This window comes from Duganella sp. CF517 (assembly GCF_900110275.1).
In the GTDB taxonomy this organism is placed as follows: domain Bacteria; phylum Pseudomonadota; class Gammaproteobacteria; order Burkholderiales; family Burkholderiaceae_D; genus Rugamonas.
On record NZ_FODC01000006.1, the window covers coordinates 225,820 to 281,811 of the forward strand.

At 65.8% G+C, this 55,992-nt stretch carries 51 protein-coding genes, 1 tRNA gene and 1 pseudogene (1 of these 53 only partly in view); 21 read left to right on the forward strand and 32 right to left on the reverse strand.

Annotated elements, in window-relative coordinates; translation table 11 throughout:
- Positions 1-1,980: the 5' portion of a TonB-dependent receptor gene (locus BMX85_RS23145; RefSeq protein WP_090324342.1), read on the reverse strand. Its footprint begins 60 nt before the window's first position; the window shows 1,980 of its 2,040 coding nt (coding positions 1-1,980); its start codon is at positions 1,978-1,980; its stop codon lies off the left edge, out of view.
- 174 nt (positions 1,981-2,154) lie between these two features.
- Between BMX85_RS23145 and BMX85_RS23150 the strand changes: the two genes are divergently transcribed.
- The 5 genes from BMX85_RS23150 (at position 2,155) to BMX85_RS23170 (ending at position 5,357) form a co-directional block, all read left to right on the forward strand.
- Entirely contained in the window at positions 2,155-2,742 is a 588-nt protein-coding gene (locus BMX85_RS23150; protein WP_090324344.1) for a sigma-70 family RNA polymerase sigma factor, read from the forward strand.
- Positions 2,739-3,443: an anti-sigma factor gene (locus tag BMX85_RS23155; protein WP_090324347.1), complete on the forward strand. Its 705-nt coding sequence runs from the start codon at positions 2,739-2,741 to the stop codon at positions 3,441-3,443. Before BMX85_RS23150 ends, BMX85_RS23155 begins: the two co-directional genes overlap by 4 nt.
- Before the next feature lie 51 nt (positions 3,444-3,494).
- Positions 3,495-3,917, forward strand: a complete 423-nt coding sequence (locus tag BMX85_RS23160; protein ID WP_090324348.1) for a PaaI family thioesterase — start codon at positions 3,495-3,497, stop codon at positions 3,915-3,917.
- Positions 3,918-3,961: 44 nt separating this feature from the next.
- The gene (locus tag BMX85_RS23165) at positions 3,962-4,441 is read left to right on the forward strand and encodes a group I truncated hemoglobin (RefSeq protein ID WP_090324351.1); all 480 of its coding nucleotides are present in this window, start codon (positions 3,962-3,964) and stop codon (positions 4,439-4,441) included.
- Positions 4,442-4,538: 97 nt separating this feature from the next.
- Positions 4,539-5,357 carry a DUF3034 family protein gene (locus BMX85_RS23170; protein ID WP_090324747.1) on the forward strand — a complete coding sequence of 273 codons (819 nt, stop codon included), beginning with the start codon at positions 4,539-4,541 and terminating at the stop codon, positions 5,355-5,357.
- On the opposite strand, the gene cynS is transcribed toward BMX85_RS23170, so the two are convergent.
- From cynS to BMX85_RS23200, 6 genes are all read right to left on the reverse strand, one after another.
- Positions 5,358-5,801 (reverse strand): cyanase, encoded by a 444-nt coding sequence (gene cynS, locus BMX85_RS23175; protein ID WP_090324354.1) that lies wholly within the window; start codon positions 5,799-5,801, stop codon positions 5,358-5,360.
- A 71-nt stretch (positions 5,802-5,872) separates the two neighbouring features.
- Positions 5,873-6,418: a peroxiredoxin family protein gene (locus tag BMX85_RS23180; RefSeq protein ID WP_229210639.1), complete on the reverse strand. Its 546-nt coding sequence runs from the start codon at positions 6,416-6,418 to the stop codon at positions 5,873-5,875.
- Between the two features lie 83 nt (positions 6,419-6,501).
- Positions 6,502-7,203 carry a BON domain-containing protein gene (locus BMX85_RS23185; RefSeq protein WP_090324359.1) on the reverse strand — a complete coding sequence of 234 codons (702 nt, stop codon included), beginning with the start codon at positions 7,201-7,203 and terminating at the stop codon, positions 6,502-6,504.
- A complete protein-coding gene (locus BMX85_RS23190) occupies positions 7,196-7,792 on the reverse strand; it encodes a phosphoheptose isomerase (protein ID WP_090324362.1) in 597 nt (198 codons plus the stop codon). Before BMX85_RS23190 ends, BMX85_RS23185 begins: the two co-directional genes overlap by 8 nt.
- Before the next feature lie 57 nt (positions 7,793-7,849).
- Complete coding sequence (locus BMX85_RS23195; protein ID WP_090324366.1) at positions 7,850-8,212, reverse strand: YraN family protein; 363 nt, start codon at positions 8,210-8,212, stop codon at positions 7,850-7,852.
- Between the two features lie 7 nt (positions 8,213-8,219).
- Positions 8,220-9,512, reverse strand: a complete 1,293-nt coding sequence (locus BMX85_RS23200; protein WP_090324369.1) for a penicillin-binding protein activator — start codon at positions 9,510-9,512, stop codon at positions 8,220-8,222.
- Between the two features lie 112 nt (positions 9,513-9,624).
- Between BMX85_RS23200 and rsmI the strand changes: the two genes are divergently transcribed.
- Positions 9,625-10,533: a 16S rRNA (cytidine(1402)-2'-O)-methyltransferase gene (rsmI, locus tag BMX85_RS23205; RefSeq protein ID WP_090324371.1), complete on the forward strand. Its 909-nt coding sequence runs from the start codon at positions 9,625-9,627 to the stop codon at positions 10,531-10,533.
- Here the strand turns inward: rsmI and BMX85_RS23210 are convergent, their stop codons facing one another.
- Entirely contained in the window at positions 10,534-11,184 is a 651-nt protein-coding gene (locus BMX85_RS23210; RefSeq protein WP_090324374.1) for a hypothetical protein, read from the reverse strand. It lies immediately after the preceding gene.
- Between the two features lie 123 nt (positions 11,185-11,307).
- Between BMX85_RS23210 and BMX85_RS23215 the strand changes: the two genes are divergently transcribed.
- The 3 genes from BMX85_RS23215 (at position 11,308) to BMX85_RS23225 (ending at position 13,567) form a co-directional block, all read left to right on the forward strand.
- Positions 11,308-11,384: transfer RNA gene (locus BMX85_RS23215), tRNA-Pro, on the forward strand.
- Positions 11,385-11,537: 153 nt separating this feature from the next.
- A complete protein-coding gene (locus BMX85_RS23220; protein WP_177196866.1) occupies positions 11,538-12,836 on the forward strand; it encodes a sensor histidine kinase in 1,299 nt (432 codons plus the stop codon).
- Positions 12,833-13,567: a LytR/AlgR family response regulator transcription factor gene (locus BMX85_RS23225; protein WP_090324379.1), complete on the forward strand. Its 735-nt coding sequence runs from the start codon at positions 12,833-12,835 to the stop codon at positions 13,565-13,567. Before BMX85_RS23220 ends, BMX85_RS23225 begins: the two co-directional genes overlap by 4 nt.
- Positions 13,568-13,585: 18 nt before the next feature.
- On the opposite strand, the gene BMX85_RS23230 is transcribed toward BMX85_RS23225, so the two are convergent.
- From BMX85_RS23230 to BMX85_RS23280, 11 genes are read right to left on the reverse strand one after another with little or no spacing between them, the layout of a single operon-like run.
- A complete protein-coding gene (locus tag BMX85_RS23230; RefSeq protein WP_090324382.1) occupies positions 13,586-14,497 on the reverse strand; it encodes a hydroxymethylglutaryl-CoA lyase in 912 nt (303 codons plus the stop codon).
- A 2-nt stretch (positions 14,498-14,499) separates the two neighbouring features.
- Positions 14,500-15,432, reverse strand: a complete 933-nt coding sequence (locus tag BMX85_RS23235) for a 2-hydroxyacid dehydrogenase (protein ID WP_090324384.1) — start codon at positions 15,430-15,432, stop codon at positions 14,500-14,502.
- Positions 15,433-15,452: 20 nt separating this feature from the next.
- Complete coding sequence (locus BMX85_RS23240) at positions 15,453-17,492, reverse strand: acetyl-CoA carboxylase biotin carboxylase subunit (protein ID WP_090324387.1); 2,040 nt, start codon at positions 17,490-17,492, stop codon at positions 15,453-15,455.
- Between the two features lie 52 nt (positions 17,493-17,544).
- Entirely contained in the window at positions 17,545-18,594 is a 1,050-nt protein-coding gene (gene bioB, locus BMX85_RS23245) for a biotin synthase BioB (protein WP_090324750.1), read from the reverse strand.
- Positions 18,595-18,611: 17 nt separating this feature from the next.
- Positions 18,612-19,430: a dethiobiotin synthase gene (gene bioD / locus BMX85_RS23250; RefSeq protein ID WP_090324389.1), complete on the reverse strand. Its 819-nt coding sequence runs from the start codon at positions 19,428-19,430 to the stop codon at positions 18,612-18,614.
- Positions 19,427-20,635 carry an 8-amino-7-oxononanoate synthase gene (gene bioF / locus BMX85_RS23255; protein ID WP_090324392.1) on the reverse strand — a complete coding sequence of 403 codons (1,209 nt, stop codon included), beginning with the start codon at positions 20,633-20,635 and terminating at the stop codon, positions 19,427-19,429. Before bioF ends, bioD begins: the two co-directional genes overlap by 4 nt.
- A 2-nt stretch (positions 20,636-20,637) precedes the next feature.
- Positions 20,638-21,972: an adenosylmethionine--8-amino-7-oxononanoate transaminase gene (gene bioA / locus BMX85_RS23260; RefSeq protein WP_090324397.1), complete on the reverse strand. Its 1,335-nt coding sequence runs from the start codon at positions 21,970-21,972 to the stop codon at positions 20,638-20,640.
- Between the two features lie 16 nt (positions 21,973-21,988).
- On the reverse strand, positions 21,989-22,777 hold the full coding sequence (locus BMX85_RS23265) for an enoyl-CoA hydratase/isomerase family protein (RefSeq protein WP_090324400.1): 789 nt from the start codon (positions 22,775-22,777) through the stop codon (positions 21,989-21,991).
- Between the two features lie 2 nt (positions 22,778-22,779).
- On the reverse strand, positions 22,780-23,730 hold the full coding sequence (locus BMX85_RS23270) for a dienelactone hydrolase family protein (RefSeq protein ID WP_229210640.1): 951 nt from the start codon (positions 23,728-23,730) through the stop codon (positions 22,780-22,782).
- Between the two features lie 8 nt (positions 23,731-23,738).
- A complete protein-coding gene (locus tag BMX85_RS23275; RefSeq protein ID WP_090324402.1) occupies positions 23,739-25,361 on the reverse strand; it encodes a carboxyl transferase domain-containing protein in 1,623 nt (540 codons plus the stop codon).
- 45 nt (positions 25,362-25,406) lie between these two features.
- Complete coding sequence (locus BMX85_RS23280; RefSeq protein ID WP_090324405.1) at positions 25,407-25,862, reverse strand: YchJ family protein; 456 nt, start codon at positions 25,860-25,862, stop codon at positions 25,407-25,409.
- Between the two features lie 163 nt (positions 25,863-26,025).
- Here BMX85_RS23280 and BMX85_RS23285 point away from each other — a divergent pair, with 163 nt between their 5' ends.
- Positions 26,026-26,766 (forward strand): GntR family transcriptional regulator, encoded by a 741-nt coding sequence (locus BMX85_RS23285; RefSeq protein WP_090324407.1) that lies wholly within the window; start codon positions 26,026-26,028, stop codon positions 26,764-26,766.
- Between the two features lie 75 nt (positions 26,767-26,841).
- Here BMX85_RS23285 and BMX85_RS23290 read toward each other — a convergent pair whose 3' ends face one another.
- Complete coding sequence (locus BMX85_RS23290) at positions 26,842-27,081, reverse strand: hypothetical protein (RefSeq protein WP_090324409.1); 240 nt, start codon at positions 27,079-27,081, stop codon at positions 26,842-26,844.
- Positions 27,082-27,170: 89 nt separating this feature from the next.
- On the opposite strand from BMX85_RS23290, the gene BMX85_RS23295 reads away from it, so the two are divergent.
- The 5 genes and pseudogenes from BMX85_RS23295 (at position 27,171) to BMX85_RS23315 (ending at position 32,815) form a co-directional block, all read left to right on the forward strand.
- Positions 27,171-28,439, forward strand: a complete 1,269-nt coding sequence (locus tag BMX85_RS23295) for an MFS transporter (RefSeq protein ID WP_090324412.1) — start codon at positions 27,171-27,173, stop codon at positions 28,437-28,439.
- Positions 28,440-28,481: 42 nt separating this feature from the next.
- Positions 28,482-30,161, forward strand: coding sequence for a glycoside hydrolase family 10-like protein (locus BMX85_RS23300; RefSeq protein ID WP_090324415.1), 1,680 nt, complete (start codon positions 28,482-28,484; stop codon positions 30,159-30,161).
- Positions 30,162-30,163: 2 nt separating this feature from the next.
- The gene (locus BMX85_RS23305) at positions 30,164-31,063 is read left to right on the forward strand and encodes an N-acetylglucosamine kinase (protein ID WP_090324418.1); all 900 of its coding nucleotides are present in this window, start codon (positions 30,164-30,166) and stop codon (positions 31,061-31,063) included.
- Positions 31,064-31,082: 19 nt separating this feature from the next.
- Positions 31,083-31,859 (forward strand): annotated as a pseudogene (locus BMX85_RS23310) (N-acetylmuramoyl-L-alanine amidase); the annotation flags it as partial.
- Between the two features lie 344 nt (positions 31,860-32,203).
- On the forward strand, positions 32,204-32,815 hold the full coding sequence (locus BMX85_RS23315; protein WP_090324424.1) for a M15 family metallopeptidase: 612 nt from the start codon (positions 32,204-32,206) through the stop codon (positions 32,813-32,815).
- A 310-nt stretch (positions 32,816-33,125) separates the two neighbouring features.
- On the opposite strand, the gene BMX85_RS23320 is transcribed toward BMX85_RS23315, so the two are convergent.
- A complete protein-coding gene (locus tag BMX85_RS23320; RefSeq protein ID WP_090324427.1) occupies positions 33,126-34,103 on the reverse strand; it encodes an aldo/keto reductase in 978 nt (325 codons plus the stop codon).
- Positions 34,104-34,212: 109 nt separating this feature from the next.
- Here BMX85_RS23320 and BMX85_RS23325 point away from each other — a divergent pair, with 109 nt between their 5' ends.
- A complete protein-coding gene (locus BMX85_RS23325) occupies positions 34,213-35,124 on the forward strand; it encodes a LysR family transcriptional regulator (RefSeq protein ID WP_229210641.1) in 912 nt (303 codons plus the stop codon).
- On the opposite strand, the gene BMX85_RS23330 is transcribed toward BMX85_RS23325, so the two are convergent.
- Positions 35,121-36,764, reverse strand: a complete 1,644-nt coding sequence (locus tag BMX85_RS23330) for a D-alanyl-D-alanine carboxypeptidase/D-alanyl-D-alanine-endopeptidase (RefSeq protein WP_090324429.1) — start codon at positions 36,762-36,764, stop codon at positions 35,121-35,123. The two genes, BMX85_RS23325 and BMX85_RS23330, sit on opposite strands and share 4 nt — an antisense overlap.
- Before the next feature lie 10 nt (positions 36,765-36,774).
- The gene (locus BMX85_RS23335) at positions 36,775-38,013 is read right to left on the reverse strand and encodes a nucleoside recognition domain-containing protein (RefSeq protein ID WP_090324431.1); all 1,239 of its coding nucleotides are present in this window, start codon (positions 38,011-38,013) and stop codon (positions 36,775-36,777) included.
- Positions 38,014-38,120: 107 nt separating this feature from the next.
- Between BMX85_RS23335 and BMX85_RS23340 the strand changes: the two genes are divergently transcribed.
- Together BMX85_RS23340 and BMX85_RS23345 are read left to right on the forward strand one after the other, a co-directional pair.
- Positions 38,121-39,881 carry an ABC transporter substrate-binding protein gene (locus BMX85_RS23340; RefSeq protein ID WP_090324758.1) on the forward strand — a complete coding sequence of 587 codons (1,761 nt, stop codon included), beginning with the start codon at positions 38,121-38,123 and terminating at the stop codon, positions 39,879-39,881.
- A 21-nt stretch (positions 39,882-39,902) separates the two neighbouring features.
- Complete coding sequence (locus BMX85_RS23345) at positions 39,903-40,820, forward strand: YihY/virulence factor BrkB family protein (RefSeq protein WP_090324433.1); 918 nt, start codon at positions 39,903-39,905, stop codon at positions 40,818-40,820.
- Between the two features lie 457 nt (positions 40,821-41,277).
- Here BMX85_RS23345 and BMX85_RS23350 read toward each other — a convergent pair whose 3' ends face one another.
- The 6 genes from BMX85_RS23350 to BMX85_RS23375 all read right to left on the reverse strand — a co-directional run bounded on the left by BMX85_RS23350 (position 41,278) and on the right by BMX85_RS23375 (position 47,934).
- Positions 41,278-42,405, reverse strand: coding sequence for an acyl-CoA dehydrogenase family protein (locus BMX85_RS23350; RefSeq protein WP_090324436.1), 1,128 nt, complete (start codon positions 42,403-42,405; stop codon positions 41,278-41,280).
- Positions 42,406-42,469: 64 nt separating this feature from the next.
- A complete protein-coding gene (locus BMX85_RS23355; RefSeq protein ID WP_090324439.1) occupies positions 42,470-43,138 on the reverse strand; it encodes an SDR family oxidoreductase in 669 nt (222 codons plus the stop codon).
- 3 nt (positions 43,139-43,141) lie between these two features.
- Positions 43,142-44,350, reverse strand: coding sequence for an acetyl-CoA C-acyltransferase (locus BMX85_RS23360; RefSeq protein ID WP_090324442.1), 1,209 nt, complete (start codon positions 44,348-44,350; stop codon positions 43,142-43,144).
- On the reverse strand, positions 44,343-46,178 hold the full coding sequence (gene aceK / locus BMX85_RS23365) for a bifunctional isocitrate dehydrogenase kinase/phosphatase (RefSeq protein WP_090324445.1): 1,836 nt from the start codon (positions 46,176-46,178) through the stop codon (positions 44,343-44,345). Before aceK ends, BMX85_RS23360 begins: the two co-directional genes overlap by 8 nt.
- Positions 46,179-46,242: 64 nt before the next feature.
- On the reverse strand, positions 46,243-47,427 hold the full coding sequence (locus BMX85_RS23370) for an isovaleryl-CoA dehydrogenase (protein WP_090324448.1): 1,185 nt from the start codon (positions 47,425-47,427) through the stop codon (positions 46,243-46,245).
- A 108-nt stretch (positions 47,428-47,535) separates the two neighbouring features.
- Complete coding sequence (locus tag BMX85_RS23375; RefSeq protein WP_090324451.1) at positions 47,536-47,934, reverse strand: MerR family transcriptional regulator; 399 nt, start codon at positions 47,932-47,934, stop codon at positions 47,536-47,538.
- A 387-nt stretch (positions 47,935-48,321) separates the two neighbouring features.
- On the opposite strand from BMX85_RS23375, the gene BMX85_RS23380 reads away from it, so the two are divergent.
- Together BMX85_RS23380 and BMX85_RS30590 are read left to right on the forward strand one after the other, a co-directional pair.
- Positions 48,322-48,729 (forward strand): hypothetical protein, encoded by a 408-nt coding sequence (locus tag BMX85_RS23380; protein ID WP_090324454.1) that lies wholly within the window; start codon positions 48,322-48,324, stop codon positions 48,727-48,729.
- A gap of 245 nt (positions 48,730-48,974) precedes the next feature.
- Positions 48,975-49,145: a hypothetical protein gene (locus tag BMX85_RS30590; RefSeq protein ID WP_218147399.1), complete on the forward strand. Its 171-nt coding sequence runs from the start codon at positions 48,975-48,977 to the stop codon at positions 49,143-49,145.
- Here BMX85_RS30590 and BMX85_RS23385 read toward each other — a convergent pair.
- From BMX85_RS23385 to BMX85_RS23395, 3 genes are all read right to left on the reverse strand, one after another.
- On the reverse strand, positions 49,142-49,759 hold the full coding sequence (locus BMX85_RS23385; RefSeq protein WP_090324457.1) for a UbiX family flavin prenyltransferase: 618 nt from the start codon (positions 49,757-49,759) through the stop codon (positions 49,142-49,144). The two genes, BMX85_RS30590 and BMX85_RS23385, sit on opposite strands and share 4 nt — an antisense overlap.
- The gene (grxD, locus tag BMX85_RS23390; RefSeq protein WP_020703833.1) at positions 49,752-50,063 is read right to left on the reverse strand and encodes a Grx4 family monothiol glutaredoxin; all 312 of its coding nucleotides are present in this window, start codon (positions 50,061-50,063) and stop codon (positions 49,752-49,754) included. The genes BMX85_RS23385 and grxD overlap by 8 nt, the downstream gene beginning before the upstream one ends.
- A 174-nt stretch (positions 50,064-50,237) precedes the next feature.
- Positions 50,238-52,586, reverse strand: a complete 2,349-nt coding sequence (locus BMX85_RS23395; RefSeq protein WP_090324761.1) for a Tex family protein — start codon at positions 52,584-52,586, stop codon at positions 50,238-50,240.
- Positions 52,587-52,834: 248 nt separating this feature from the next.
- Here BMX85_RS23395 and BMX85_RS23400 point away from each other — a divergent pair, with 248 nt between their 5' ends.
- Entirely contained in the window at positions 52,835-55,990 is a 3,156-nt protein-coding gene (locus tag BMX85_RS23400) for a DEAD/DEAH box helicase (protein WP_090324460.1), read from the forward strand.
- Positions 55,991-55,992: the final 2 nt, after the last annotated feature.

Below are 55,992 nucleotides of genomic sequence, written 5' to 3' on the forward strand. Positions count from 1 at the left end.
GTCGTCGACGCCGTCGGCCGGCTCGCCGGGCAGGCGCGAGGCGTAGTAGTAATCGATGTCGCTGGCGCGGCGGTTGAACAGGTTGAAGCCGTCGAGCGTGAGCTTGGTGCGCGTGTTCAGCTGATAGCCGATGCGGCCGTAGGCCAGCGCCGTCGACGCCGAGCGCACGCTGTTGTCTTCGATCAGCGGGCGCGGTCCGAAGTAGCGCAGCTCCATGCCGCCGAACCAGCGTCCCAGGTCCTTGACCGTCACGCCGAACGAGGCCACCTTGTTGAGCGAACCGGGCACGCGGTTGCCGGCCGGGTCGTCGCGGCGGTATCGGGCGCGCGAGGCCGACAGGTCCAGGTCGAACAACAGCCACGGCGCGGCGATGTAGTGGTTGCTCCATTCGATGCCGCTGCGGCGGCTGGGACGGCTCGCCTCGGTGTCGCCGCTGTCGCCGACGAACACCAGTTCGGAGTCGATGTCCAAGGTCCACAGCGACAGCGAGCTTTGCAGGCCGCGTAGCCATTCGCTGCGCACGCCGAGCTCGGCGCCGCGTGTGCCCACCAGCGGCGTCGCGGCGGCCGTTCCGGGGGCGAGCACGCCACGGGCGTCGTTGCTGTGGAAGCCGGCGCCGTAATTGATGAAGTATTCGGTGCCGGCCCACGGTCCGAAGATCAGCGACAGCTTGGGCGAGGCCTTGTCGGCGCTTGCGTCGCGACCGTTCACGTCGAAACGGTAGGCGTCGTAACGCAGGCCGGCGATGGTGCGAAATTCCGGCAGCCAATAACTGGTGTTCTCCAGATACAGTCCCGCGCTCGCTTCCTTGATCCGGTCTTCGCGCACGGTGGCGAGCTTTTCGCGCGCGCGCGTGGCGTACAGGCCGATCGGCGAGACGTGGTCGTAGCGGGTCTGCACGCCGACCTTGTTGCGCATATCGATGCCGGCGATCTTGTCGAGCCAGGTCTGGCTGGCGTTGAAGCCGCCCATGGTGCGGCGCTCGCTTTGCTGGAACTGGTCGCCGTTGACCGGGTCGGCCAGCAGGTAGGTGAAGTTGCTGAACAGGTCCAGGCTGGAGCGCACCAGATAGGCCGAGGCCTCGGTGATGCGGCCGTCGGCGCGCCGGTGCATGTCCCACGACAGGCTGGCGCGCGCGGTCTCGCCGCCGTCGGTGGCGTCGATGGTGCCGAAGCGGCCGATCAGGCCGTCGCGCACCGCGCGCCGCGGCACCTGGTCGGTGGCGTTCCAGTGGTTGCGGTAGGCCATGGCGGTGACGCTGTAGCCGTCTTGCGCGTCGCCGCGGCTGTAGCGCAGCATGGCGTTGTATTTTCGCACCTGTTCCGGCGTCTGCCAGGGACCGTCGTTGCGGCCCAGATCGATGCCGTACAGTAAGGTGCCGCCGGCCGCGTCCAGCGAGTCGGCCAGCAACGCGCGGCGGTAGCCGTAGCGTCCCAGCGTCAGGCTGGCGATGCCATCGGACAAGCGGTCCGCCAGGCGGATGTGGGCCGCGCCGGCCGACGAAAAGTCGCCCTCGTCGGCGAAGTAGCTGCCCTTTTTGTAGTCGATGCGCTCGACCAGCTCCGGGATCAGGAAGTTGAGGTCGGAGTAGCCCTGGCCGTGCGCGTTGCTGCGCATGTTGACCGGCATGGCGTCGACATGGGTGGCGAAGTCGGTGCCGTGGTCCAGGTTGAAGCCGCGCAGGAAGTACTGGTTGGCTTTGCCGTCGCCGCTGTGCTGCGTGACGATCATGCCGGGCACGAATTCGAGCAGCTCGCCGGTGCGCAGCGCGGCGCGGCTGGCGATCAGGTTGGAGGTCACCGTGCCCTGGCTGGCGGCGTCCGAAGTACCGACCGCGTTGTCGTAATGCGCCAACACCGTGACCCGGCTCATCGCCACCGCGCCGGCCATTGCGGCGTCCTCGGCGGCTTGCGCCATGCCGCCCGGCACGTGTGCGGCGGCCACGGCCAGCACCGTCGCCATGTTGCGTCTAATCCCCATCGCGTCTCCCACCCGAGTTGTTTTTTCTTTAAAGTTGGGAGTTGTACGGAGGGGCGGGCGGTTCGGATTCAATTGTTGACCCGATAATTTATTCGCGCGCGCGCGCGGGAGTATGGTATTTTTCACACGCCCAATTTGTTTTCCATCAATGCATTATCACTTTCAAGGCGCGCAGTGTCCGACGTTCATTCACTCGATCCCCAGCAGCTGCGCACGTGGCTGCAAGGCGCCGCCAACCGCGATGACGCCGCCTTCCGTTCCCTGTACGACGCCACGTCATCGAAACTGTTTGGCTTCGCGCTGCGTATATTGAACAAGCGCGAACTTGCGGAAGAGGTGTTGCAAGAGAGTTTCGTGGCGATCTGGAACAACGCCGGCAATTATCAAAGCCATCTGGCCGCACCGATGACGTGGATGACCACGATCGTGCGCAACAAGGCTTTCGATCTCTTGCGCCGCAGCGATGTGACCACCGAAATCGATGGGGAACAGTTTGACAGCGAGGTTATCAATGCATTACGCGACCCGGGCGCCACGCCGATCGAGGCACTTCAGATGAGCAGCGACGCCAAGGCACTGGCCTATTGCATGTCCGCGCTGGAGGGGCTGCACCGCCAGGTGGTCGGCCTGGCGTTCTTCCACGACCTGTCGCATAGCGAGGTGGCGGCGCAGATGGCGCTGCCGATCGGCACCGTCAAGACCTGGATACGGCGCAGCCTGGAGCGCCTGAAGACCTGCCTGTCGAAGCGGGAGCAACCATGAACATCCGCGACAACGGGCCGCTGCGCGAGAAACTGGCCGCCGAATACGTGCTTGGCACCTTGAAGGGCGGCGCGCGCCGGCGCTTCGAAGGCTATATGCACAACGACGCGGCGCTGCGCCGCACCACGCAGGAGTGGGCCGACCGCCTGACGCCGCTGGCCGAGTTCGCGACCCCGCAGGCGCCGCGCCGCCAGGTGTGGACCAATATCGAACGGCGCCTGAACCTCAAGCGCGCGCATTCGGCCTGGCAGTTCTGGCGCAACGAGTCGGTCACGTTCTGGCGGTCGCTGGGCGTGGTGTCGACCGCGCTGGCGGCCTTGCTGGTGGTGGTCATCACCACGCGCACCCTGGACGCGCCGCAGCTCGATTACGTCGCCACCCTGACCGACGAGAAGTCGCAGACCGCGCTGGTGCTGACCGGCGACACCGGCCGCAAGGCGCTGACGGTGCGCATGGTGGGCAATGCGCCGGTGCCGGCGGATAAATCGCTGGAACTGTGGGCGGTGCCGAAGCAGGGCAATCCGCGTTCGCTGGGCCTGCTGGCCGATCGCGGCGAGGTCAAGCTGGCGCTGACCAGCAAAGCGATCGGCGACGACGTCGCGCTGCTGGCGGTGACGTTGGAGCCGAAGGGCGGCTCGCCGAATCCGGACGGCCCGACCGGTCCTATCCTGTACAAAGGCGCTTGGGTACGCGTGATGTAAGTTGGTATCATCGTGCGTGTCGGGCATCGCCCTCACTCGCGAAAGATATTCATGGACGCTCAAAAATTCACGCCCGAGTACTTCAACCAGTTCGGCCAGGAGACCTTGCCCTCCCATCTCGGCATCGTCATCACGGCGGTGCGCGAAGGCGAACTGGTGGCGCAGTTCGAGGTCGGGGCCAAGCATCTGGCGCCGAACGGCTTTCTGCATGCCGGCAGCGTGGTCACGCTGGCCGATACCGCCTGCGGCTACGCCTGTTTCGCGCATCTGCCGGAAGGCGCGCAAAACTTCACCACCATCGAACTGAAATCGAACCACCTCGGCACCGCGCGCGACGGCGTGGTCGTGGCGACCGCCAAGGCGGTCCATCTGGGCCGCACCACACAGGTGTGGGACGCGGTGGTGACCAGCCAGGCCACTGGTAAAACGATAGCGTTGTTCCGCTGCACACAGATGGTTTTGTTCCCCAAATAACTGATAAATTGTGTGGGGACGAAGCCCTCGCACAAGGATAAGAAATGAGTCGATTCACCAAGCTGGCCGGCATCGGCCTGGGACTGCTGCTGGCGTCCTCGCTGGCCGTCGCGCAGACGCCATACACCGACGACCAGGTGTATCAGGGCCTGGGCGGCAAGGAAGGCATCAAGAAGATCGTCGATACCTTCATTCCGCTGCTGCTGGCCGATCCGCGCATCAAGGACAGCTTCACGGACTTCGACATGGAGCAGCTCAATGTGCGCCTGCAGGAGCAGTTCTGCGAGTTCGCCGGCGGCCCGTGCAAGTACACCGGCAAATACCGCGACAAGACGATGGACGGCGTCGGCACCGAGCGTGACATGGCGACCGTGCACCAGGATTTGAAAGTCACCAACGCGATGTTCAACGCGCTGACCGAGGACTTGCAGATCGCCATGGAGCGCAACAACGTGCCCAATAGTGTGGCGAACAAGCTGATAGCCAAGCTGGCGCCGATGCAGCGCGCCATCGTGACCAAATGATCCGGCCGGGAGCCTCGCAGTGAACAACCATCCTTTGAAAAATATCGTCGCGGCGTTGACCGCGGCCTTGGCCTGCGGCGGCGCGGCCGCGCAGGCGATGCCGGACATGGGCAAGTTCCTCGCCACCGGCGGCGTCAGCCAGGTCGAAGGCGCGGGCGGCGGCGGCATCGTGCCGTGGGCGCTGATCTCCGGCTACGGCACGCGCGACAGCTGGGGCGCGAACGCACACTACACCTACCTCAAAACCCAGGACTACAAGTTGACCAGCTACGGCGTGGCGGTGGGGATCGCCGACCGGGTCGAGATCTCGCTGGCCAACCAGGAATTCAAGGGCAGCCTGGCGCCGCTCGACCAGCTGGCGATCAAGCAGGATATCGTCGGCCTGAAAGTGAAAGTGGCGGGGGACGCCGTCTACGAACAGGATAGCTGGCTGCCGCAGATCGCCGTCGGCGCGATGTACAAGAAGAACAAGGGCATCGGTGGCCTCGGCGCGCTGGGCGTGACCAACGTGACGCAGCTTGGCGCGCAGGACGATCACGGCTACGACTACTACGTCGCCGCCACCAAGATCCTGTTCGAGCAAAGCTTGTTATTGAACGCGACCTTGAGGTCGACCAACGCCAATCAAATGGGCTTGCTGGGCTTCGGCGGCGACCTGCGCGACAGCCGGCGCTTGATGCCGGAGTTTTCGGCCGCGTATCTGGTCACGCGCAAGCTGGCGGTGGGCGCCGAGTACCGGCGCAAGCCGCGCAACCTGACCGTCGACGACGAGAAGGCGTATTACGACGCCTTCGTGGCCTGGTTCCCGACCAAGCATTTTTCGGTGACGGCGGCCTACGCGGAGCTGGGCGACATCACCATCTTCAATCCGAAGAAGCAGCATGGCGTGTACGTGTCGGTGCAGGCCGGGTTCTGATCAATACGATTTGTAGGGCAGGAATTTGCCGCTCAAGACCACCTGCACGCGGTCGCCCTTCGGGTCTTCCTCGCGCTGGATGTCCATCGAAAAATCGATCGCGCTCATGATGCCGTCGCCGAACTCCTCGTGGATCAATTCCTTGATGGTGGTGCCGTAGACGCTGACGATCTCGTACCAGCGGTAGATCAGCGGATCGGTCGGCACCGCCGACGGCAGCGAGCCTTTGTACGGCACGATCTGCAGCCACGCCGCCTCCTCGTCGGTCAGGTCGAACAGCCGCTGCGCGGTGTCGGCCTGCTGGCGGTTGAACGTCATCTGCCCGAGCAGCGCGGCGGTGGTCCACTCCTTGCTCTGGCCGATCTCCTTGGCGATGTCGCCCCACAGCAGTTTGCGGGCGACTTTGACGGACAGGATTTTATGCGTGACTTGTTGGCGGTCCATGACGGCTCCTTGGGTTGGGATGGCCATTGGAGCATGCAAGCGCTGTGCCAGCGCCGGCGGAGGGCGGGCTCTCAGCCCTTGAGCGACGTCGCCAGCAGCTTGTGCAGCTCGTCGAAATCCGGCTTGCCCAGATAGCGCTTGAGGATTTTGCCGTCCTTGCCGACGACGAAGGTGGTCGGCGTCATGGCGACGTCGCCGTAGGCCTTGGCGGTCGAGCCGTCCGTGTCCAGCGCCACCTTGAACGGCAGCTGGCGCGTTTCGGCGTAGTTGATGACGTAGTTGGCGGGATCGTAGCTCATCGCCACGGCGACGAATTCCATGCCCTGCGGTTTGAACTTGTTGTAGGTCTCGACCATTTGGGGCATTTCGGCCACGCACGTGGTGCACGACGTCGCCCAGAAATTGACCATGTAGACCTTGCCGCGCAAGGCGTCGGGGGAGATCTTCTCGCCCTTGATGGTGACGAAACCGACATCCGGCGCGACCGGGCGCTTGTTGAGCGAGACATAGCCGCCAAAACCGATGGCGGCGATCACCACGGCCGCCAGCACCGGCTTGATCCAGCCGCGCGACGACGAAGTAGGGGAAGGAGCAGCGGAAGTGAGCGTATCTTGCATGATGGAGTCGGGCGCCGTAGAGGGTGCGATCATTATAGACCGGTATCCCCGACGACGCCCGCGCGCCGTTTTTTACAGACGCGTTACTGCACCGAGTGGGTGGTGGCGCCACCGCTGTCGGCGTTGGCAGGCGCCGCCGCAGGGGCCGCCGCCGGCGTGGCCTGGTACTGCTTGTACTCTTCCTCGGAAATGTACTCGAACACCTTGACCACCTTGTTCACGCCGCTCACGCCACGGGCGATGTCGGCGCCGATCTGGCCTTCGCGCTGGGTCACGCGGCCCTGCAGGTAGACCGTGCCGCGTTCGGTGGTGACCTGGTAGGAGTTGGCCGAAATGTCCTTGGCGTCGACCAGGCTGGCCTTGACCTTGGTGGTGATCAGCGTGTCGTTGGAGCGCGAGGTGTAGCTGGCCGGGCCGGCGATTTCCAGCTCGTTGGTGACCGAGATCACGCCTTCGACGCTGCGCACTTCGCGCTCGGCGGCCGCCTTCATGGTCTCGTCGCGCACTTCGCCGGTCAGCAGCACGCGGCGGTTGAAGCTGTTGACGTTGGTGTGGCCGGCGTCGCCGACGACGTTGCGCAGCTTGTTGGCGGCCTTGATCTGGATCGTGGTGTCCTCGGTCTGGGCGCCGAAGGTGCGGCGGTCCGACGCGGCCAGGGTGCCGCTGATGGCGCCGCCGGCGACCAGCGCGATGCAGCCGGTCAGCGAGGTCATCATCGTGGCGCACAGCACGCTCAGCACCAGCGGGCGCTGGATCTTGTTCCAGATAGCACCTGGGTTAGTCATTCACATCTCCTCCGAATAGCGCGACGTCGATGCCGTCGCAAATGCAATGTATGGATACCAGATGGACTTCCTGGATACGGGCGGTGCGGTCGGCCGGCACGCAGATGTGGACGTCGGCGTCGGTCAGCATCTTGCCGATGGCGCCGCCGCCCTTGCCGGTCATCGCCACCACGCGCATTTCGCGTTCGAGCGCCGCTTCGATGGCCGCCATCACGTTGGCCGAGTTGCCCGACGTCGAGAACGCCAGCAGGATGTCGCCGGCCTGGCCGAACGCCTGCACCTGCTTGGAGAAGATCTCGCGGTAGCTGTAGTCGTTGGCCACCGCCGTCAGGATCGAGGTGTCGGTGGTCAAGGCCATCGCCGGCAGCGGGAAGCGTTCGCGCTCGAAGCGTCCCACCAGCTCGGCCGCGAAGTGCTGGGCGTCGGCGGCCGAACCGCCGTTGCCGCACACCAGGATCTTGTTGCCGTTGGACAGCGCCGAGAACATCAGGTCGATCGCCTGCGCCAGATGCGGCGCGAGGACGGTGGCGGATTGGATTTTGATTTCGGCACTTTCGTGGAAGTGCGCCAGGATGCGTTGATTATTCATAGTGTGCTGATTATAGTGCAGTCCCCCAGGGAGCCGGACAAGCTCTGTTAAAAATGCTTACAACTCGAGAATGTTTTGTATCCACGACAACGTTTCATCGTCGATGGCGACCAGATCGAAGCGGCACGGGGGCGGATCGGGGTGGCGCAGCAGGTAATACTGGGCGGCGTTGATCAGCCGCCGGCGCTTGGCCGGGGTGACGCTGGCGGCCGCGCCGCCGAAGCCGGCCGCCGCGCGGCGCCGCACCTCGACGAACACCAGGCCGCCGCCCTGCTGCATGATCAGGTCGATTTCGCCGACCTTGCACAGGAAATTGCGCTCGACCAGGGTCAGGCCCTGGCCGGTCAGGTGGGCGAGCGCCCGGTCCTCGCCCAGACGGCCCAGGCGTTGCTGCTCGGTGGGTGGCCGAGGCGGCGGCATGGCGATCTCATCGCGCGACGGCCTGCGGCGCGCCGTTTTTGTAGATGGCCGGCTGTTCGATCCGCTCGAAGCTGGACGTGCCCTGGCCGAAGTCGACCGTCAGGCGGCCGGTGACGCCGTCGATGTGGAAGCGGCCGGCCGGACGGCGGCTGATCTCGCGCGCCACGCGGTAGGCGTCGATGCCCAGCGCGTACAGGCGTTCCATGTCGGCCGTGCCCGCCTGGACCGGATGCGGGTAGACCATCACGGCCGGGTGGTCGCGCTGCACCTGCCAAGGCAGGTCCAGCAGGCGCACGCCGTCGAGCTCGGGGCCGGCGAAGGCCATGGTCGCGCCCGGATTCAAGGCCGAGGTGCCGTAGACCGGCAGCGCGCTGAACGAGCTCAGCTGCACCGGCGGCTGGGCCGGCATGGCGTCGGCGGTGCTGATGGTGGGATTGGTCGGCTCGGTCGTCACCGGGGCGCCCAGCGCGCCGCGCAGCTGGCGGGTCTGGTCGGCGCCCATCGCCGAGAACAGCAGGCCGGGCGGATCCTGCGCCAGGCGCGCGCGCAATTGCACCAGGTCCGGATCGCTGAGGTAGCCGTTGGGCGCGTTGAGCTCGACCATGCGCACCGGCTGGCCGATGCGCTGCCACTGGCCGGCGAAGGCGGCGGCGATGCGGCGCTGCCACGACGAGCTGGTGGTCAATATCATCGCGCTGGCGCCCGGATGCTCGGCGGCGGCCCACTGCGCGGCCTGGCGCGCCTCTTCCTCGATCGACAGCCCCATGGCCAGCATTTTGGGCGGCAGCGGCGCGGCGCCGGCGCTGCCGTAGCCTTCCGGATAGTTCAGCGCAATGGTCGGCTTGCTCACCAGCGGACTGGCGGCGATCGCCGCCACGGCCGAACGCGCCAGCGGGCCGACGATGATGTCTTCGCGCTCGGTGGCGCTGGCGTAGGTCGACAGGATGTCCTGCGGCACGTCGGAGGTCTCGATGACGGTGACGGTGATGTTGTCGCGGTCGCGTTCCCACGCGGCCATGAAGCCGGCGCGCAACGATTCGGCGGCCGCGCCCAGGGTTTCGGAGCGCAGCGGCAGCAGCAGCGCCATGTTGATCGGGGCGTTGGACGGCGGCGCGCGCTCGTCGGCCGGGCGGCCCTGCGGCTGGTCGCCGGCGCTGTTGCCGGCCGCGCCCGGGGCGGCGCCGCCCGGCAGGTCGATGGCGAAGGTTTCGGCGGCCGGCGGCGCCGGCTCCGGTGGCGGCTTGGGCAGCGGTGGGGGCGCGGCGGGCGGCGGCGGGGTTGCGCTTATAATGGGCGCCATGGGCGGGATCGGCGTGCTGCCGCATCCACTCAAGGCAAGCGCCGTGACCGCCGCAATCGTCGTAATAGCCGCACTCCGCAGCGACAACCTCATACTTTTCATTCGACCCCCAATGACCGACCAAGATTCCCGCGCCATTTCCACCCTACCCGTGCTGGGTGAAACGGCGCACCAGGCCTATCCTAGCGCAACCTTGTATATCGTGGCGACCCCCATCGGCAATGTGACCGATATTACGCTGCGCGCGTTGCACGTTTTGAGCCTGGTCGACGCGGTCGCCTGCGAGGATACCCGCAACACGGCGCAGCTGATGACCCGTTTCGGGCTGCACAAGCCGTTGATCGCCGCGCACCAGCACAACGAGCGCGAAGTGGCCGAGACCTTGATCGCGCGCCTGCGGGGCGGCGAGCGCATCGCGCTGGTGTCCGACGCCGGCACGCCGGGCGTGTCCGATCCGGGCGCGCGCATCGTCGACGCGGTGCGGGCCGCCGGGTTGCGGGTGCTGCCGTTGCCGGGGGCGTCGGCGGCGGTGACGGCGTTGTCGGCCAGCGGACTGGTCAACGACCAGTTTTATTTTGTCGGTTTCCTGCCGGCCAAGGCCAAGCAGCGCGAGAATTTCCTCGGCACATTGCGCGCGGTGACGGCGACGATGGTGTTCTACGAGGCGCCGCACCGGATCCTGGATTGCGCCGTGGCGCTGGCGGCCGCGTTCGAGCCGCAGCGCGAGGTGGTGTTCGCGCGCGAGCTGACCAAGATGTTCGAGGAAATCCACCGTTGCCCGCTGTCGGAGGCGGAGGCGTGGATCAAGGCCGACCCGCACCGCGAAAAGGGCGAATTCGTCGTGCTGCTGGCCGGCTCGGCTGCGGCCGAGGACGAGCAGGATGTCGAGGCCGAGCGGATTTTGAAGATATTGCTGACCGAATGCTCGGTCAAGCAGGCCGCCAACCTGGCCGCCCAGATCACCGGCCGCAAGAAAAACGCGCTGTACGACCGCGCGCTGCAACTCAAAGAAGAAGACTGATCAAAGCTTGCAGCCGTGATCCTTTTTCTCCAACAACCAAAATAGCGGCGTCAGCAGGTTGCCGCCGGGCTGGTTGAGGCAACTTTTACGCTTGGCGCCTTCCATTTTGGTGGCCAGCTCGGTGGCCGTGCGCTCCGGATAAAGCGGATGGTCGTCGAGCTGCGCGACCGGCAAGCCCGCGCGCGCCGGATCTTTCTCATTGGCCACTTTACGCGCCGTCTTCAACGCCGCGTCCATATCGAATTGCCTGGCCTGCTGCTGCGTTTGCTCGGGATAGAGCGGATCGGGCGCATTGCTGGGCGGCGCCGGCAAGGTGATCGCCTGCGCCGTCCGGTCTTCCGCCGTGTCCGCCGGGGCCGGTTTGCCGGCCCGGGCCACCTCGGCCATATTTGCGCGTTCGCGTGGCCGAACTCGCTTGGCCGGTGGCGGATCGAGCCTGGCGAGCACCGGCGCCGGCGCCGGCGCCTTCCGCGGCGGCACCAGCCACACCGTCATCATTTCCTTCGGCGGCAGTTCGGCCGGCGCCGGGGGCGCCGTCAGCCGGTAGCCGAAGATCAACAGCGCATGCAACACCACCGAAACGGCGACGCCCCACGCCATGCCGGGCCGCCGCGGTCGCGCGGGCCCGCCCACGGTGAAGGTGGCGCTCATGGCTTTTTAGTTAAGTTATGCATACCGCAGGATCTTACCTTGAAAAAAATCGGCGGTGGTACATAATGATTTCTATAGCGGCACTTGACGGATACTGGGGCAGCTTGTATTATCTTGCTTCTTCGGAGTGTAGCGCAGCCCGGTAGCGCACCTGGTTTGGGACCAGGGGGTCCAAGGTTCGAATCCTTGTACTCCGACCAGAATCTAAAACCCCCGTTTGATGGCAACGTCAAACGGGGGTTTTTCCATTTAAACACCGGATTCATCCCGCAAATTCGGCCGCCGGTCGCATGTGCCCCGGGCACGCGATGCCGCTCGCTAGAATGCCTTCAGTTCAAACCGGAGGTGCCGCCATGATGTCGTTCAAATTGCCGTTCAACGCCAGGGTTGCGCTCGTCGAGCACGACGCGTCGCTGGTGCGCCGGTATTTTCTGCAAACGCTGCTGCGGCACGCGCTGGCGGCCGTGCTGGTGTGCGGCCTGTGCCTGTCGCTTCCCGTCGCGTATGTCTGGTGGTCGCGGGGCTACGTCGCGGACGGCGTCAACTGGTTCTACCTCCTGCCCCTGATCGATTTCATCCTCATGTTCCCGGTGCTCGTCGCCATGGCGTGCGGTTACCTCGGCAAGCTGCGCGAGGCCGGCACGGCGCTGACGCCGGAGATGATCTCCTCGCAGCCGCGCATGACGGTCGGCTCGCCGCTCGATACGCTCAGCACCTTCGATCTGTGCGCCGAAACCCTGTCCGGCTTGACGCTCGGCCTGGCGCTGGGCTATCCGGGACCGGCGTCGTTTTCGCACCAGCAGTTCAAGGGCAGGATCCGGATCTCGCCACCACGCTCATTCTGGCTGTGGCGGCGCATGGAAGTGCTGGTGACCGGCGCGCCGGGGGAGCCGACGCAAATCGAGGTCCGGCGCCGCTTCGGCCTGGAGTTCTTCCAGGTGCAGAGGGGCGAGCCATGGGGCGCGGTGCAAACGGTGGCTTATCATCTGCATGTGGAGGTCAAGCGCCGCCACCACACCTTGCAACTGGCACGGCGCGAGCACGAATTGGAGCGCGCCGCGCTGCACGCCAAGCTTACCGCGCTGCAGGCGCAGGTGGAGCCGCATTTTCTCTTTAATACGCTGGCCAACCTGAAGTACCTGATCCGCACCGACGGCGACACCGCGCAGTCGATGCTCGATCACTTGGTCGGCTATCTGCAAAACGCGCTGCCGGACATGCGTTCCGTGTCGTCCACCGTGGAGCGCGAGCTGGCGCTGGCAGGCGATTACCTCTCCATCATGCAGATACGGATGGGCGAGCGGCTGCGCTTCCGCATCGACGCCGATGACGCGGTGCGCGCATTGCCGTTTCCGCCGGCGATGCTGATTTCGCTGGTGGAGAACGCGATCAAGCACGGGCTGGAAAGCGCGACACGCCCGGGCGAGCTGCTGATCGGCGCCGCCGTCGATGGCGCCGCGCTGCGGCTGACGGTGCGCGACAACGGCGCGGGCCTGAGCGACCAGCCGGGCCAGGGCCTTGGTTTGGCCAACATCCACGAGCGTTTGCAGCTGCTGTACGGCGAGCGGGCGTCGTTGGCCGTCGAGGCGCTGGCCGACGGCGGCGTCGAGGCCACGTTGTCGGTGCCGCTGGCCGCGCGGGAGGCAGCGTGACCACGGCGTTGATCGTCGAGGACGAGCCGCTGCTGCGCGCCGAGCTGGCGGACCAGCTGGCGCTGTTGTGGCCCGAGCTGGAGATCGCCGGGCAGGCGGAAAACGGCATCGAGGCGGTGGCGATGCTGGAGACGCTGCGGCCGGATATCGTTTTCCTCGATATCCAGATCCCGGGCTTGAATGGGCTGGAGGTGGCGCGGCACGTGCCGGAAGCGGCGCAGATCGTGTTTGTGACGGCGTACGCGGAACACGCGCTCAATGCCTTCGACGCCGGCGCGGCAGACTATCTGGTCAAGCCCCTGTCAGCCGCGCGCCTGCTGCAGACGGTCAAGCGGTTGAAGAGCCGTGAAAGCCGCACGGTCGCGCCCGAAGTGTGGGAGCGGGTGTTCGGCAAGGCCGCCGCGCCGGTCTACCTGAAGTGGATCAAGGCGTCGACCGGCAGTTCGGTGCGGCTGGTGATGGTGAAGGATGTGCAGTTCTTCACGTCGGATGGCAAGTACACGCGGGTGGTGACCGCCACCGGCGACGCGCTGATACGCGTGCCGCTGAAAAGCCTGATCGAGCAGCTGGACCCGGGGCAGTTCGCGCAGGTGCATCGCGGAGCGATCGTCAACCTGGAGGCGATCGAGCGCATCGACCGCGACGGCGCGGCGATGGAGATCCGGTTGAAGGGACGGGTGGAGAAATTGGCCGTGAGCGAGGCGTTCACGCGCCAATTTCGCCAGATGTGAGGTTCTTAATCGAGGGTCTTAATTCGCGCGTTTGGCGGCGATGGCGTTGCCGGCGCGGCTGGCGCCTTTGCGGCCCAGGAAGTGCGAGATGAACTGGCCCGCGTCGACCACGATATCGAGGTCGATGCCGGTCTCGATCCCCAGCCCCTGCATCAGGTACAGCACGTCCTCGGTGGCGACGTTGCCGGTCGCGCCCTTGGCGTACGGGCAGCCGCCCAGACCCGACACCGACGAGTGGTAGATCGAGATGCCCACCTCCAGGCTGGCGTAGATGTTGGCCAGCGCCTGCCCGTAGGTGTCGTGGAAGTGTCCCGCCAGGGCGTCGACGCGGAACTCGCGGATGGCGCGCTCCATCACCGCCTGCGTCTTGCGCGGCGTGGCCACGCCGATGGTGTCGGCGATGTCGATCTCGTCGCAGCCCAGGTCGCGCATGCGGCCCACCACGTCGGCCACCGCGTCGAGCGGCACGTCGCCCTGGTACGGGCAGCCGAACGAGCAGCTGATGCTGCCGCGCAGGCGCAGGCCGTTGTCCTTGGCGGTCTTGGCCACTTCCTCGAAGCGGGCGATCGATTCGGCGATCGAACAGTTGATGTTCTTTTGCGAGAACGCCTCCGACGCCGAGCCGAAGATCACCACTTCATCGGCGCGCGCGGCCAGCGCCGCCGTCAGGCCCTGCATGTTGGGCGTGAGCGCGGAGTAGATCACGCCGTTCTTGCGCGCGATGCCGGCCATGACCTCGGCGCTGGTGGCCATTTGCGGCACCCACTTCGGCGAGACGAAGGACGCCGCCTCGATGTTCCGGAAGCCGGCGCTGGTGAGGCGGTCCACCAGTTCGATCTTGACGGCGGCCGGCACGCTGGCTTTTTCGTTTTGCAGGCCGTCGCGCGGCCCCACTTCGACGATCTTGACCTGCCTTGGCAAACTGTTCATCTTCAATATCCTTGGTTGCGGTCGACGATGTCGGCGACGGGTTCGCCCTTTTCGAGCTTGCGGATTTTCTCGGCGATCTGCTGCACGCTTTCGCGGCGCAGGGTCAGCGCCGAAATATGCGGCGTGATCGTAATGCGCGGCTCCTGCCAGAACGGGTGCTGCGCCGGCAGCGGCTCGTTGCGGAACACGTCCAGCGTGGCGGCGGCGATGTGGCCGGACTTGATCAGCGACAGCAGGTCCGGTTCGGCCAGGTGCGCGCCGCGCGCGACGTTGATGATGAAGGCGCCGGCCGGCAGTTTGCCCATGTTGGTGCGGTCGACCAGGTTGGACGTCTCCGGCGTCAGCGGCAGCATGCAGACCAGCACCCGGCTGCCGCGCAGGAAGGTGTCCAGTCCATCGCCGCCGTGGTAGCACTGCACGCCGGGAATGCGCTTTTCACCGCGGCTCCAGCCGCGCAGCGGGAAGCCGAACGGCGCCAGCGCCTCGAGCACGCGCGTGCCCAGCACGCCCATGCCCAGCACGCCGATAGGGAAATCGCTTTTGACGTGCTGCGGCAGCGGCGCCCACAGGCCGGAGCGTGCCTGCGCCTCGTATTCGTCGAAGCGGCGGAAGTAGCGCAGCACCGAGTAGGTGACGTATTCGGCCATCTGCACCGCCATGCCGGCGTCGCCGAGGCGGATGATCGGCACGTCGCGCGGAATGGCGTCGCCGAAGCGCAGCAGCGCGTCGACGCCGGCGCCGGTGTTGAAGATCGCCTTGACCTGCGCCAGTTCCGGCAGCATCGCTTCGGGCGGCGACCACACCACCGCGTAATCGCAAGGCTGGCTGGTTTCGCCGGCGTGCCAGATTTCGAATTCCGCCTCGGGCAGGAATTTGGTGAAGTCCTTGATCCACGGCTCGGTCTTGCCGTCGGCCCGGTGTAAAAGAATGCGCATGACGATCTCCTGATCTCTCTTTACGCCGTCTTGAACGCCAGCAGCGGCGCGCCATCGGCCACCTGGTCGCCAACGCCGTAGAGGATGTCGTCGACCACGCCATCGTGCGGCGCGGCGATGGTGTGTTCCATTTTCATGGCTTCCATGATGACGAGGGCGTCCCCCTTCTTCACTTCCTGGCCTTTGGTGGCCAGCACCGCGACCACCTTGCCCGGCATCGGCGCGGTCAGGCGGCCGCCTTCGGCCTCCGTCTCGCCGGCGTGGGCCATCGGGTCGTTGTAGGTCAGCTGGTAGTGCGCGCCGCCGGTGAACACATGCAGCACGTCGCCGTCGCGGCGCACCGCGCCGTGCACGGCCTGGTCGCCCAGCTTGATGCTGTAGCCATTCCCGTCCTCGGCGGTGAGGCCGAGGGCTTCGGGCTGGGCGCCCGCGCCCACGCTGAACAGCCAGCCGTCGGCGCGGTAGCTGACGTGGGCGGTGTAGGGCTCGTCGCTGGCGAATTCGTCGCCGAACGACAGCGCGCGCACGTACGGCTGGTTCATGCGCCAGCCCAGCGCCCGGCCCCACGGGTCGGCCGGGTTGGCGCGCGACTGCGCGGCGGCGCGCTGTTTTTCGGTGGCGATCAGCGACACCACGGCCAGCGCCAGCGCGGCTTTCGGCGCGGCCTGCGGCGCCGGGAACAGCGCGTCCTGATTGCGTTCGATCAGGCCCGTGTCCAGATCGGCGGTGGCGAAGGCCCGGCCTTCGACCAGCCGCTTGAGGAAGGCGATGTTGGTCGCCAGTCCCACCACCTGGTATTCGGACAGTGCCTGCGCCATCCGGGCCAGCGCCTGTTTGCGGTCCGCGCCCCAGACGATCAACTTGGCGATCATCGGGTCGTAGAACGGCGAGATGGCGTCGCCGGCGCGCACGCCGGAATCGATGCGCACGCCGGCCGGCAGATTGGTCGCGCCGCCAAGCTCGAACGAGACGGCGTCCGGCGTGGCCAGGTGGCGCAGGGTGCCGATCGACGGCAGGAAGCCCTTTTCCGGATTCTCGGCGTAGATGCGCGCCTCGATGGCGTGGCCGTTGATGACCAGCTCGTGCTGCTGTTTCGGCAGCGGCTCGCCGGCGGCCACGCGCAGCTGCCACTCCACCAGGTCGGTCCCGGTGATCATCTCGGTGACGGGATGCTCGACCTGCAGGCGGGTGTTCATCTCCATGAAGTAGAACGAGCCGTCCTGGTTGGCGATGAATTCCACCGTGCCGGCGCCGACGTAGCCGACCGCCTTGGCGGCGGCCACCGCCGCCTCGCCCATGGCGGCGCGGCGTTCGGCCGTCATGTTCGGCGCCGGCGCTTCCTCCAGCACCTTCTGGTGGCGGCGCTGAACCGAGCAATCGCGCTCGAACAGGTAGATGCAATTGCCGAGGGTGTCGGCGAACACCTGGATTTCGATGTGGCGCGGACGCTGGAGGTATTTTTCCGCCAGCACCTTGTCGTCGCCGAAGGAGCTGATCGCCTCGCGCTTGCACGACGCCAGCGCGTCCTTGAACTGCGCCGAGTTTTCGATCACGCGCATGCCCTTGCCACCGCCGCCGGCCGAGGCCTTGAGCAGCACCGGGTAGCCGATCTTGTCGGCCTGCGTGTGCAGGAAATCGGCGTCCTGCTGTTCACCGTGGTAGCCCGGCACCAGCGGCACGTTGGCCTTTTCCATCAGCGACTTGGCGGCGGACTTGGAGCCCATCGCGCGCATCGCCGACGCCGGCGGCCCGATGAAGACCAGGCCCGCTTCGGCACAGGCGTCGGCGAAGCCGGCGTTCTCGGACAGGAAGCCGTAGCCGGGGTGGATCGCCTGGGCGCCGGTGGCCCTGGCGACGGCGATGATCTTGTCGCCGCACAGGTAGCTTTCCTTGGCGGCGGCGGGGCCGATCAGCACCGCTTCGTCGCAGACGGCGACGTGTTTGGCGCCGGCGTCGGCTTCCGAGTAGACGGCGACGGTCTTGATGCCCAGGCGGCGCGCGGTGGCGGCGACCCGGCAGGCGATCTCGCCACGGTTTGCGATCAGGATTTTGGTGAACATTTTTGTCTCTCTCTATTCTTTGTTTTTTAACCCCCGGCCAACCCTGTACCGATTAGCAGCCGCACTTTTCCTTCGGCGCCGATTCCAGCACGGCACCACGGGTTTTGAGGCCCAGTTTCGCCAGCAGGTTGCGGTCGTCCTCCGCTTCCGGGTTCTCGGTCGTCAGCAGCTTGTCGCCGTAGAAGATCGAGTTGGCGCCGGCCATGAAGCACATCGCTTGCACCGCTTCGCCCATCTGGCGGCGGCCGGCCGACAGGCGCACGCGCGCCTTCGGCATCGTGATGCGGGCGACGGCGATGGTGCGCACGAATTCGAACGGGTCCAGCGGGTCCATGCCGTACAGCGGCGTGCCTTCGACCTGCACCAGGTGGTTGACCGGCACCGATTCCGGGTACGGGTTCAGATTGGCCAGTTGCGCGATCAGGCCGGCGCGTTGCAGGCGCGTCTCGCCCATGCCGACGATGCCGCCGCAGCAGACCTTCAGGCCCGCTTCGCGGATGCGGCCCAGCGTGTCCAGGCGGTCCTGGTACTCGCGGGTCGAGATGACGTTGTCGTAGAACTCGGGCGCGGTGTCGAGGTTGTGGTTGTAGTAATCGAGGCCGGCGTCCTTCAGGCGCTGCGCCTGGCTTTCCTCCAGCATGCCCAGCGTGGCGCAGGTTTCCAGGCCGAGCGCCTTCACTTCGCGCACCATCTCCTCGACCTTGTCCATGTCGCGCTCCTTCGGGCTGCGCCAGGCGGCGCCCATGCAGAAGCGGGTGGCGCCGTTGTCCTTGGCCTGGCGGGCGGCGTCGAGCACCGTGTCGATGTCGAGGATCTTCTTGGCTTCGACGCCGGTGTCGTAGCGCGCCGCCTGCGGGCAGTAGCCGCAGTCTTCCTCGCAGCCGCCGGTCTTGATCGACAACAGCGTGGCCAGTTCGACGTCGCCGTCCGGGAAGTTGAGGCGGTGCGTTTGCTGGGCCTTGAACATCAAATCGTTGAACGGCAGGTCGAACAGCGCCATCACGTCTTCCAGCGGCCAGGTCGCCGCCGGCGGCAGGGTGATGGCGGCGGTCGGGCGGTGCAGGGCGACGGTTTTAGGTTCTTGGAGGGTGGTCAGGGACATCGTGTTTCCTTCTTCGTTCAAAGTTTGTTCCGGGTTGGCCAGTTGGGCAGCCCGGTAAAATCGATATGGGCGGCGGCCGCCTCCGCGCTCGGGTGTTCCAGGCGCGGGATGCGTCCCAGCAGCGGCGCGTCGATGCGCTGCGCCAGCGCGGCGACGTTTTCGTCGGCGAAGGCCATGTCGGCCTGGGTTTCGTTGGCGACCCAGCCGATCACGGTCAGGCCGCGCGCTTCGATCGCCTCGACCGTCAGCAGCGCGTGGCTGATGCAGCCGAGCCGCAGGCCGACCACCAGCACCACCGGCAGCGCGAGCTGCTCGGCCAGGTCGGCGGTGTCGAATTCGTCGTTGAGCGGCACGCGGAAGCCGCCCACGCCCTCGACCACCACGGCGTCGGAGGCGGCGTTGATTTCGACATAGGCGGCCAGGATCGGCACCGCCGAAATGGTGATGCCCTCGAGCGCGGCGGCGATGTGCGGCGCGGCCGGCTCCTTGAGCAGGAACGGCGTGGTGATGGTCGGCAGCAGGTGGACGTTGCCGGCGGCGGCCAGCTGGTCGCAATCGTCGTTGTGCCACTCGCCGTCGCGCAACTGGGCGCCGGCGGCCACCGGCTTCATGCCGCAGGCGCGCACGCCGGCATTCACCAGCGCGTGCAGCATCGCCGACGAGACCAGGGTCTTGCCGATTTCGGTGTCGGTGCCGGTGACGAAGCAGCAAAAGCGCGGCGGCAGGCCATTGGCCAGCACGGCCGGTTGCACCTCGGGCTCCTGCTCCAGTACTTCCTCGACCGCTGGCGCGTCGGACGGTATGTCGACTGCTATGACGGGATCATCGAGACTCATCTGACGTCCTTTCCGGTGGCATCCAAGTTATTCAGCGCGGTGATTAGCTGCGCCACTTCCATGCTGCTATGGGCCGCCGACAGCGTCACCCGCAGGCGCGAGGTGCCTGGTGCGACGGTGGGCGGACGGATAGTGCCGACCCACAGCCCCTGTTCGTACAGGGCCGCGCCGGCGCGCATGGTTTCGGCATTATCGCCGATCAGGATAGGTTGGATCGCCGTCATCGACGGCAAACGCCGCCAGCGATGAAGTTTGAGCCCAACCTGCCCATCGTCCAATTGTGCCACCAATGCGGCCAGGTGCGCGCGCCGCTTTATGCCTTCCTGGCCCTCGATCAGGTCGATGCTGGTCAGCAGCGCGTGCGCCAGCGCCGGCGGCGTGGCGGTGGTGAAGATATAGGGCCGGGCCTTCTGGATCAGCGTCTCGATCACCGTCTCGTGGGCGGCGACGAAGGCGCCGCCGACGCCGGCCGCCTTGCCCAGGGTGCCCATGTAGACCAGGTAGGGCGAGCGCAGCTTGAAATGCTCCAGCGCGCCCCGTCCGTGGTCGCCCAGGGTGCCGAAGCCGTGGGCGTCGTCGATCACCAGCCAGGCGCCATGTTGTTCGCACAGCGCCAGCAGCGCCGGCAGCGGCGCCAGGTCGCCGTCCATGCTGAACACGCTGTCCGTCACTACCAGCTTGGTAGCGGCGTTGCTGGCCGCGAGCAGGGCGCCCAGCGCCGCCAGGTCGGCGTGCGGGTAGACGGTGACTTTCGCGCGCGACAGGCGGGCGCCGTCGATCAGCGAGGCGTGGTTGAGCGACTCGGAGAAGATCTCGGCCTCGCGGTCGCCGGCGGTCAGGCCGGTGATGATGGCCAGGTTGGCCATGTAGCCGGTGCAGAAGGTCAGCGCGCGCGCCGATTCAAGGTGGGCGCCGACGAATTCGGCCAGGCGGTCCTCCAGCATGGCGTGGGCGCGCACATGGCCGCTGATCATGTGCGAGGCGCCGCTGCCGACGCCGTAGATCGCCGCGCCTTCCTGCAGTGCGAGCTTGAGCTTGGGATGGTTGGCCAGGCCCAGGTAGTCGTTGCTGCAGAACGCCAGCAACTGGCGGCCGTCGACCGAGACGCGGGCGCCGCAGGGCGTGTCGACGGTGCGGCGCTTGCGGATCAGGCTTTGCTCGTCGAGCGCCCGCAGCTGGCCGGTGAGTGTGTTCAGCAGATCCATCGTCAGCCCGCCATCGTTTTGTCGAACACGGCCAGCGTGTTGGCGGCCAGGCCGTCGATTTCGTCGTCGCTGAGGATATACGGCGGCATCATGTAGACGGTGGCGCCGATCGGGCGCATCAGCAGTTCATGCTCGAGCGCCGTGGCGAAGAAGCGGCGCGAAAAGTCCGGCGTCGCGCCGATGGCGTCGAAGGCCCAGATCATGCCGCGCTGGCGGAAATTGCGCACCTTCGCGTGCTGCGCCAGCGGTTGCAGCGCCGCCGTCAGGCGCGCGGCCTTGACCTTGTTGGCCTCGAGGACATCGTCCTCTTCGAAGATTTGCAAGGTCGCCAGCGCGGCGCGGCAGGCCAGCGGGTTGCCGGTGTACGAGTGCGAATGCAGGAAGCCGCGTGTGACGTCGCTGCTGTAGAAGGCCTGGTAGATGTCGTCGCGCGTCATCACCAGCGATAGCGGCAGGTAGCCGCCGCTGATGCCCTTCGACAGGCACAGGAAGTCGGGCCAGACGGCGGCCTGCTCGCAGGCGAAGAAGGTGCCGGTGCGGCCGCAGCCGACGGCGATTTCGTCGAGGATCAGGTGCACCTGGTGGCGGTCGCACAGTTCGCGCACCAGCTTGAGGTACAGCGGCTCGTGCATCGCCATGCCGGTGGCGCATTGCACCAGCGGTTCGATGATGATGGCGGCGATCTTGTCGGCCTTTTCGACGAACAGGCGTTCGACGTCGGCGGCGGCGCGGCGCGCCATGTCTTCGGCGGTTTCGCCGGCGGCGGCGTCGGCGTTGCGGGCGTCCGGCGACATCACCGTCTGCGAGGCGCGCAGCAGCGGCCCGTAGGCGTCCTTGAACAGCGCTACGTCGGTGACGGCCAGCGCGCCGATGGTCTCGCCGTGGTAGCTGCCCTTGAGGCAGACGAATTCCTGCTTGCCGGCCTTGCCGTTGTTGCGCCACGAGTGGAAGCTCATTTTGAGCGCGATTTCCACCGCCGAGGCGCCGTCGCTGGCGTAGAAGCTGTGGCCCAGCGCATGGCCGGTCAGCGCCGACAGTTTTTCCGACAGTTCGATCACCGGTTCGTGCGTGAAGCCGGCCAGCATGGCGTGTTCCAGCGTGTCCAGCTGGTCCTTCAGCGCGGCGTTGATGCGCGGGTTGGCGTGGCCGAACAGGTTGACCCACCAGGAGCTGATCGCGTCCAGGTAGCGGCGGCCTTCATGGTCGTACAGCCAGGCGCCCTTGCCCCGGCTGACCGGGATCAGGGGGACGGTTTCATGGTGCTGCATCTGCGTGCATGGGTGCCATACGCTGCGCAGGCTGCGCGCCACCCATTCGCTTTGTGTTTTGTCTTGCAAGGAAACTCCGATTTCTTTAATGCGTCAGCCAGTTCGGCTTGCGCTTTTCCAGGAACGAGGCCACGCCTTCGCGGCCCTGCTCCGATGCGCGGATATGCGCGATGCGCTCGGCGGTATCGGCCAGCAGCGCGTCGTCGACGGTTTGCCCGACGACGTCGCGCACCAGCGCTTTCGCCTGGCGCACCGCGTTCGGGCTGTTGTTGACCAGCGCCTTGACGATCTCCGCCACCTTGGCGTCGAGCGCGTCGGAAGCCACCACCTCGTGGGCGAAGCCGATGCGCAGCGCTTCGCGCGCCGGGAAGCGCTCGGCCGTCAGGAAGTAGCGACGCGACGCGTTCTCGCCCATGGCCTTGATCACGTACGGCGAAATGGTCGCGGGGATCAGGCCCAGTTTCACTTCGCTCAGGCAGAAGTTGGCCTCGTCGACCGCGACGATGATATCGCAGGCGGCCACCAGGCCCATGCCGCCGGCGTAGCAATCGCCCTGCACCTTGGCCACCACCGGCTTGGGACACAGGTAGATCGTGCGCAGCATCTCGGCCAGTTGCAGCGCGTCGGCGTGGTTTTCGGCGTGCGTATAGCCCGCCATTTTTTTCATCCAGTTCAAATCGGCGCCGGCGCAGAAGGCCGGGCCGTTCGCCGCCAGCACGATGGCGCGCAGGTCGTCGTCGGCGCCCAGCTCGCGGAAGGCGCGCGTGAGTTCGGCGATGGTCTCTTCGTTGAAGGCGTTGCGCGTGTCCGGCCGGTTCAGCGTGACGGTGGCGGTTTTTGCTTCGCGTGCGACGCTAAGTGTGTTGAAAGCCATGCCTACTCCTTGATTGCGTACTTGATTTCGGTCGGCATGCCGACGGATTTGAGAAAGCGCTCGGTCTCCGGCAGCCAGATCGGCACGCCCTCGGCGCTCAACACCATCGCGTGCGCGTCCTTCTTGAACGGGCCGAAGGCGACCAATTGCGCCTTGCCGCCGGCGCCGGTGTAGGCCGCGTACAGGTCCTCGGCCAGCTTCGGTCCGAAGTGGGCGTCGTTGGCGCCGTAGAACCACAGGGTCGGCACCTTGCTGCGCGCGCCGTAGGCCTTGAAGGCGTCGACCAGCGCGCCCTGCCAGTCGCACTTGGAGCGGCTGTTGACGCCGCCGGCGAAGTTGATCACGCCGCGCACGCCGCTGATATTGTGGCTGCCAGCGGCGATGGCCGTCAGGCCGCCGTGCGACTGGCCGGCCAGCAGCACGCGGGTTTGATCCGCCCATGGCTGCTTCATCACGTATTGCATGGCGAAGAACAGCGAGTTGGCCTGGTCGTCGCCGTTCTTCTCGGCGCGGCAGTGCGAGTTGACGTAGATGCCGCCCGAGCCGGCGAAACCGAGCCGCATCGGGATCACGACCGCGTAGCCGCGCCGCACGAACTGTTTCGACAGCACCACGTAGCGCGCGCGCTCCTGCTGGTGGGCGTCGGCGCCGCCCGATTTACCGTGGTTCATGAACAGCACCGGGAACGGGCCGTTGCCCGGTGGTTTGAAGATCGTCGTTTGCAGCGTGATCGGGTCGCCGCCGATGGTGGCGGGAACGTCGACCACCTGTTCGCCCATGCGTTTTTCGACCAGCGGCAGCGACTGGCCGGGCGCCGTCAGCGGCTGCAGCATCTTCACCTGCGTCGGTTCCTGCGCGCCGGCGCGGCCGCACGCCAGGGCGCACAGCGTGGCGCACAGCCTAGCGCACAGCGTCGCGGCCAAGCGGTGACGGGGTTGCGGTCGATCGCGCATGGTCGTCGTTACATCCTGAAGACACCGAATTTGGTGTCGGGGATTTCGGCGTTGAGCGCGGCCGACAGGCCCAGGCCCAGCACCATGCGGGTGTCGGCCGGGTCGATGACGCCGTCGTCCCACAGGCGCGCGGTGGCGTAGTACGGGTGGCCCTGGTGCTCGTACTGGTCCTTGATCGGCTGCTTGAACGCGGCTTCCTCGTCGGCCGACCAGGAGCCGCCCTTGCCCTCGATGCCGTCGCGCTTGACGGTGGCCAGCACCGACGCGGCCTGGTCGCCGCCCATGACGGAGATGCGCGCGTTGGGCCACATCCACATGAAGCGCGGGGAAAAGGCGCGGCCGCACATGCCGTAGTTGCCGGCGCCGAAGCTGCCGCCGATGATGACGGTGAACTTGGGCACGGCGGCGGTGGCGACGGCGGTGACCATCTTGGCGCCGTTGCGGGCGATGCCTTCGTTCTCGTATTTGCGTCCGACCATGAAGCCGGTGATATTTTGCAGGAACACCAGCGGGATCTTGCGCTGCGCGCACAGCTCGATGAAGTGCGCGCCCTTCAGCGCCGATTCCGAGAACAGGATGCCGTTGTTGGCGATGATGCCGACCTTCATGCCGAAGATATGGGCGAAGCCGCAGATCAGCGTGGTGCCGTAGCGCGCCTTGAATTCATCGAATTCGCTGCCGTCGACGACGCGGGCGATGACCTCGCGCACGTCGAACGGCTTGCGGGTGTCGACCGGGATCACGCCGTACAGTTCTTCGGCGGCGTATTTCGGCTCCTCCGCCTCGCGCAACGCACCCTGTTGCGGCTTGGTGCGGTTCAAATTCGAGACGATGGTGCGCGCCAGCGACAGCGCGTGCAAATCGTTCTGCGCCAGGTGGTCGGCCACGCCGGACAGGCGGGTGTGGACGTCGCCGCCGCCCAGGTCCTCGGCCGTGACCACCTCGCCGGTGGCCGCTTTGACCAGCGGCGGGCCGCCGAGGAAGATCGTGCCCTGGTCCTTGACGATGATCGATTCGTCGCTCATGGCCGGCACGTAGGCGCCGCCGGCGGTGCACGAGCCCATGACGACGGCGATTTGCGGAATGCCCTTGGCCGACAGGTTGGCCTGGTTGTAGAAGATGCGGCCGAAGTGGTCGCGGTCGGGGAAGACGTCGTCCTGGTTGGGCAGGTTGGCGCCGCCCGAGTCGACCAGGTAGATGCACGGCAGGTTGTTCTGGTCGGCGATCTCCTGCGCGCGCAGGTGCTTCTTGACCGTCATCGGGTAGTAGGTGCCGCCCTTGACGGTGGCGTCGTTGCAGACGATGACGCACTCCTGGCCGGCCACGCGGCCGATGCCGGTGATGATGCCGGCCGCCGGCGCGGCGTCGGCGCCGCTGGCGTCCCGGTACATGCCGTGGGCGGCCATCTGCGACAGTTCGAGGAAGGGCGTGCCGGGATCGAGCAGCATTTGCACGCGGTCGCGCGGCAGCAGCTTGCCGCGGGCGACGTGCTTGGCCGAGGCCGCCTCGCCGCCGCCGGCCGCGATCTGCGCGACCTTGGCGCGCAGGTCGTCGACGACGGCCCGCATGGCGGCGGCGTTGGCCTTGAAGTCCTCGCTGCGGGGATTGAGCTTGCTTTCGATCTGCGGCATTGTTTTTCCTTTGTGCGCGTGGTCGTCTCGCACGCGTCGTGATGATTATTCGGGAAAACTACCGTCAACGTAGAACCAGCGCGGGCCGCCCTCGGCCGGCTCGCGCACGAAGTTGCTGATCTCGTGCAGGCGCTGCGCCTTGCCGTTGACCTTGAACCGGGCGACGAATTCGACCGTGTCGCGGTCCGGATCGGCCTGCGCGCTTGCCTCTGGTGCAACTTCTGCTTTACGTTGACGTAAACGTAAAGCGGATTTTACCTCAAGTCCCAGCCATTGCAATTTTTCTTCGTCGCCGATGATCGGCTCGGCCGGCCGGGTGCTGGCGTGCCACGTGGCCAGCAGGTAGCGCTCGTCGCGCAGGCCATAGGCGGTGTAACGCGAGCGCATCAGCGTTTCGGCGGTGGGCGGGATGGCGGCGCCCGCGATATAGGGGCCGCAGCAGGCCGCGAGGGACGGGCCGCCGCACGGGCAGCCGGCGGGCGCGGCGGACTTGTTGGACATGGATGACAGGACGGGCTGGTGTGACAAGCCAGCATTATCCGCCAAATGGGCCGCTCGCGCAGCGTCCGAAGTTTCGCCGGGCGCACTAAATATAGTGTTTTGCGGCCGTGCGGGCGCACGGGCTGGCGTATCGCTATTACACTAGGGGGGTTAGGAGAAACAAATGAGCCAGAGTGGGTTTGAATTCAAGGCGGACGCCAACGACAGTTCGCCGCTGTACATGCAGATTGCCCGGAAATTGAGCGACGATGTGCATAACGGCCGCTATCAGGTGGACCAGGCGCTGCCGTCCGAACGGGCGCTGTCGGAGTTGCTCAACGTCTCGCGGGTGACCGCGCGCAAGGCCATCGACCAGCTGGTCGACCAGGGCCTGGTGGTGCGCCGGCGCGGCTCGGGCAACTACATCGCGCCGCGCATCGAGCAGCCGCTGTCGAACCTGACCAGTTTTTCGGAGCAGTTGCAGCAGCGCGGCCACGTGCCGGGTTCGCGCTGGCTCAAGCGGGCGATCGTCACGCCCACGCCCGAGGAGCAGCTGAGCCTGGGCCTGTCGCCGTATTCGAAGGTGGCGCGGCTCGAGCGCCTGCGGCTGGCCGACGACGTCGTCATGGCCTACGAGGTCAGCGTGTTGCCGCAGACGGTGCTCAACGACCCGAACGCGGTCGGCGCCTCGCTGTACCAGTATCTCGACAGCATCGGCCAGTCGCCGGTGCGGGCGCTGCAGCACATCCGCGCGATGAACGCGTCGGCCGACCTGGCGCGCCAGCTGGGCGTGCCCGAGGGGCAGGCGGTGCTGTACATCACCCGCATCGCCTATCTGGAATCGGGCGAGGCGATGGAGTTGACGCATTCCTATTGTCATAGCGACCACTACGACTTCGTCGCCGAGATGCGCCGCGCCACCTGACCCCCGCCCTGCCCTCGATGCTGGACAGCGCCGCGCGCGGTACCCGGTGGTGCGGGTGATTTCGTCGGTGTCGGTTCAGGCCTTGAACTGGGTGGTGATCAAATACACCTGGAACGCGAACGAGGCGGCCGCCGCCAGCAGCGCGCGGGCGGCCCATAGCCTGCGGCCCACGCCCGCGCGCGGATGTTGCTTCAGCGCGCCGGAGTACGCCCGGTAGCCCAGATACATGGTCAACGGTCCGAAGATGTAGACCGTGATTATGAGAAACATCATCGGGTAGGACAGCAGGATCAGCAAAAAAGTCAGCAGGTACATGATTTGGCGGCGTTCGGTTGCGTAATGGTCGTCGTGTGCGTATGGTAACTGCCGTGAGCATAACAGTAGCGGCCGCCGCGAAAGGAAGTATGAAGTCAGCGCAACAACGCAACCCGTGGACCTGGGTGCCCAGCATTTCGTTCAGCCAGGCCGTGCCCTACGTGGCGGTGATGATGCTGTCGACGGTGATGTATAAAAACCTGGGCATCTCCAATACCGATCTGGCGTTTTATACCGCGTGGCTGTACCTGCCGTGGGTGATCAAGCCGCTGTGGTCGCCCTTGGTCGAGCTGGTGGGCACCAAGCGGCGCTGGATCGTGCTGCTGCAACTGTTGACGGGCGCCTGCCTGGCGTCGGTGGCGCTGACGCTGCACCTGCCGCAATTTTTCGCCATGAGCCTGGCCGTGCTGTGGCTGATGGCGTTCAGCTCCGCGACCCACGACATCGCCTCCGACGGTTATTACATGCTGGGCTTGCCGAGCCAGGGCCAGCAGGCCGCCTTCGTCGGCGTGCGTAGCGCCTTCTACAAGCTGGCGATGATCGCCGGCCAGGGCGGCATCGTCTACATGGCCGGCGAGTTGATCAAGTCCAGCGGCGACCCGGCCTGGGCCTGGTCGGTGGTGTTCGGCGTGATGGCGGCGCTGTTCCTGCTGCTGTGCGCCTACCACCATTTCGTGCTGCCGCGTCCCGATTCGGACCGCGGCCACGCCGGCGGCGGCGCGCTGTGGACCGATTTCCTTAACACGTTCCGCAGCTTTTTCCAGAAACCGGGCATCGCCGCCATCCTCGGCTTCCTGCTGCTGTACCGCCTGGGCGAGGCGCAACTGCTCAAAATGGCGGCGCCGTTCCTGCTCGACCCGCGCGACCAGGGCGGGCTGGGCTTGACGACGTCGCAGTTCGGCCTGGTCTACGGCACCATCGGCGTGTGCGCGCTGGTGCTGGGCGGGCTGGCCGGCGGCGTGGTCATTTCGCGCTTCGGCCTCAAGCGCGCGCTGTGGCCGATGGTGTTCATCATGCACGTGCCGGACCTGGTGTTCGTCTACCTGGCGACGGCCTTGCCGACCGATATCGTGCTGATTTCGGCCTGCCTGGCCGTCGAACAGTTCGGCTACGGCTTCGGCTTCGCCGCCTTCATGCTGTACATGATCCTGGTGGCCGACGGCGAGCACAAGACGGCCCATTACGCGATCTGCACCGGCTTCATGGCGCTGGGCATGATGCTGCCGGGAATGGTCAGCGGCTGGATCCAGGACCATCTGGGTTATCAACAGTTCTTCATTTGGGCATGTATTTCGACCCTGCCGGCGTTTTTCATGACCGCCAGGGTGCGTATCCCGATTGAATTCGGTAAGAAATAAACGTCCCCGGCTTTACAATAGAAGGCTCAACTGTATCGGGGAATGGTTTTGGTTTTTAATGCAAAGAAACGGCTGACCTTGACCGCCGGCGTGGCCGGCGTCATGGCGGCGCTGCTGGACGGGTGTTCCAGCACGCCAAGCGCGCCCGGCGCCGACTCCGGCGCCCTGCCGCCGCCCTCGCCTGCGCCCGGCACGCCGCGCCAGCCCGGCGCCGCCGCGCCACCGCCGCCGTTCGATCCGAACCTGCCGCCGCCGGCGCCGCGCGAGTTCCGCGCCGCCTGGGTGTCGACCGTCGCCAACATCGACTGGCCCAGCCGCAGCAACCTCAGTTCCGAAAAGCAGCAGGCCGAGGCCGTCGCCATCCTGGAGCGCTGCAAGGCGCTCAACCTGAACGCCATCGTGCTGCAGGTGCGCCCGAGCGCCGACGCCATCTATCCGTCCGAGCTCGAACCGTGGTCGGAGTTCCTGACCGGCCAGCAGGGCCGCGCGCCCAAGGGCGGCTACGATCCGCTGCAATTCTGGATCGAACAGGCGCACGCGCGCGGACTCGAGCTGCACGCCTGGTTCAACCCCTACCGCGCGCGCCACGCGACGGCCAAGTCGGCGCTGGCGCGCAACCACATCGCCAACACCAACCCGGAGGCGGTCAAGACCTACGGCCGCTACCTGTGGATGGACCCGGGCGAGTCGGCCGCCTCGCAGCGCACGCTCGACGTCATCCTCGACGTGGTGCGCCGCTACGACATCGACGGCGTGCACATCGACGATTATTTCTATCCGTATCCGATCGACACGCCCAACGCGGCCGGCCCCGAGGGCGTGGCGCTGGACGGCGGCGGCGCGGGCGGCAAGCAGGAACTGGAATTCCCGGACCAGCCGTCGTGGCAGCGCTATCTGCTCGGCGGCGGCACCTTGGACCGGCCGCACTGGCGACGCCAGAACGTCAATGCGCTGATCCAGGCCTTGTACCTCGGCATCCATAAGGAAAAAAGCTGGGTGCGCTTTGGCATCAGCCCGTTCGGCATCGGCCGGCCGGACCGGCGCCCCGCCGGCATCGTCGGCTTCAGCCAGTACGACAAGCTGTACGCGGACGCCGAGCTGTGGCTCAACAACGGCTGGCTCGACTATCTGGCGCCGCAGCTGTACTGGCCCGTGGCGCAGGCGCCGCAGGCGTTCGACGTGCTGCTCGACTACTGGCTGGCGCAGAACACGCGCGCGCGCCACGTCTGGCCGGGGCTGTACACCAGCCGCATCGACAACACCGCCAAGACGTTCGCGCCGGAGGAGATCGTCAAGCAGATCGGCGTCACGCGCAGCCGCGCCGGCGCCCGCGGGCACCTGCACTTTTCCATCGCCGCGCTGATGGAGAACCGCAAAGGCATCACCGACCAGCTCAAGGCGCGCACCTACCAGGCGCCCGCGCTGGCGCCGGCCACGCCGTGGCTGGGGGCTGAGCTTCCTGCCGCGCCGAGCGCCACCGCCAAGCGCGAATCGCAGGGTGTGGGCTTGCGGCTGGCGGCCGGCGGCGGCAAGCCGGTCACGCACTACGCGATCTGGAGCCGCTACGGTGCCGAGTGGCGCTTCGCCGTCGCGCCGGCGTCGCGCGCGGTGCTGCTGCTGGCGGACGACGCGGCCGGACAGGCGGCCGAGATGGTGGTCGTCAGCGCGGTCGACCGGCTCGGCAACGAAAGCGCGCGCGTCAACGTCTACAAGCGCGCCTGACGATGGGCGGCCTGGGCCTCGGCATCGACGCGGGCGGCACGCAAACCCGCTGGGCGCTGGCCGATGCGGCCGGCTTCATCGTCGCCGAGGGCGCGGTCGACGGCATGTCGGCCACGCAGATGGGCAATGACGCCGGCCGCGACGCCGTGCGCGCCGTCTTCACCACGTTGGCCGGGCGGGCGCTGGCCGCCGGCCGGCCCGTGACCGTGTGCGCGGGCGTGACCGGATTCGACGGCGCCGCCGTCCTGCCGGCGCAATGGCTGGCCGAGCTGCTCAACGTCGCGCCGGCCGCCGTGACCGTCCGCAACGATATCGAAATCGCCTATCTGGACGCGTTCTCGCCCGGCCAAGGGTATCTGGTGTACGCCGGCACCGGCTCGATCGCGGCCTGGATCGACGCCGACGGCGGCTTCCACCGCGCCGGCGGACGCGGCGTGACCCTGGACGACGGCGGCGGCGGCTTCTGGATCGCGCGCGAAGCGATGCGCCACATCTGGCGCCTGGAGGACGAGGAGCCCGGCGCGTGGCAACGTTCGGCCATGGCGCGCGCCGTGTTCGACCATGTCGGCGGCAGCGACTGGGCCTTGTCGCGCCAGTTCATGTATGGCCAGGAGCGTGGCGCGATCGGACGGCTGGCGCTGGCCGTCGCCGCCAGCGCCGACGCCGACCCGGTCGCGCGCGGCATCATCGAACAGGCCGGCCGCGAACTGGCGCGCATCGCGCTGGCGCTGGTGCGCCGCCACGGGCCGCGCCCCATTGTGCTGGCCGGACGCGCCGCCACCTTGCATCCGCTGATCGCGCAGACGATGCGCGCGGCGCTGCCGGCGGGCTTGTCGCTGACGCAGCGCGCCGCACAAGCGCACCACGCGGCCGCCCGTATTGCTCTAAACTCACCTAATTGATTCGCTGCCGAGGCTGCCCATGAAGATCGTACCGTTGACCGTTTTGTCCACCCTGATGGCGTTGCTGGCCGGTTGCGCCAGCGTGCCGCCGTCCGAGCCGCGCATCGACCGCAGCCTGACGTCGCGCGGGCAGAGCGACAGGGTCAAGTACATCATCATTCACTACACGGTGTCGGACCTGCCGCGCTCGATCAAGACCCTGACGCAGCAGGATGTCAGCGCGCACTACCTGCTGACCGACACCGAGCAGCCGTTCTTCTACGCGCTGGTCGACGAGTCGCGGCAGTCGAACCACGCCGGCATCAGCAGCTGGAAGATTTATAACCAGCTCAATTCGGCGTCGGTCGGCATCGAGATCGTCAATCGCGGCTTCACCGACACGCCCGAGGGGCGGGTGTGGTATCCGTTCAAGCAGGCGCAGATCGACCAGTTGATTTTGCTGCTCAAGGATATCGTCCAGCGCCACGGCATCAAGCCGGAGAATATTCTCGGCCACAACGACATCGCGCCGCAGCGCAAGCAGGACCCGGGGCCGCTGTTCCCGTGGAAGCAGCTGGCCGACGCCGGGCTGATCGCATGGCCGGAGCCGAGCCGCGTGGCCGCGCGCCTGCCGGGCTATCAGCAGCAGTTGCCGGATGTGCTGTGGTTCCAGCTCAAGCTGGCGCAGCATGGCTACGCGGTGCCGCAGACGGGCCAGTTCGACCAGGCGACGCGCAATGTGCTCTCGGTGTTCCAGTCGAAGTATCGGCAGTCGCTGTTCGACGGCACGCCGGATGCGGAGACGGCGGCGATACTGGATGTGTTGACCAGTCCGCTGCCGCCGGGTGTGCCGGGCGCCGCGGTCAGCAGCACAGCGCGGACGCCGACGCCGCCGATGCCGACCGCGCCGGTGTTGGTGCGGCCGGCTCCGGTAATTCCGCCGGCGCCGGCTGCCGGGATGCCGGTGACGCCGTCGCCGTCCGTGTCCGCACCGGTGACGGCCGCGCCGCCGGCCCCGGGTTCCGCGCCGCTGACGCTGACACCGTCGGCGCCTGCATCGGCGCCGATGCCCACCTTGCCGGCCGCGCCGCAGCCGCCGGTTGAAGTTAAGCCAGTGCCGGCCACCGAGCCGGTCGAGTCGCAATAATTCCGGGTGCCGGCATGACGTCTCCCATCTATTGCGAAACGATTGCCAGCCACCCTGAATTCCGCCGGCTGTCCAGCATCGACGGCATCGCCGTCGACTTGCGCTACGCAACGCCGGATAATTTTGTCGGCCGGGATCTTTACTCGCCGCTGGACTGCGGCTTCCTGCATCAGGATGCGGCGGCCGCGCTCGAGCGGGCTGTCGCCTGGCTGCGTGCGCACCGCCCGGATTACACGGTTTTGGTGCTCGACGCCCTGCGTCCGCAACGGGTGCAGGAGCAGCTGTGGCAAGCGCTGCAAGGCACCGATCTGCTCGGCTATATCGCCGAACCCACGCGCGGTTCGATTCACTCGTTCGGCATGGCGCTGGACGTCACGCTGCTCGATGCGCAAGGACGCGAGCTGGACATGGGGACCGGTTTCGACGATTTAAGCGAGCGCTCGCATCCGGCCAAGGAGGCGGAGATGCTGGCGCGCGGCGAACTGGTGGCTCAGCAAATAGAAAATCGCTGCGGGCTGCGCGACGCGATGTTTCAGGCTGGCTTCGTCGGCATCAATAGCGAGTGGTGGCACTTTGATTGCGGTGATCGGTTGCTGGTGAGGCGCGACTACGCGCGCGTCTTGTAAAACGACACGGGCATTGAGGGAGGGAGCCACTTTTTTCGACTTTTACTAAAACCTACTATCTCTTACTACTACTCGATATTCATCACTATTTCGCACTATTTCGCACTATTCGCTAACTTTTCACACACTAAAACGCGCTAATCGATACTATTTTTTTAGCTGTCTTGATGCGTTAGCAGGTTTTAGCTGTGCCCCTAGCGATTTAGTATGAGTTAGCGCGCAGTAGTAAAGATTAGAGAGGATTAGTAGGATTTAGTAAATCCGGCTTTTTTAAAGACTCGCCTTCCCGCCGCAATCCTTCACGCCCAATTTACCGGTCCACCATCGCCATCCGCTCCTTGCTATAGCGCGGCCCGGCGACCTGCTTCAACGCGTTGTCGAGTATGTCCATCTCGCGAACGTCGAGCGCGACTTCGGCGGCCGCCACGTTTTGTTCTAGATAGGTGCGGCGGCGCGTGCCCGGTATAGTCACGATGTCGTCGCCCTTGTGCATCGCCCACGCCAGCGCGATCTGCCCCGGCGTGACGCCGCGCGCGTCGGCCCGCTCGCGCACGATGGCCGCCGCCCGCATGTTGCGGTCGAAATTCTCCCCTTGCAGACGCGGGTCCAGATGGCGGAAGTCGCTCTCCGGATATTCCTCGGCGCGCTTGGCGCTGCCCGCCAGGAAGCCCCGTCCCAGCGGACTGAACGCCACCAGTCCGATGCCCAGCACGCGCAGCGCCGGGATCACGTCCGCCTCCAGGTTGCGCTCCCACAGCGAATACTCGCTCTGCACCGCGCTGATCGGGTGCACCGCGTGCGCGCGGCGGATGTTGGCCACGCCCGCCTCGGACAATCCGAGATAGCGCACCTTGCCCTCCTTCACCAGTTCGGCCATCACGCCGACCACGTCCTCCACCGGCACCAGCGGATCGATGCGGTGCTGGTACAGCAAATCGATGTAGTCGGTGTTGAGCCGGCGCAGCGAGCCTTCGACCTTGGCGCGGATGCCGGCCGGGTCGCTGGTGACGCCGACGGTTTTGCCGTCGCGGATGTCGAAGCCGAACTTGGTCGCGAGGATGACTTCGCCGCGACGTCCGGCGAAGGCGCGGCCCAGCAGCGCTTCGTTGTCGTAGGGGCCGTATTGCTCGGCGGTGTCGAAGAAGTTGACGCCGAGATCGATCGCGCGGTGCAAGGTGGCGACCGCCTCGGTCTGGTCGGCCGGGCCGTAGGTGTTGCTCATGCCCATGCAGCCGAGCCCCTGTGCCGAGACCGTTAAACCCTGGCTGCCCAAAGTGCGTTGTTTCATGATGACTCCTTGTCGATAGCTACGATTCAGTATGCCACCATCTAAAAAATACACAATCGGCTTAAAATGCAAAGCATTATTGAAGCTAGTGCAACGGTAGGGTGTTCAAATGGAAATGCTGAAGGAAATGGCGGTCTTCGCGCAGGTGGTCGACAGCGGCGGGTTTTCTGCCGCCGCGCGCCATCTTGGCCTGACGACATCGGCCGTCAGCCGCCACGTGTCGCGGCTGGAGGCCTTTATCGGCGGCCGGTTGTTGCAGCGGACCACGCGCTCGGTCTCCCTGACGGAACTGGGCGAGCAGGTGCACACCGCCTGCGTCCGCATGGTGAACACGGCGCGCGAGATCCACTCGCTGGCCGGCAGCTACAGCGCGCGGCCCAACGGCGTGGTGCGCATCAGCGCGCCGGTGGTGCTGGGGCAGCTGTGGCTGGCGCCCCTGCTGCCGGCGTTTCTGGACCGCTACCCGGAGGTCGACGTGCGCCTGTCGCTGGTGGACCGCAATGTCGATCTGATCGAGGAGGGCATCGACCTGGCGATCCGCATTTCGGCCGATCTGGCGCCGGGACTGGCCGCGCGGCCGCTGGGGCCGATGCGCTATGTGCTGGTGGCGTCGCCGCAATATTCGGCCGCGCACGGGACGCCGGCCACGCCGCACGAGCTGCCCGGGCATCGATGCAACTATCTGGGCTACGCCCGTTTCGGCGCCGCCTGGACCATGCGCCGTGAGGGGCCGGGCGAAGCGGAGATCGTCAGCATCCGCGTGCCGTCGCGCTTGACGATCAACAACAGCGCGGCATTGATGGCGGTGGTGGAGGCGGGCGGTGGCATCGGCCTGGTGCCGGACTTCACCGCGCGCGCGGCGTTGTCACAGGGGCGGGCGGTGCGGATATTGGCGGACTGGACGTTCGACGAGCCGTACGCCGGCACCGTGCACGCGGTCTACATGCCCGGCCCGCACCTGGCGCTGAAGGTGCGGGCCATGATCGATTACCTGGTGGCCGAAGGCGCGCTCGGCGCCTAGGGGGCGGCAGGGGCGGCAGGGACGGCAGGGGCGGCAGGGACGGCAGGGATGGCGGGCGCGCCGGAGCGGGCCACCCAGTCGATCAGCGCGTCGAGCACGGCGCGGCCGGCGCCGTTGGCGACGCGCTCGTCGTTGAGCATGGCGACCACGATGACCGGCTGGTTGGCGGCGTCCTGCACATAGCCGGCGACGGCGATCACGCCCTTCAGGGTGCCGGTCTTGATGCGCGCGCGCATCGCGGCCGGGCTGTCCTTGAGGCGCCGGCGCATGGTGCCGTCGGTGGCCGCGATCGGCAGGCTGGCGAGGAACTCGGGCATCCACAGGCTATGCAGTCCCGCCTGCAGCACGCCGGCCACCTGCGCCGGCGTGGCGCGGGCCAGGCGCGACAGGCCGGAGCCGTTGTCGATGACCAGCCCGGTGTCGTCGATGCCGCGTTGCCGCAGCCAGGCGCGGATGGCGGCGTCGGCGCGCGCGGCGGTGGTGGGGTAGGCGGCGTCCGGCGGCAGCGGACGGCTGCCCAGCATCGGGTCCGCCTCCAGGCTGCCCAGGCTGAGGAACAGCGCGCCGGCCAGCGTGTTGTCGGAGTTCTTGTGGATGTCGCGCAGCGTTTCGGGCAGCGGCCGCGAGACATGCTCGGCCAGCAGGCGCAGCACCGGCGCGGTGGCGGACGAGCCGGACGAGCCGGACGCCGTCGACGCGGCCGGCGGCGCGGTGGGTGTCGCGCTGGCGGCGGTGGCGTCGGTGTCGGCGTTGACGGCCGGGGCGGGCAAGGACGGCGGCGTCGGCGCTTGCGCTTCGCGCACCTGGCCGCCCAGCTTGCCGCCGAGCCGGCTCCACGTGGCGCGCAGCAGGCGCTCCAGATAGTCGTGCGGGTCGAGCACGTTGACGCTGATCGATTTGACGCAATCCCTCGGGAAGCTGCCGTGCAGCACCACGTCGATCTGGTCGCCGTCGCGCGCGACGCCGGGCTCGCGCCAGCCGTTTTCCCACGCCGGGCACGGCGCGTCGCTGGCCGCCATTTCCGAGCGCACGCCGACCTTGTCCATCGGCGGCATCATCGCCAGCGACAGCTTGCCGCCGACCGAGCGCATTTCCACCTTCAGCAGGTTGGTGTTGATCAGCAGCGCGTTCGGCAAGACGTTGTAGTAGGCCCACGGATATTCGTCGAACGGCGGCAGGCCGATGTCGGGCCGCGCCGGCTGGAACAATTGCCGGTCGAGCACGACGTCGCCCTTGATGGCCTTGATGCCCTGGTTGCGCAGCGCCTGCAGCATGTGGCCCAGCACGTCCTCGTTGAAGTCGCCGTCGGCGCCGCCGCGCAGGATCAGGTCACCCTGCAGCACGCCGTCGACGACGGGCGCGCTGCTGAGCATTTCGGTGCGGCCGCGAAACACCGGCCCCAGTTGCTCGAGCGCCGTCATGGTGGTGAACAGCTTGACCGTCGACGCCGGCTGCATGATTTGCCGCGGGTTGTGCGACACCAACGTGGCGTCGCCGCGCAGCACCAGCACGCCGGCGGCCTCGGGCGGGATCTGCGCCGCGCGCATCAGCCGCGCGACCGGCTCCGGCAACTCGGTGGCGTGGGCGGCGCCGGCCGCTGCGAGGCTGGCCAGCGCGGCAAGGAGAAGGCGACGAAGCATGGCGATCCGTTCAGTGGAAGAAGATGTAGGCCACCGCGATGGCGGCGATGACGCCGGCGAAGTCGGCGATCAGCCCGCACGAGATCGCGTAGCGCGTCTTGCGGATGCCGACCGAGCCGAAGTACAGCGCGACGATGTAGAAGGTGGTGTCGGCCGAGCCCTGGAACACGCACGCGAGGCGGCCGACGAACGAGTCGACGCCATAGGTTTGCATGGCGTCGATCATCATCGCCTTCGAGCCGCTGCCGCTGAGCGGCTTCATCAGCGCGGTCGGCAGCGCCGGCACGAAGTCGGTGTTGAAGCCGAGCGCGCCGAACAGCCAGCTGAAGCCGTCGACGACAAAGCCGAACAGGCCGGCGTTGCGGATCACGCTGATGGCCACCAGCATGCCGACCAGATACGGGATCACCGTCAGCGAGGTCTGGATGCCGCCCTTGGCGCCCTCGATGAAGGCTTCGTAGACGTTGACCTTCTTCCACAGCGCGCCGATGATGAAGCCGCCGATGACGCCCATCAGGATCAGGTTGCTGAAGACCTTGGAGAACAGTTCGATCTCGGGGCGCGTGAGCACCTGCGTGAAATACCAGATCAGCGCGGCGATGGCGGCGGTGCTGCAGCCGAGCCAGCTCAGCACCACGCGGTCGAACAGGTTGATGCGCTGGCGGATCGCCACGGCGATCAGGCCGGTGACGGTGGCCACATAGGTGGCGATCATGCACGGAATGAAGATGTCGGACGGGTCGGCCGCGCCGAGGATCGAGCGCTGCGCCATGATCGCCACCGGGATCAGGGTCAGGCCGGACGTGTGCAGCACCAGGAACATGATCTGGGCGTCGGTCGGCTCGTCCTTGCTGGGGTTGAGTGTTTGCAGGCTTTCCATCGCCTTCAGGCCGAACGGCGTGGCCGCGTTGTCCAGGCCGAGCAGGTTGGCCGAGAAATTCATCAGCATGTGGCCGGTGGCCGGATGCTCCTTCGGCACGCCCGGAAAGATGCGCGAGAAGAACGGCGCGATGATGCGCGCGAGCAGGTTGACGGCGCCGGCCTTCTCGCCGATATTCATGATGCCGAGCCACAACGTCATGACGCCGGCCAGCGGCAGCGCGATGTCCATCACGCCGCTCTTGGCCGATTCGAACGTGCCGTCGATGATGCGCTTGAAAATTTCCGTGTCGCCCATGAACAGGTACTGCGCCAGCGCGGCGGCGAACCCGACGAGGAAGAAGCCAGACCAGATGTAATTGAGCGACATATGTTCGATTTTTCTTGAAACTGTGGGCGACAGGCAAAGTATAGCGGGTCGCCACGCGGAAAAAGTTATAAGCTGCCGCTTTACGTATGCGATGTGAAATGGATGCCATGCTGAAAAGTTATGCAGCCGCCGTGCTGGCGCTGGTGGTCGGGCTGGGGAGCGGGCTCGGAAGCTTGCCTTGCGCCGCGGTGACCGCCGAAGCGCACACCACGCAGACCGCGTCGGCGCCCAAGGTCCTGCGCGCCTTCCTGAGCACCGGCGAGACCGGCCTCGATCCGGCGGTCGCCTCCGACATCGCCAGCCTCAGCCTGCTGGAAAACCTGTTCGATCCGCTGCTGCGCTACGACTATCTGGCCCGGCCGGTCAAACTGCAGGCCAACACGCTGGCGGCGATGCCGAGCGTCGCGGACGACGGCCGGACCTACACCTTCCACTTGCGCCAGGACGTCTATTTCACGGACGACCCGGCGTTCCAGGGCGCGCGCCGGCAAGTGACGGCGCACGATTACGTCTACAGCCTCAAGCGGCTGTACGATCCCGCGCTCAAATCGCCGTGGAGCTTCCTGCTGGAAGGCAAAATCGTCGGCGACGCCGCGCTCAAGGCCCGCTTCGGCTACGACGGCGACATCGCCGGCCTGCAGGCGGTGGACAAGTTCACCCTGCGCATCCGGCTCAACGCCGCCGATCCCAACTTCCTGTTTTATCTGGCGATCCCGGCCACCGGCGTGGTGGCGCGCGAGGTGGTCGAGGCGTACGGCGTGCAGGTCGGCAACCACCCGGTCGGCACCGGGCCGTTCAAGATCGGCACCTGGAAGCGCAGCGACCAGATCTCGCTGCTGGCCAACCGCGACTTCCGGCCGATGTTCTTCCAGGGCCGGCGCCTGCCGCTGGTGGACCGGGTCGACATCAAGATCATGGAGGAATACCAGTCGCGCGTGCTGGGTTTTTTGAACGGCGAATTCGATTTCCTCGAACAGTTGCCCGAATCGATGAAGGAAATGGTGCTCACCGGCGACGCCCAACCGACGCTGAAGCCGGAGCTGGCGCGCAAGGGGCTGGTGCTGTCGCCCTTCCCCGTGCTGCAAACCTATTACATGTGGATGAACATGGAAGACCCGCTGATCGGCGGCTACGGCAAGGACAAGGTGGCGCTGCGCCGCGCCATCGCGCTCAGCTACAACAGCGCCGAGGACATCGCCCAGATGAAGAAGGGCCTGGCGCTGCGCGCCGAGACGCCGCTGCCGCCGAACGTGCTGGGCTACGATCCGGCCTACCGCAGCCCGGTCGGCTACGATCCGGCGCTGGCCAACGCGCTGCTGGACCGCCACGGCTATAACAAAGGCCCGGGCGGCTTGCGCACCCTGCCCGACGGCAAGCCGCTGACCCTGGTCATGCACACCGAACCGTCGATGGTCGGCCGCCTGCGCGACGAGCTGTGGCGCAAGAACCTGAACGCGATCGGCCTCCGCGTCACCTTCAAGGGCGACAAGAAGACCGAGATCATCAAGGCCTCGCGCCTGGGCACGGTGATGATGTTCGAAACCAACTGGGTGGCCGACTTCCCCGACGGCGACAATTTCTACCAACTGCTGTACGGCCCGAACAAGGCGGGGCCCAATTACGCCCGCTTCAACCTGCCCGCCTACAATCAGCGCTACGAGCAAACCCGCACGATGGGAGACTCGCCGGCGCGCACCAGGCTGTATGATGAAATGGCGCAGATTATTCACGCGTACACGCCATGGGTGCTGCTGACGCATCCGATTTCCGCCGATGTGCGGCAGCCATGGCTCAGAAATTACACGCGCCACCCGGTGGAATTCACCAACTGGCGTTATCTGGACGTAGACGCACATACCCGGCGCTGAGCGGCCGCGTAGAATGGATCAATGAAATTTCTCAATCGCCGGGGCCTGGCCTACGTGCTCATGCACCCCATGGACTTCCTGGTGCAATGCCTCAAGGGCTTTCGCGCCAATCAAGGCCTGCTGCTGGCGGGCGCGGTGGCCTATTACTCGTTGCTATCGATCGTCCCGCTGCTGATGCTGGTGGTGGTGGCGCTGTCGCACGTCATCGACCAGGATGTGTTGCTGGATACGGTAGGCCGTTATTTGAACTATCTGGTACCGGGACAATCGAAACCGATCGTTGACGAGGTGGGACATTTCCTCGAACACCGCGACGTGGTGGGCGGCGTGCTGCTGGTCAGCATGATCTTCTTCAGTTCGCTGGCCTTCACGGTGCTGGAGAACGCCATGTCGGTCATCTTCAAGCACCGGGTCGAGATCAAGCGGCGGCGGTTTCTGATCTCGGCGATCATGCCGTACTGCTTCATCCTGTCGCTGGGCGTGGGCATGCTGCTGGTGACCCTGGTGGCGGGCAGCCTGCAAGTGATGGGCGAGGAAAGCGTGCGCCTGTTCGGCTACGACTGGTCGCTCGAGGGCGTGTCCGGCGCGCTGCTGTACATGCTGGGGCTGGGCGGCGAAGTGCTGGTGCTCACGGCCATCTACCTGGTGATGCCGGTGGGCAGGCTGTCGCTGTCGCACGCCCTGATCGGCGGCGTGACGGCCGCGCTGCTGTGGGAACTGGCGCGCCACATCCTGGTCTGGTACTTCTCGACGTTATCGCAGGTGAACGTGGTGTACGGCTCGATGACGACGGCCATCATCGTCATGTTCAGCCTGGAGATCGGCGCCACGTTGCTGCTGTTCGGCGCCCAGGTGATTTCCGAGTTCGAACGGGCCTGCCGCCACAAGCCGCGCCGCAATCCGACGCCGCTGAGCACGGAAGCGACAGAGATGAAATAATTTGTGCGTCGCACAAACATCTGTGTTACACTACGTTCGTGGTTGAGGTTCTCTTGGTTTCCAAGCGTTCAGTCCCACGTCCGAGGCAGGCGCCGTCATCCGATATGTGTAAGAGCGGATCACAACTGGCGCTACCTGGAATTGTAGTTTCGAATACATTGGTCGTTTTACACGTTGGAGGCACCACGCAGATAGCATGGGCGTCCGAGAAACGCTGAAGTCACTTTGCAGATAGCACTGGACGACGGCACGATTAAAGCATTGGTAATACATTGGAACGAAGCCCGTTGAGATACGGGCTTTTTTTTCGTCCGCGTTTTCCTAAACTACGGGGGTCAAGTCTGTCATTCAGACACGAGCCCTTCTACAAACTACGGGGGTCAAGTCTGTCATTCGGACACGAGCCCTTCTACACAGTACTTCAGTTCGTGTCCGAATGACAGACTTGACCCCGGGGTTAGAGCGCGCGGGCGATCAGCAGTTTTTGGATGTCGCTGGTGCCTTCGTAGATTTGGCAGACGCGCACGTCGCGGTAGATGCGCTCGACCGGGAAGTCGGAGACGTAGCCGTAGCCGCCGTGCACCTGGATGGCGTCCGAGCAGACTTTTTCGGCCATCTCGGAGGCGAACAGCTTGGCCATCGCCGCCTCTTTCAGACATGGCAGGCCGGCGTCCTTCATCGCGGCGGCGTGACGGATCAACTGGCGCGCCGCTTCGATTTGGGTGGCCATGTCGGCCAGCCGGAATTGCACCGCCTGGTGCTCGAAGATCGGCTTGCCGAAGCTCTCCCGCTCGCGCGCGTATGCCAGCGCCGCTTCGTACGCGGCGCGCGCCATGCCGACCGCTTGCGAGGCGATGCCGATGCGCCCGCCCTCCAGCCCCGACAGCGCGATCTTGTAGCCCTGGCCTTCTTCGCCGATCAGGTTCTCGGCCGGGATGCGGCAGTTTTCGAACAGGATCTGCGCCGTGTCCGACGAGTGCTGCCCCATCTTCTGCTCCAGCCCGGCGACGGTGTAGCCCGGCGTCGACGTCGGCACCCAGAACGCGCTGATGCCTTTCTTGCCGGCGGCCTTGTCCGTCACCGCCAGCACGATGGCGACGTCGGCGTACTTGCCGCTGGTGATGAATTGCTTGACGCCGTTGAGGACGTAATCGCCGCCGTCACGCGTGGCGGTGGTGCGCAGCGCGGCGGCGTCGCTGCCGGTGTGCGGTTCGGTCAGGCAGAAGGCGCCCAGCATGTCGCCCTGCGCCAGCGGCCGCAGCCACTGTTCCTTTTGCCGGTCGTTGGCGTACATCATGGCGATGCTGCACACCGGGCAGTTGTTGACCGAGATGATGGTCGACGTGCCGCCGTCGCCGGCCGCGATCTCCTCCAGCACCAGCGCCAGCGAGACGTAGTCCATGCCGGCGCCGCCCAGGGCTTCCGGCACGGCGACGCCGAAGGCGCCGAGCGCGGCCAGTTCCTTCAGCTCCTCCTTCGGGAAATGGTGTTCCCGGTCCCAGCGCGCGGCCTGTGGCGCCAGGCGCTCCCGGGCGAAGGTGCGCAGCGCGTCGCGGATCATTTCGTGTTCTTCGGTCAGTATCATGTCGTCTCTTATTTATAGTTTTTTACCGCGTTGCCATGCGGGGACGCGCTGTCCCCGCCGGTCTTTACCAGCCGATCCCGCTGCCGTCGTAGTTGCGGTAGACGGCGCGCTCCGACGCCGGCAGCGCGGCCAACGTGGCGCGGATGCCGCCGGCGCTTTCCTCGACCGAGATGTCGGCGCCGTCGCCGCCCATTTCCGTGCGCACCCAGCCCGGATGGAAGGCGACGCAGGTGGCGCCCTGCTTGCCGTACACCAGCGCGGTGTCGATCAGCACCGAGTTCAGCGCCGCCTTGCTGGCGCGGTACAGCGAGCCGCTGGCGCTGCTGCGCTCGCTTAGCGATCCCATCTTCGACGATAGCACCGCCAGCTTGCCGCGCGCGGCGCCCACCATCGGCGCGACGATCGGCAGCAGGCGCATCGCCGCCAGCACGTTGGTGTGCATCACGGAATCGAAATCCGTCTGCAGCGGGAAGCCGTCGTGGCGCGGGCCGTACACGCCCGCGTTCAAGATGGCGACGTTGAGCTCCTCGCCGTCGAGCTTCCAGCCGATGCCGGCGCAGGCCTCGACGTTGGTGACGTCGAGCTGGTGCGGCTCGGCCCCCAGCGCGCCGAGCGCGGCGCAGTCCTCGGCCTTGCGGGCGGTGGCGATCACGCGCCAGCCGTCGGCCAGGTATTGTTTGACCAGTTCGTGGCCGATGCCGCGCGAGGCGCCGATGATGAGTGCGGTCGCCATCGCTTACTCCGCCCCCACCAGCTCGATGGCCATGGCCGTCGCCTCGCCGCCGCCGATGCACAGCGCGGCCACGCCCTTCTTGCCGCCGGTGCGCTTGAGCGCGCCGATCAGGGTGACGATGATGCGCGCGCCCGAGGCGCCGATCGGGTGGCCCAGCGCGCAGGCGCCGCCGTGCACGTTGATCTTGCTGTGCGGGATGTCGAGGTCGCGCATCGCGGCCATCGGCACGGCGGCGAAGGCCTCGTTGATCTCGAACAGGTCGACGTCCTTGCTGGCCCAGCCGATTTTCTTGTACAGCTTTTCCACCGCGCCGATCGGGGCGGTGGTGAACAGATTCGGTTCCTGCGCGAACGTGGCGTGGCCGTGGATCTTGGCGATGACGGTCGCGCCCAGCTGCTTGGCGGTCGATTCGCGCATCATCACCAGCGCGGCGGCGCCGTCGTTGATCGACGACGACGACGCGGCGGTGATGGTGCCGTCCTTCTTGAACGCGGCGCGCAGGGTCGGGATCTTTTCGACCTTGGCCTTCAGCGGGCCCTCGTCCTTGTCGATGACGGTGTCGCCGGCGCGGCTGGTGACGGTGACGGGCGCGATTTCCCATTTGAACCAGCCTTCGCTGGTGGCGGCCTGCGCGCGCTTGACCGACTCGATGGCGAAATTGTCCTGCGCCTCGCGGGTGAACTCGTACTTGGCAGAGCATTCCTCGGCGAACGTGCCCATCGAGCGGCCTTCGCCGGTCTTCTCGTTGCGCGAATAGGCGTCCTCGAGGCCGTCGTACATCATGTGGTCGAACATCATGCCGTGGCCGATGCGGTAACCGCCGCGCGCCTTCGGAATCAGGTAGGGCGCGTTGGTCATCGATTCCATGCCGCCGGCCACCACCACGTCGGCACTGCCGGCGACCAGCTGGTCGTGGGCGAAGATGGCGGCCTGCATCGCCGAGCCGCACATCTTGGACAGGGTGACGGCGCCGGTCGAGGCCGGCAGGCCGGCTTTCAACAACGCCTGGCGCGCCGGCGCCTGGCCCTGGCCGGCCATCAGGCAGTTGCCGAAGTAGACGTGCTCGACCAGCTTGCCGTCGATGCCGGCGCGTTCGACGGCGGCGGCGATCGCCACCGCGCCCAGGTCGTGCGCGGCCTTGCCGGAAAAGTCGCCCTGGAAGGCGCCCATCGGGGTGCGGGCGGCGCCGACAATCACAATTGGATCATTCATTTTCTAGAGTCTCCATAAAGGGTGGCGGCACCGGGATCGATACCGCCGCAATGTTGGACTGGTTCTCGTGGAAGAACCGGATGTGCTGCGGATACGGATAGACGTCCTCGACGACGCCGTCGAGGATGCGCTGCTTGCGCGCCTGCCAGTATTCGCGCGTCAGCAGGTCGGCGTGGTGTTTCATGAAATACTTGCGGATCTTGGCGTTGCCCAGCAGGAAGCGGCCGAACTGCTCGGGGAACACGTCGTGCCTGCCGATCGGATACCACGGCTCCGACGCCATCTCGTCCTCCTCGTTGCGCGCTTCCGGAATGTCGCGGAAATTGCAGTCGGTGATGTATTCGATCTCATCGTAATCGTAGAACACGATGCGCTGGTGCCGGGTGACGCCGAAATTCTTGTACAGCATATCGCCGGGGAAGATATTGGCGGCGACCAGCTCCTTGATGGCGTTGCCGTATTCGAGGATGCCGTGTTCGAGCTGGGCGTCGTTGCCGTCCTTGTCGGCGTTGCCGAGCCACATGTTCAGCGGCACCATGCGGCGCTCGATGTACAGGTGCCTGATGATGATCTTCCCGCCCTCCTCCTCATATAGGGACGGCGCGAACTGTTTCAACTCGGCGATCAATTCCTCGGTGAAGCGCTGGCGCGGAAAGGCGACGTTCGAATACTCCAGCGTGTCGGCCATGCGGCCGACGCGGTCGTGGTGCTTGACCAGCAGGTATTTTTCCTTGATCAGCGCGCGCGTGGTGTCCTTGGGCGGCGGATAAAAATCCTTGATGACCTTGAACACATAGGGGAACGACGGCAGCGCGAACACCAGCATCACCAGCCCCTTGATGCCGGGCGCGATCGCGAACCGGTCCGACGAATGTTTCAGGTGCTGCAGGTAGTCGCGGTAGAACAAGGTCTTGCCCTGCTTTTGCAGCCCGAGGATGGTGTAGATCTCGCTGCGCGGCTTGCGCGGCAGCAAAGTGCGCAGGAATTGCACATAGGCCGACGGCACCTCCATGTCCACCAGGAAGTAGGCGCGCGTGAACGAGAACAAGATCGTGATCAGTTCCTGGTCGAACAGCACGGTGTCGAGTATCAGTTCGCCGTGGCGGTTGTGCAGGATCGGCACGACGAACGGATACTCCTTGTTGCCGTTGATGCCCTTGCCGACGATATAGGCGCCCTTGTTGCGGAAGAACAGGCTCGACAGCACCTGGATCTGGTTGTTCGGCTCGGTCCTGCCGGCGCCGAACAGGTCTTGCAAGCGCGCCTCCACCTGCTCAATGTCGCGCGCCAGGTTCTCGAACCCGGCGTCGAGCTCGAAGTTGGTGACGATGCGCGTAAGCGTGGCGTGCAAGCCGTCGGTGCCGGGATAGTAGACGCGGTAGGTCGGCGCCGCTTCCTCGGTCTCGATGTATTCGGTCGAGACCACCGGCCGCACGAAGATGAATTCGTTGTGGAAGTAGCTGCGGTGCAGGATGTTGCAGCAGACCGAGTTGAAGAAGGTTTCCGCCAGCTCCGGCTGCTTGTGGTCGGACAGCATGCCGATGTAGTGCAGCTTGAGCTCGCGCCAGACCTCGTCGGTCAGGTCGGACTGGCTGTACTCGTCCTCCAGCGCCTGCACGCACTCCTGCACGCGGCGGTCGTAGAAGTCGATCCGCTCGCGCGCGGCCTGCTGCGCCGCGCCCCAGGCGCCGCGCTCGAAATGCGCCTTGGCCTGCCGGCTGGTCTGGCGGAACAGGCGGTAGTGCTTGTCGAAGCCGTCGCGGATCGTGCGCGCGATGTCGAACGCGATCTGCGAGCGCAGCAGTTTTGGGAATGCAGCCTGGGTCATGGTCGCCCTCACCTTACGCGTTGACTGAACTGAACTTCTTCACCGGCCAACGCGCACCTGGTGCTTAGCGGGTTTCCGCGAACAGTTCGCGGCCGATCAGCATGCGGCGGATTTCGCTGGTGCCGGCGCCGATTTCGTACAACTTGGCGTCGCGCCACAGGCGGCCGACCGGATACTCGTTGATGTAGCCGTTGCCGCCCAGCGTCTGGATCGCCTCGCCGGCCATCCAGGTCGCCTTCTCGGCGCTGTACAGGATGGCGCCGGCGGCGTCCTTGCGCAGCTGGCGCACCGCCTCCGGCGTGGCGGCGCGGTCGCAGGCCTGGCCGACCGCGTACACATAGGCCTTGCACGCCATCATGGTCGAGTACATATCGGCGAGCTTACCCTGCATCAGCTGGAATTCGCCGATCGCCTGGCCGAACTGTTTGCGGTCGTGGATGTACGGTACGACCGCGTCCATGCATGCCTGCATGATGCCCAGCGGACCGCCGGACAGCACGGTGCGCTCGAAGTCCAGCCCCGACATCAAGACGTTGACGCCCTTGCCCAGGCCGCCGAGCACGTTCTCGACCGGCACTTCGCAATCCTCGAACACCAGCTCGCCCGTGTGCGAGCCGCGCATGCCCAGCTTGTCGAGCTTTTGCGCCACCGAGAAACCCTTGTAGCCTTTTTCGATCAGGAAGGCGGTCATGCCCTTGGCGCCGGCGTCGAGGTCGCTCTTGGCGTAGACCACCAGCACGTCGGCGTCGGGACCGTTGGTGATCCACATCTTGGTGCCGTTGAGCACCCAGCGGTCGCCCTTGAAGTCGGCGCGCAGCTTCATGCTGACGACGTCGGAACCGGCGTTGGGCTCGGACATCGCCAGCGCGCCGACGTACTCGCCCGAGATCAGCTTCGGCAGGTATTTTTGTTTTTGCTCCTCGGTGCCGTTGCGCTTGATCTGGTTGACGCACAGGTTCGAGTGGGCGCCGTACGACAGGCCGACCGAGGCCGATGCGCGCGAGATTTCCTCCATCGCCACGATGTGGGCCAGGTAGCCCATGTTGGCGCCGCCGTATTCCTCGCCGACGGTGATGCCGAGCACGCCCAGCTCGCCCATCTTGCGCCACAGGTCCATCGGGAACTGGTCGCTGCGATCGATTTCGGCCGCGCGCGGGGCGATCTCGGCGGCGGCGAACTGTTGCACGGCTTCGCGCAGGGCGGCGATGTCTTCGCCGTGGTCAAAGGTCAGGCCTGGGAGATGGAGCATGTCATCCTCATTGTTCTGGTTTGATTTGAACGGTCATCATACCTTGGAGTGACGTTTACGTAAACGTAAAGCATGCACGACGTCCGGTATCGTCATCACTCGGCGTCTTCAGGCCGTTTTGGCTTCTTCCTGGGCCGCCAGCAGGCGTTTGCATTCGTCCTCGTGCGCGGTGATCTCGGCCAGCGACAACTCGATGTCCTCGCGCTGCTGTTCCAGCGTCTGGCGGTGCTGCGCCAGCACGCCGAGGAAGCGGTTCATCTGGGCGCTGGTGTCCTTGGGCGTTTCGTACATGTCGACCAGGCTCTTGATTTCGGACAGCGACAGGCCCAGGCGCTTGCCGCGCAAGGTCAGCTTGAGGCGGGTGCGGTCGCGCGGCGTGTAGACGCGGCTGCGGCCGCCGGCGCCCTCGCGGGACGGGCTCAGCAAGCCCTGGTCCTCGTAGAAGCGGATGGCGCGCGCCGTGATGTCGAATTCACGGGCCAGTTCGGTAATGGTATAGGTAGGCATCGGGCTCAGGGCGGTAGGTGTTCGATTTCCGTTTACGTCAACGTCATGGATATTGTAGCGCGCCTGGCGCGCGCCCGGCACCGATTGTGGCGCGCAGGTATCGTGCGACGCCGATCGGGGGGCGGCGGCATCATACGCTTCCGCGCAAAAGTGGTCTGGTCGCCACCGGCCAAATAGTGGTAAAATTTACAACTTCAGCATCTCCCAAAAGAGAGGGCAAGATGTTGCCTCTTTTGCAGCACGCGACCGAACATAATTTGGTCTGGGTGCTTGCCGGCATCCGCACTTACAGAGGATAGAATGCCAATTTCGACATCCCATCACGTCACCTTCAGCGCACGTTTTCAAGCGACTGACTTTCATGACGCAACGTGAAATAGTGCACTTATGAACTCTTCCAATGAACGCGAAAGCTTTAGCCAGCGCTTGCAGCAGGCTCTTAAGAACGCACACTACTCGCCGGACAGCCCCACGCGGCTGGCCCGGGAATTTAATATTCGGTTTGATGGCAGACCGATCACAGTCCACGCGGCGCGCAAATGGCTGGTGGGCGAGGCCATCCCGACCCAGGAAAAGCTGCGCATGATCGCGCAGTGGTTGGGTGTGCCCGCCGAGTGGCTGCGCTTCGGCGGCGCCGAGGCGGGCGCCCCGGCCGGCGACAATGGCGGCGGCGTGTCGCGCTTCGAGTCGGTCGACGTCAAACTCATTGCCGATCTACAGCGCCTGGACGAGCATCACCGGCAAATCGCCCGTGAATTTATTCGCATGCTGGTACGCGTTAACTACCAAAAGTAGTCATTTTAAGTACTGGTATGGAGCGATGTCGACCAGTTGTGACGGCGTTGGGTGTGGATGCGGCGTGAAACTAGTTTCATGATTTCACCGGTTTTTGTTCGGAAAAAGTGTATTTGAAGTAGTGACTTTTTATTTTGAGCGCCTTTGCGAATTGTCATCGTTTCGACATGGATTTCAGGCACAATGGGGAGTCAGCGCCGCTGAACCGCAGCATTTACTTCGGAGCCAAGCTTTTGAGCCGTCCTATGAAAAGTAACTACAGCAATGTCGCGCAGCTAAAAGATTTGATGACCGTCCCGCCGATGACCGCCGCCCAGCATGCCGAGGTGATGCGCAAGCGCATCGCCCACCGCCGCATGGTGGAGGAAGCCAGGGATTTGAAACGCGCCAGCGGATCGCAGTTCGATAAGCGCTAGGCCGGACCGGCACCATGGTCGTTGGACGGGCTGGCCGGTTTCATGCCGGTCCAGCGCGGGGCCAGCGTGTGCTCGATGCCGAACAGGTCGATGACACGGCCGACGGTGTGGTCCACCATCTCCGCAATGCTTTGCGGGTTGTGATAAAAGCCCGGCAGCGGCGGGTAGATAATACCGCCCATCTCCGTCACCGCCGTCATGTTGCGCAAGTGCGCGAGATTGAACGGCGTTTCCCTCACCATCAGCACCAGCCGGCGGCGCTCCTTGAGCACCACGTCGGCCGCGCGCGCGATCAGGTTGTCCGACAGGCCGTGCGCCACCGACGCCAGGGTCTTCATCGAGCAGGGCGCGACGATCATGCCGTCCGACTGGAACGAGCCGCTGGCGATCGAGGCGCCGACGTCGCGCACCTTGTGCACCACGTGCGCGTACGATTCCACTTCCTTGCGCTGCAGGCCGGTTTCCTGGTGCAGGGTGAGGACGGCCGCGTCGGAGACGATCAGGTGCGTCTCGACGTTGGCGGTGTGTTGCAAATGTTGCAGCAGACGCACACCATACACGGCGCCGGTGGCGCCGGTGATGGCGATAATGATCCGCCGCGGGCGGTCAGGCATCCAGCAGCGCTTTCAGCTCGCCGGACTCGAACATCTCGTTCATGATGTCCGAACCGCCGATGAACTCGCCTTTGACGTAGAGCTGCGGAATGGTCGGCCAGTTCGAGTAGTCCTTGATGCCTTGGCGCACTTCCGGATCTTCCAGCACGTTGACGGTGGCGATGTTTTCGACGCCGCAGGCTTTCAGGATCTGGATGGCGCGGCCGGAGAAGCCGCATTGCGGGAACTGGGCGGTGCCCTTCATGAACAGCACCACCGGGGTGGCGGTCACGGTTTCTTTGATCCAGGTTTGTACGTCGCTCATAGCTGCCTCAGTGTAAATAAGTATTAGGTGCGCACATTTTATAAGAAATGCGGCCCCCGCGTACCGACAACCCACGGGGTCAGGTCCGACATTCGGACAAATCCTGATTTTGTCGAACTTTTTTGGTTGGCAAAAGTTCAAAAATGTCCGAATGTCGGACCTGACCCCCGGGGTTTAGCCGCGCAGTTTGGCGAAGGCGGCCGCCATGCTGCCGCCGATCGGCTCGGCGCGGGCGGTTTGCTTCTGGTGCTGGCCCATGCTCTTGCGGTCGGTGCGGTCGCTACGCTGCTGCGGCTGCGCGCCGGCTTGCGGGGCGCTGTCGGTCAGGCGCATCGTCAAGGCGATGCGCTTGCGCTTTTCGTCCACTTCCAGCACCTTTACCTTGACCACCTGGCCGGCCTTGACCACCGTGTGCGGGTCTTTGACGAAGGTGTTCGACAGGGCGGAGATATGCACCAGGCCGTCCTGGTGCACGCCGATGTCGACGAAGGCGCCGAACGCGGCGACGTTGGTGACCACGCCCTCGAGGATCATATCGGGACGCAGGTCGCGGATCTCCTCGACGCCGTCCTTGAAGGTGGCGGTGGTGAATTCCGGACGCGGATCGCGGCCCGGCTTTTCCAGCTCCTTCAAAATATCGCTGATGGTCGGCACGCCGAACTTGTCGTCGGCATACTTGGCCGGGTTGAGCGACTTGATCAACGCGGTCTCGCCGATGACGGCCTTGATGTCTTTCCTGATGTCGCCGAGGATTTTCTCGACCAGCGGGTACGATTCCGGGTGCACCGCCGAGGCGTCCAGCGGATTTTCGCCGCCCATCACGCGCAGGAAGCCGGCCGCCTGTTCGAAGGTCTTGTCGCCCAGCCGCGGCACCGACTTGAGCGCGGCGCGCGAGGCGAAGGCGCCCTTGACGTCGCGGTACGAGACGATGGCCTGCGCCACCGACGTCGACAGCCCCGACACGCGCGCCAGCAGCGGCGCCGACGCGGTGTTGACGTCCACGCCGACGGCATTCACGCAATCCTCGACGACGGCGTCGAGCGAGCGCGCCAGCTGGGTTTGCGAGACGTCGTGCTGGTACTGGCCGACGCCGATCGATTTCGGGTCGATCTTGACCAGCTCGGCCAGCGGGTCCTGCAGGCGGCGCGCGATCGAGACGGCGCCGCGCAGCGACACGTCCATGTCCGGCAGCTCGCGCGAGGCGAATTCGGACGCCGAATACACCGACGCGCCCGCCTCCGAGACGACGATCTTGGTCATCTTTTGATCCGGATGCTGCTTGATCAAGTCCTGCGCCAGCTTGTCGGTTTCGCGCGAGGCGGTGCCGTTGCCGATCGAAATCAGCGAGACGTTGTGCTTGGCGGCCAGGCGGCCCAGGGTGTGCAGCGAACCGTCCCAGTCGTTCTTCGGCTGGTGCGGATAGATGACGGCCGTGTCGACCACCTTGCCGGTGGCGTCGACCACCGCCACCTTGACGCCGGTGCGCAGGCCCGGGTCCAGGCCCATGGTGGCGCGCTGGCCGGCCGGCGCGGCCAGCAGCAGGGCTTTCAAATTGGTGGCGAAGACGTTGATCGCGTCGAGCTCGGAACGCTCGCGCAGCGCGCCCATCAATTCGGTTTCCAGGTGCATGAAGCTTTTCACGCGCCAGGTCCAGCGCGCCGTGTCGGCCAGCCATTTGTCGGCCGCGCGGCCCTGGTTCTTGATGCCGAAGCGGGCGGCGATGCGGCCTTCGCACGGGTTGTGCGGCGCGTCCCATTTCGGTTTCTCGGCTTCGGTGTCGAGCCGCAGGGTGACGTCGAGGATGCCTTCGCGGCGCCCGCGCATCAGCGCCAGCGCGCGGTGCGACGGCACGGTGCCGATCGTCTCCGAATAATCGAAGTAATCGGCGAATTTTTCGCCTTCGTCTTGCTTTCCTTCAATAACCTTCGATTCAACGATGCCATGCTCTTGTACGTACTCGCGCAACGATTGCAGCAACGTGGCGTCCTCGGCGAAGCGCTCCATCAGGATTTGGCGGGCGCCGTCGAGCGCGGCCTTGGTGTCGGCCACGCCCGCATTGTTGCCGTCGGCGGTGGAGAACGGTTCGCGCAGGAAGCGGGTGGCTTCCGTTTCGGGAGTCAGTTCGGGGTTGGCCAGCAGGCTGTCGGCCAGCGGCGCGAGGCCCGCTTCGATGGCGATTTGCGCTTTGGTGCGGCGTTTTTGTTTGTACGGAAGATATAAGTCTTCCAACCGGGTCTTGTCTTCCGCATGCATGACAGCATCTAATAAGGCCGGCGTCATCTTGTTCTGTTCGGTGATGGAGGCGACGATGGCGGCGCGGCGGTCTTCCAGCTCGCGCAGGTAGCGCAGGCGCTCTTCGAGCAGACGCAATTGAATGTCGTCGAGGCCGCCGGTGGCTTCCTTGCGGTAACGGGCGATGAAGGGCACGGTGGCGCCTTCGTCCAGCAGGGCGATGGCGGCGGCGACCTGGACCGGTTTAGCGGCAAGTTCGAGGGCGAGGCGTTGTTCGATGGAAGGCAGCATGTGGGTCATTCCTTAGCGGTCAAGCCCGGAATGATACGCAATCGGCGCGATTGTGCCAGTCTTGACAGTCCAAATGGACCAAGATATGGCCGATCCGCAAATATTGAACCGTGTTTCAGGTGTCTAAAGACACCAAAGGCACATAAGCACGCGGGTTTTTCACAAGAATCCGCAAACACGAACGCGTGTATGGCGGATAATATCGCCTGTTGCCGTTTTTGAACCATCTTTGAACAACAATGCGCCCTATGGATTTTACCCGCGACGACGCCACCGACGAGGTTCCCGCCAAGCCAGCCGCCCCGGCGGTCCCGGCTGCTCCCACGCGCCTGCCGCCGCCGCCCGCGAACCAATTGTCGTACGCGGTGGCCACCTGGCTGCAACGGGTGGATGCCGCCGCCCATCCCAAGGCCAAGCTGACCGCGCCGCCGGTCGATAGCGATCCGAAACAAACCCTGTACCGGCTGATCTACGTGATGGCGCCCACCAGCGGCGGCCGCCACGTGGCGCTGTGCCTGTACAAGGCGCGGCTGCGCTCGAACGGCGACGTCGCCGCCGCCACGCCCGTCAGCGAAGTGTTTTCGCTGCTGTCGGCGCCGCCGACCTTCCTGGCGCCCGGCGACGAGGATTTGATCCGCTTCTTTGTCGCCATGCGCAGCGGCCAGAATTCACAGACCGGTTCGGCCACGGAGCCGCGCGGCAAGATCGGCGCGGCGCTGCTACAAATGCTGGCGGAGCAAGATAAATTGCTGTGGGCAAACTCGTGGGCCGACGTCGGCAATGGCCTGGTGTATCCGCTCAAGGGCGGCGTGCTGCGCGAGGCCAATCTGGCCTGGCGCGAAGAGGGCAAGGGCCTGCGCCTGGGCTGGCAGGTGCAGCCGCCGCCGGGCGCGCGCGCGCCAAGCAACGGCGCCGACCAGGTCGATTACATGCTGCCGACCGATCCGCCTTGGTACATCGACAACCTGTCGTGCGGCGTGCTGCAATTGAACCAGGGCGGCGCCTCGATTCCGCTGGCCGACCTGCAGGCGCTGGTGGCGCAGGCGCCGCTGCTGACGGCCAACGACAAGATGCGCGTGTCGCAACTGTTGCTGGCGCACGGCCTGCAACAGCTGATGCCGCTGCCGCAGCCGCTGCCGCAGCGGGTGCGCGACGACGTCAAGCCGCGCCCGGTGCTGACCCTGGACGCGGCGATGCTGGCCGACGGCTCCTTGCAACGCTGGCACGATTTCGCCGTGCTGTCGTTCGACTACGACGGCGAGCGCGTCTCCTTCGATCCGTCGCAGCGCGTGGTGCGCCAGAAGGGCGAGGTCACCGAGATCATCCAGCGCGACGCCGCCGCCGAGGAGCAGGCGCTGACCCTGCTCAACGAGCGCCATTTCCACACGCCGACCGCGTTGCCGCTCAGTAGCGTCAAAGGCGGGCTGCTGTTGCCCAGCCAGGCCGAATGGATACGCTTCGCCCGCGACGGCATCGCCGCGCTGAAGGAAGCCGGCTGGAAAGTCGAAAAGAGCACCAAATACCGCTACGACGTGCTGGACGTGGGCGACTGGTATGCCGACGTGACGGCCGACCCGGCCGACGGCGGCCGCGCCTGGTTCGAGCTGGAACTGGGCATCATGGTCGACCAGGAACGCGTCCCGCTGCTGCCGGTGCTGGTGCAACTGATCCGCAACGCGCCCAACGATTTCAATCCGAAGGCCATCGCCAGCCACGGCGACGAGGACCAGATGCTGGCCACGCTGGCCGACGGCGCGCGCGTGGCGCTGCCGTGGGCGCGCATCAAGCCGATCCTGTCGACCTTGGGCGAGCTGTATTTCAGCGACAAGATCAAGACCTCGCTGCGGATGGCGACCTTGGACGCGGCGCGCCTGGACGAACTGGCCCGCAACGTCGAACTGAACTGGAACGGCGGCGACGAGCTGCGCGAAATGGGCGCGCGCCTGAACCAGTTCGGCGAAGTCAAAAAGGTCGCCACGCCGGCCGGCCTGCAAGCGACCCTGCGCGACTACCAGACCGACGGCTTGTCGTGGATGCAGTTCCTGCGCGAATACGGCTTCGCCGGCATCCTGGCCGATGACATGGGCCTGGGCAAGACGGTGCAAACCCTGGCCCACATCCTGATCGAAAAAGAGGCGGGCCGCCTGACGGCGCCGGCGCTGGTGATCGCGCCGACCAGCCTGATGGGCAACTGGCAGGAGGAGGCGGCCCGTTTCGCGCCGAGCCTGCGCGTGCTGCTGTTGCAGGGCAAGGACCGCATGGGCCAGTTCGACCAGATCGACGAGGCCGACCTGGTGCTGACCACGTACGCGCTGTTGCCGCGCGACGAGGAAAAACTGCGCGAGCACGATTTCCACCTGGTCATCCTGGACGAGTCGCACTACATCAAGAACACCCGCTCCAAGGCCGCGCAAAGCGCCGGCCTGCTGCGCGCCCGCCACCGCCTGTGCCTGTCCGGCACGCCGCTGGAAAACCATCTGGGCGAGCTGTGGTCGCAATTCCACTTCCTGCTGCCGGGCTTGCTGGGCGACGAGAAGGGCTTCAACAGCGTGTTCCGCCACCCGATCGAGCGCCAGGACGACCCGATGCGCCGGGCGCTGCTGAACCGCCGCATCAAGCCGTTCCTGCTGCGCCGGACCAAGGACAACGTGGCCAAGGAGTTGCCGCCGAAGACGGAGATGGTGCGCAAGGTCGAGCTGACCGGCGCCCAGCGCGACCTGTACGAAACCGTGCGGCTGGCGATGGACCAGAAGGTACGCGAGGAAATCGACCGCAAGGGCGTGGCGCGCAGCCAGATCGTCATCCTCGAGGCGCTGCTCAAGCTGCGCCAGGTGTGTTGCGATCCGCGCCTGGTCAAGTCGCTGCCGTCGAAGAAGCAGACGGCCGGCTCGGCCAAATTGATCGACCTGATGCAGATGGTCGAGGACTTGCTGGAGGAAAACCGCAAGATCCTGGTGTTCTCGCAATTCACCAGCATGCTCGAGCTGATCGAGCAGGAGCTGGAGGCGCGCGACATCCCGTACGCGCTGTTGACCGGCGACACCAAGGACCGCAGCGCGCAAGTGGCGGCCTTCCAGCAGGGCGCGGTGCCGATCTTCCTGATCAGCCTGAAGGCGGGCGGCGTCGGCCTGAACCTGACGGCGGCCGACACGGTGATCCATTACGATCCGTGGTGGAACCCGGCGGCCGAGAACCAGGCCACCGACCGCGCGTGGCGCATCGGCCAGGACAAGCCGGTGTTCGTCTACAAGCTGATCGCCAAAGGCACCCTGGAAGAGAAGATCCAGGTGCTGCAGCAGAAAAAATCCGATCTGGCGCAATCGATCCTGGCCGAGGGCGAGTCGCAGAAAATGGCGCTCACGCAAGAAGATCTGCAACAGATCTTTGCGCCGCTGGTGGAGTAGGG

Bases quoted from the DNA above. Each gene is read 5' to 3' on its own strand.
- BMX85_RS23155 (WP_090324347.1), top strand. From the start codon at position 2,739: ATGAACATCCGCGACAACGGGCCGCTGCGCGAGAAACTGGCCGCCGAA.
- BMX85_RS23160 (WP_090324348.1), top strand. From the start codon at position 3,495: ATGGACGCTCAAAAATTCACGCCCGAGTACTTCAACCAGTTCGGCCAG.
- BMX85_RS23165 (WP_090324351.1), top strand. From the start codon at position 3,962: ATGAGTCGATTCACCAAGCTGGCCGGCATCGGCCTGGGACTGCTGCTG.
- BMX85_RS23170 (WP_090324747.1), top strand. From the start codon at position 4,539: ATGCCGGACATGGGCAAGTTCCTCGCCACCGGCGGCGTCAGCCAGGTC.
- cynS (WP_090324354.1), bottom strand. From the start codon at position 5,801: ATGGACCGCCAACAAGTCACGCATAAAATCCTGTCCGTCAAAGTCGCC.
- BMX85_RS23180 (WP_229210639.1), bottom strand. From the start codon at position 6,418: ATGCAAGATACGCTCACTTCCGCTGCTCCTTCCCCTACTTCGTCGTCG.
- BMX85_RS23185 (WP_090324359.1), bottom strand. From the start codon at position 7,203: ATGACTAACCCAGGTGCTATCTGGAACAAGATCCAGCGCCCGCTGGTG.
- BMX85_RS23190 (WP_090324362.1), bottom strand. From the start codon at position 7,792: ATGAATAATCAACGCATCCTGGCGCACTTCCACGAAAGTGCCGAAATC.
- BMX85_RS23195 (WP_090324366.1), bottom strand. From the start codon at position 8,212: ATGCCGCCGCCTCGGCCACCCACCGAGCAGCAACGCCTGGGCCGTCTG.
- BMX85_RS23200 (WP_090324369.1), bottom strand. From the start codon at position 9,512: ATGGCGCCCATTATAAGCGCAACCCCGCCGCCGCCCGCCGCGCCCCCA.
- rsmI (WP_090324371.1), top strand. From the start codon at position 9,625: ATGACCGACCAAGATTCCCGCGCCATTTCCACCCTACCCGTGCTGGGT.
- BMX85_RS23210 (WP_090324374.1), bottom strand. From the start codon at position 11,184: ATGAGCGCCACCTTCACCGTGGGCGGGCCCGCGCGACCGCGGCGGCCC.
- BMX85_RS23220 (WP_177196866.1), top strand. From the start codon at position 11,538: ATGATGTCGTTCAAATTGCCGTTCAACGCCAGGGTTGCGCTCGTCGAG.
- BMX85_RS23230 (WP_090324382.1), bottom strand. From the start codon at position 14,497: ATGAACAGTTTGCCAAGGCAGGTCAAGATCGTCGAAGTGGGGCCGCGC.
- BMX85_RS23235 (WP_090324384.1), bottom strand. From the start codon at position 15,432: ATGCGCATTCTTTTACACCGGGCCGACGGCAAGACCGAGCCGTGGATC.
- BMX85_RS23240 (WP_090324387.1), bottom strand. From the start codon at position 17,492: ATGTTCACCAAAATCCTGATCGCAAACCGTGGCGAGATCGCCTGCCGG.
- bioB (WP_090324750.1), bottom strand. From the start codon at position 18,594: ATGTCCCTGACCACCCTCCAAGAACCTAAAACCGTCGCCCTGCACCGC.
- bioD (WP_090324389.1), bottom strand. From the start codon at position 19,430: ATGAGTCTCGATGATCCCGTCATAGCAGTCGACATACCGTCCGACGCG.
- bioF (WP_090324392.1), bottom strand. From the start codon at position 20,635: ATGGATCTGCTGAACACACTCACCGGCCAGCTGCGGGCGCTCGACGAG.
- BMX85_RS23265 (WP_090324400.1), bottom strand. From the start codon at position 22,777: ATGGCTTTCAACACACTTAGCGTCGCACGCGAAGCAAAAACCGCCACC.
- BMX85_RS23270 (WP_229210640.1), bottom strand. From the start codon at position 23,730: ATGCGCGATCGACCGCAACCCCGTCACCGCTTGGCCGCGACGCTGTGC.
- BMX85_RS23275 (WP_090324402.1), bottom strand. From the start codon at position 25,361: ATGCCGCAGATCGAAAGCAAGCTCAATCCCCGCAGCGAGGACTTCAAG.
- BMX85_RS23280 (WP_090324405.1), bottom strand. From the start codon at position 25,862: ATGTCCAACAAGTCCGCCGCGCCCGCCGGCTGCCCGTGCGGCGGCCCG.
- BMX85_RS23285 (WP_090324407.1), top strand. From the start codon at position 26,026: ATGAGCCAGAGTGGGTTTGAATTCAAGGCGGACGCCAACGACAGTTCG.
- BMX85_RS23290 (WP_090324409.1), bottom strand. From the start codon at position 27,081: ATGTACCTGCTGACTTTTTTGCTGATCCTGCTGTCCTACCCGATGATG.
- BMX85_RS23295 (WP_090324412.1), top strand. From the start codon at position 27,171: ATGAAGTCAGCGCAACAACGCAACCCGTGGACCTGGGTGCCCAGCATT.
- BMX85_RS23300 (WP_090324415.1), top strand. From the start codon at position 28,482: ATGGTTTTGGTTTTTAATGCAAAGAAACGGCTGACCTTGACCGCCGGC.
- BMX85_RS23305 (WP_090324418.1), top strand. From the start codon at position 30,164: ATGGGCGGCCTGGGCCTCGGCATCGACGCGGGCGGCACGCAAACCCGC.
- BMX85_RS23315 (WP_090324424.1), top strand. From the start codon at position 32,204: ATGACGTCTCCCATCTATTGCGAAACGATTGCCAGCCACCCTGAATTC.
- BMX85_RS23320 (WP_090324427.1), bottom strand. From the start codon at position 34,103: ATGAAACAACGCACTTTGGGCAGCCAGGGTTTAACGGTCTCGGCACAG.
- BMX85_RS23325 (WP_229210641.1), top strand. From the start codon at position 34,213: ATGGAAATGCTGAAGGAAATGGCGGTCTTCGCGCAGGTGGTCGACAGC.
- BMX85_RS23330 (WP_090324429.1), bottom strand. From the start codon at position 36,764: ATGCTTCGTCGCCTTCTCCTTGCCGCGCTGGCCAGCCTCGCAGCGGCC.
- BMX85_RS23335 (WP_090324431.1), bottom strand. From the start codon at position 38,013: ATGTCGCTCAATTACATCTGGTCTGGCTTCTTCCTCGTCGGGTTCGCC.
- BMX85_RS23340 (WP_090324758.1), top strand. From the start codon at position 38,121: ATGCTGAAAAGTTATGCAGCCGCCGTGCTGGCGCTGGTGGTCGGGCTG.
- BMX85_RS23345 (WP_090324433.1), top strand. From the start codon at position 39,903: ATGAAATTTCTCAATCGCCGGGGCCTGGCCTACGTGCTCATGCACCCC.
- BMX85_RS23350 (WP_090324436.1), bottom strand. From the start codon at position 42,405: ATGATACTGACCGAAGAACACGAAATGATCCGCGACGCGCTGCGCACC.
- BMX85_RS23355 (WP_090324439.1), bottom strand. From the start codon at position 43,138: ATGGCGACCGCACTCATCATCGGCGCCTCGCGCGGCATCGGCCACGAA.
- BMX85_RS23360 (WP_090324442.1), bottom strand. From the start codon at position 44,350: ATGAATGATCCAATTGTGATTGTCGGCGCCGCCCGCACCCCGATGGGC.
- aceK (WP_090324445.1), bottom strand. From the start codon at position 46,178: ATGACCCAGGCTGCATTCCCAAAACTGCTGCGCTCGCAGATCGCGTTC.
- BMX85_RS23370 (WP_090324448.1), bottom strand. From the start codon at position 47,427: ATGCTCCATCTCCCAGGCCTGACCTTTGACCACGGCGAAGACATCGCC.
- BMX85_RS23375 (WP_090324451.1), bottom strand. From the start codon at position 47,934: ATGCCTACCTATACCATTACCGAACTGGCCCGTGAATTCGACATCACG.
- BMX85_RS23380 (WP_090324454.1), top strand. From the start codon at position 48,322: ATGAACTCTTCCAATGAACGCGAAAGCTTTAGCCAGCGCTTGCAGCAG.
- BMX85_RS30590 (WP_218147399.1), top strand. From the start codon at position 48,975: ATGAAAAGTAACTACAGCAATGTCGCGCAGCTAAAAGATTTGATGACC.
- BMX85_RS23385 (WP_090324457.1), bottom strand. From the start codon at position 49,759: ATGCCTGACCGCCCGCGGCGGATCATTATCGCCATCACCGGCGCCACC.
- grxD (WP_020703833.1), bottom strand. From the start codon at position 50,063: ATGAGCGACGTACAAACCTGGATCAAAGAAACCGTGACCGCCACCCCG.
- BMX85_RS23395 (WP_090324761.1), bottom strand. From the start codon at position 52,586: ATGCTGCCTTCCATCGAACAACGCCTCGCCCTCGAACTTGCCGCTAAA.
- BMX85_RS23400 (WP_090324460.1), top strand. From the start codon at position 52,835: ATGGATTTTACCCGCGACGACGCCACCGACGAGGTTCCCGCCAAGCCA.